Annotated in this window: 51 protein-coding genes, 1 tRNA gene and 1 pseudogene (2 of these 53 only partly in view); 20 read left to right on the top strand and 33 right to left on the bottom strand. The window is 72.5% G+C overall.

All coding sequences use genetic code 11. The features are described 5' to 3' along the window. Together AC0VY3_RS02070 and AC0VY3_RS02065 are read right to left on the bottom strand one after the other, a co-directional pair. A protein-coding gene (locus AC0VY3_RS02070; RefSeq protein WP_103508160.1) for a DUF3263 domain-containing protein crosses the window boundary here: on the bottom strand, positions 1-183 show its 5' portion. It extends 135 nt beyond the left edge of the window; the window shows 183 of its 318 coding nt (coding positions 1-183); it begins with the start codon at positions 181-183; its stop codon lies off the left edge, out of view. Between the two features lie 44 nt (positions 184-227). Further along, positions 228-1,505: an ABC transporter substrate-binding protein gene (locus AC0VY3_RS02065; RefSeq protein WP_103508161.1), complete on the bottom strand. Its 1,278-nt coding sequence runs from the start codon at positions 1,503-1,505 to the stop codon at positions 228-230. A gap of 431 nt (positions 1,506-1,936) precedes the next feature. On the opposite strand from AC0VY3_RS02065, the gene AC0VY3_RS02060 reads away from it, so the two are divergent. The 3 genes from AC0VY3_RS02060 (at position 1,937) to AC0VY3_RS02050 (ending at position 5,088) form a co-directional block, all read left to right on the top strand. Next, positions 1,937-2,830, top strand: coding sequence for an ROK family protein (locus tag AC0VY3_RS02060; RefSeq protein ID WP_242742280.1), 894 nt, complete (start codon positions 1,937-1,939; stop codon positions 2,828-2,830). Continuing rightward, the gene (gene nagA, locus AC0VY3_RS02055) at positions 2,830-3,987 is read left to right on the top strand and encodes an N-acetylglucosamine-6-phosphate deacetylase (RefSeq protein ID WP_103508163.1); all 1,158 of its coding nucleotides are present in this window, start codon (positions 2,830-2,832) and stop codon (positions 3,985-3,987) included. Before AC0VY3_RS02060 ends, nagA begins: the two co-directional genes overlap by 1 nt. Positions 3,988-4,161: 174 nt before the next feature. After that, positions 4,162-5,088, top strand: a complete 927-nt coding sequence (locus AC0VY3_RS02050; protein ID WP_475548758.1) for a 1-phosphofructokinase family hexose kinase — start codon at positions 4,162-4,164, stop codon at positions 5,086-5,088. Positions 5,089-5,139: 51 nt separating this feature from the next. Here the strand turns inward: AC0VY3_RS02050 and AC0VY3_RS02045 are convergent, their stop codons facing one another. Together AC0VY3_RS02045 and cdgB are read right to left on the bottom strand one after the other, a co-directional pair. Further along, positions 5,140-6,141 (bottom strand): carbohydrate-binding protein, encoded by a 1,002-nt coding sequence (locus tag AC0VY3_RS02045; RefSeq protein WP_103509567.1) that lies wholly within the window; start codon positions 6,139-6,141, stop codon positions 5,140-5,142. 144 nt (positions 6,142-6,285) lie between these two features. Further along, the gene (gene cdgB, locus AC0VY3_RS02040; protein WP_103509568.1) at positions 6,286-7,944 is read right to left on the bottom strand and encodes a diguanylate cyclase CdgB; all 1,659 of its coding nucleotides are present in this window, start codon (positions 7,942-7,944) and stop codon (positions 6,286-6,288) included. 327 nt (positions 7,945-8,271) lie between these two features. Here cdgB and AC0VY3_RS02035 point away from each other — a divergent pair, with 327 nt between their 5' ends. Continuing rightward, positions 8,272-8,778 carry a flavin reductase family protein gene (locus AC0VY3_RS02035; protein WP_103509569.1) on the top strand — a complete coding sequence of 169 codons (507 nt, stop codon included), beginning with the start codon at positions 8,272-8,274 and terminating at the stop codon, positions 8,776-8,778. 69 nt (positions 8,779-8,847) lie between these two features. Here AC0VY3_RS02035 and arfB read toward each other — a convergent pair whose 3' ends face one another. Further along, complete coding sequence (gene arfB, locus AC0VY3_RS02030; protein ID WP_006125578.1) at positions 8,848-9,282, bottom strand: alternative ribosome rescue aminoacyl-tRNA hydrolase ArfB; 435 nt, start codon at positions 9,280-9,282, stop codon at positions 8,848-8,850. Positions 9,283-9,474: 192 nt separating this feature from the next. Here arfB and AC0VY3_RS02025 point away from each other — a divergent pair, with 192 nt between their 5' ends. Together AC0VY3_RS02025 and AC0VY3_RS02020 are read left to right on the top strand one after the other, a co-directional pair. Beyond that, the gene (locus tag AC0VY3_RS02025; RefSeq protein WP_103509571.1) at positions 9,475-10,050 is read left to right on the top strand and encodes a TerD family protein; all 576 of its coding nucleotides are present in this window, start codon (positions 9,475-9,477) and stop codon (positions 10,048-10,050) included. A gap of 270 nt (positions 10,051-10,320) precedes the next feature. Beyond that, positions 10,321-11,931: a M4 family metallopeptidase gene (locus AC0VY3_RS02020; RefSeq protein ID WP_475548757.1), complete on the top strand. Its 1,611-nt coding sequence runs from the start codon at positions 10,321-10,323 to the stop codon at positions 11,929-11,931. A 28-nt stretch (positions 11,932-11,959) separates the two neighbouring features. Here the strand turns inward: AC0VY3_RS02020 and AC0VY3_RS02015 are convergent, their stop codons facing one another. From AC0VY3_RS02015 to AC0VY3_RS02000, 4 genes are all read right to left on the bottom strand, one after another. Then, entirely contained in the window at positions 11,960-13,369 is a 1,410-nt protein-coding gene (locus AC0VY3_RS02015; RefSeq protein ID WP_475548756.1) for a M1 family metallopeptidase, read from the bottom strand. A gap of 83 nt (positions 13,370-13,452) precedes the next feature. Next, positions 13,453-14,634, bottom strand: a complete 1,182-nt coding sequence (locus AC0VY3_RS02010; protein ID WP_475548755.1) for a YncE family protein — start codon at positions 14,632-14,634, stop codon at positions 13,453-13,455. Next, on the bottom strand, positions 14,631-15,227 hold the full coding sequence (locus AC0VY3_RS02005) for an ankyrin repeat domain-containing protein (protein ID WP_103509577.1): 597 nt from the start codon (positions 15,225-15,227) through the stop codon (positions 14,631-14,633). Before AC0VY3_RS02005 ends, AC0VY3_RS02010 begins: the two co-directional genes overlap by 4 nt. A gap of 34 nt (positions 15,228-15,261) precedes the next feature. After that, a complete protein-coding gene (locus AC0VY3_RS02000) occupies positions 15,262-15,819 on the bottom strand; it encodes a GlcG/HbpS family heme-binding protein (protein ID WP_475548754.1) in 558 nt (185 codons plus the stop codon). A gap of 234 nt (positions 15,820-16,053) precedes the next feature. Here AC0VY3_RS02000 and AC0VY3_RS01995 point away from each other — a divergent pair, with 234 nt between their 5' ends. From AC0VY3_RS01995 to AC0VY3_RS01985, 3 genes are all read left to right on the top strand, one after another. Next, the gene (locus AC0VY3_RS01995) at positions 16,054-17,529 is read left to right on the top strand and encodes a sensor histidine kinase (protein ID WP_475548753.1); all 1,476 of its coding nucleotides are present in this window, start codon (positions 16,054-16,056) and stop codon (positions 17,527-17,529) included. After that, complete coding sequence (locus AC0VY3_RS01990; protein WP_030078218.1) at positions 17,526-18,170, top strand: response regulator; 645 nt, start codon at positions 17,526-17,528, stop codon at positions 18,168-18,170. Before AC0VY3_RS01995 ends, AC0VY3_RS01990 begins: the two co-directional genes overlap by 4 nt. A 203-nt stretch (positions 18,171-18,373) precedes the next feature. Beyond that, positions 18,374-18,871 carry a hypothetical protein gene (locus AC0VY3_RS01985; protein ID WP_103508095.1) on the top strand — a complete coding sequence of 166 codons (498 nt, stop codon included), beginning with the start codon at positions 18,374-18,376 and terminating at the stop codon, positions 18,869-18,871. A gap of 8 nt (positions 18,872-18,879) precedes the next feature. Here the strand turns inward: AC0VY3_RS01985 and AC0VY3_RS01980 are convergent, their stop codons facing one another. Then, the gene (locus tag AC0VY3_RS01980; protein ID WP_181010775.1) at positions 18,880-19,590 is read right to left on the bottom strand and encodes a pentapeptide repeat-containing protein; all 711 of its coding nucleotides are present in this window, start codon (positions 19,588-19,590) and stop codon (positions 18,880-18,882) included. Between the two features lie 103 nt (positions 19,591-19,693). Here AC0VY3_RS01980 and AC0VY3_RS01975 point away from each other — a divergent pair, with 103 nt between their 5' ends. After that, positions 19,694-20,887 (top strand): NAD(P)-binding protein, encoded by a 1,194-nt coding sequence (locus AC0VY3_RS01975; protein ID WP_475548752.1) that lies wholly within the window; start codon positions 19,694-19,696, stop codon positions 20,885-20,887. A gap of 82 nt (positions 20,888-20,969) precedes the next feature. Beyond that, positions 20,970-21,968: a zinc-binding dehydrogenase gene (locus tag AC0VY3_RS01970; protein WP_475548751.1), complete on the top strand. Its 999-nt coding sequence runs from the start codon at positions 20,970-20,972 to the stop codon at positions 21,966-21,968. A 44-nt stretch (positions 21,969-22,012) separates the two neighbouring features. Here the strand turns inward: AC0VY3_RS01970 and AC0VY3_RS01965 are convergent, their stop codons facing one another. After that, positions 22,013-22,519: an N-acetyltransferase family protein gene (locus AC0VY3_RS01965; protein ID WP_475548750.1), complete on the bottom strand. Its 507-nt coding sequence runs from the start codon at positions 22,517-22,519 to the stop codon at positions 22,013-22,015. Between the two features lie 79 nt (positions 22,520-22,598). Next, positions 22,599-23,507, bottom strand: a complete 909-nt coding sequence (locus AC0VY3_RS01960) for an aminoglycoside phosphotransferase family protein (RefSeq protein WP_475548749.1) — start codon at positions 23,505-23,507, stop codon at positions 22,599-22,601. A 152-nt stretch (positions 23,508-23,659) separates the two neighbouring features. Between AC0VY3_RS01960 and AC0VY3_RS01955 the strand changes: the two genes are divergently transcribed. Then, complete coding sequence (locus AC0VY3_RS01955; protein WP_475548748.1) at positions 23,660-25,060, top strand: NAD(P)/FAD-dependent oxidoreductase; 1,401 nt, start codon at positions 23,660-23,662, stop codon at positions 25,058-25,060. 66 nt (positions 25,061-25,126) lie between these two features. Here AC0VY3_RS01955 and AC0VY3_RS01950 read toward each other — a convergent pair whose 3' ends face one another. Both AC0VY3_RS01950 and AC0VY3_RS01945 read right to left on the bottom strand, forming a co-directional pair. Beyond that, entirely contained in the window at positions 25,127-25,774 is a 648-nt protein-coding gene (locus AC0VY3_RS01950; RefSeq protein ID WP_242742236.1) for a class E sortase, read from the bottom strand. A 92-nt stretch (positions 25,775-25,866) separates the two neighbouring features. After that, positions 25,867-26,313, bottom strand: coding sequence for a MarR family winged helix-turn-helix transcriptional regulator (locus tag AC0VY3_RS01945; RefSeq protein ID WP_475548747.1), 447 nt, complete (start codon positions 26,311-26,313; stop codon positions 25,867-25,869). Between the two features lie 147 nt (positions 26,314-26,460). On the opposite strand from AC0VY3_RS01945, the gene AC0VY3_RS01940 reads away from it, so the two are divergent. Then, on the top strand, positions 26,461-27,966 hold the full coding sequence (locus tag AC0VY3_RS01940; RefSeq protein WP_475548746.1) for an MFS transporter: 1,506 nt from the start codon (positions 26,461-26,463) through the stop codon (positions 27,964-27,966). A 108-nt stretch (positions 27,967-28,074) separates the two neighbouring features. Here the strand turns inward: AC0VY3_RS01940 and AC0VY3_RS01935 are convergent, their stop codons facing one another. From AC0VY3_RS01935 to AC0VY3_RS01910, 6 genes are all read right to left on the bottom strand, one after another. After that, the gene (locus AC0VY3_RS01935; protein ID WP_103508087.1) at positions 28,075-29,748 is read right to left on the bottom strand and encodes an FAD-dependent oxidoreductase; all 1,674 of its coding nucleotides are present in this window, start codon (positions 29,746-29,748) and stop codon (positions 28,075-28,077) included. 9 nt (positions 29,749-29,757) lie between these two features. Beyond that, positions 29,758-30,672 (bottom strand): AurF N-oxygenase family protein, encoded by a 915-nt coding sequence (locus tag AC0VY3_RS01930; RefSeq protein WP_218525889.1) that lies wholly within the window; start codon positions 30,670-30,672, stop codon positions 29,758-29,760. 225 nt (positions 30,673-30,897) lie between these two features. Continuing rightward, positions 30,898-31,689, bottom strand: a complete 792-nt coding sequence (locus AC0VY3_RS01925) for an ABC transporter permease (RefSeq protein ID WP_475548745.1) — start codon at positions 31,687-31,689, stop codon at positions 30,898-30,900. Beyond that, positions 31,686-32,687 (bottom strand): ATP-binding cassette domain-containing protein, encoded by a 1,002-nt coding sequence (locus AC0VY3_RS01920; RefSeq protein ID WP_475548744.1) that lies wholly within the window; start codon positions 32,685-32,687, stop codon positions 31,686-31,688. The genes AC0VY3_RS01925 and AC0VY3_RS01920 overlap by 4 nt, the downstream gene beginning before the upstream one ends. Positions 32,688-32,809: 122 nt before the next feature. Then, positions 32,810-33,700 carry a DUF4097 family beta strand repeat-containing protein gene (locus AC0VY3_RS01915; protein WP_103508083.1) on the bottom strand — a complete coding sequence of 297 codons (891 nt, stop codon included), beginning with the start codon at positions 33,698-33,700 and terminating at the stop codon, positions 32,810-32,812. A gap of 187 nt (positions 33,701-33,887) precedes the next feature. Further along, entirely contained in the window at positions 33,888-34,415 is a 528-nt protein-coding gene (locus AC0VY3_RS01910; RefSeq protein ID WP_242742241.1) for a type II toxin-antitoxin system HicB family antitoxin, read from the bottom strand. A gap of 378 nt (positions 34,416-34,793) precedes the next feature. Between AC0VY3_RS01910 and AC0VY3_RS01905 the strand changes: the two genes are divergently transcribed. Further along, entirely contained in the window at positions 34,794-35,534 is a 741-nt protein-coding gene (locus AC0VY3_RS01905) for an FHA domain-containing protein (RefSeq protein ID WP_475548743.1), read from the top strand. Then, positions 35,531-36,394, top strand: a pseudogene (locus tag AC0VY3_RS01900) (protein kinase domain-containing protein); the annotation flags it as partial. The gene AC0VY3_RS01905 and the pseudogene AC0VY3_RS01900, both read left to right, overlap by 4 nt. A 212-nt stretch (positions 36,395-36,606) precedes the next feature. Here AC0VY3_RS01900 and AC0VY3_RS01895 read toward each other — a convergent pair. Together AC0VY3_RS01895 and AC0VY3_RS01890 are read right to left on the bottom strand one after the other, a co-directional pair. After that, positions 36,607-37,632 (bottom strand): MarR family transcriptional regulator, encoded by a 1,026-nt coding sequence (locus AC0VY3_RS01895; RefSeq protein ID WP_103508079.1) that lies wholly within the window; start codon positions 37,630-37,632, stop codon positions 36,607-36,609. A 139-nt stretch (positions 37,633-37,771) separates the two neighbouring features. Then, a tRNA-Thr gene (locus AC0VY3_RS01890) sits at positions 37,772-37,847 on the bottom strand. Positions 37,848-38,000: 153 nt separating this feature from the next. Between AC0VY3_RS01890 and AC0VY3_RS01885 the strand changes: the two genes are divergently transcribed. The 4 genes from AC0VY3_RS01885 to AC0VY3_RS01870 all read left to right on the top strand — a co-directional run bounded on the left by AC0VY3_RS01885 (position 38,001) and on the right by AC0VY3_RS01870 (position 42,333). Beyond that, positions 38,001-39,407 (top strand): RNA-guided endonuclease InsQ/TnpB family protein, encoded by a 1,407-nt coding sequence (locus tag AC0VY3_RS01885; RefSeq protein WP_103508078.1) that lies wholly within the window; start codon positions 38,001-38,003, stop codon positions 39,405-39,407. Positions 39,408-39,746: 339 nt separating this feature from the next. Next, positions 39,747-40,883 carry an ABC transporter ATP-binding protein gene (locus AC0VY3_RS01880; protein WP_103508077.1) on the top strand — a complete coding sequence of 379 codons (1,137 nt, stop codon included), beginning with the start codon at positions 39,747-39,749 and terminating at the stop codon, positions 40,881-40,883. Between the two features lie 231 nt (positions 40,884-41,114). Beyond that, positions 41,115-41,528 (top strand): hypothetical protein, encoded by a 414-nt coding sequence (locus AC0VY3_RS01875; RefSeq protein ID WP_103508076.1) that lies wholly within the window; start codon positions 41,115-41,117, stop codon positions 41,526-41,528. 88 nt (positions 41,529-41,616) lie between these two features. Continuing rightward, complete coding sequence (locus AC0VY3_RS01870; protein WP_103508075.1) at positions 41,617-42,333, top strand: nucleotidyltransferase family protein; 717 nt, start codon at positions 41,617-41,619, stop codon at positions 42,331-42,333. A 135-nt stretch (positions 42,334-42,468) separates the two neighbouring features. Here AC0VY3_RS01870 and AC0VY3_RS01865 read toward each other — a convergent pair whose 3' ends face one another. The 11 genes from AC0VY3_RS01865 to AC0VY3_RS01815 all read right to left on the bottom strand — a co-directional run bounded on the left by AC0VY3_RS01865 (position 42,469) and on the right by AC0VY3_RS01815 (position 55,080). Further along, positions 42,469-44,100: a DoxX family membrane protein gene (locus AC0VY3_RS01865; protein WP_475548742.1), complete on the bottom strand. Its 1,632-nt coding sequence runs from the start codon at positions 44,098-44,100 to the stop codon at positions 42,469-42,471. A 161-nt stretch (positions 44,101-44,261) separates the two neighbouring features. Beyond that, the gene (gene rlmB / locus AC0VY3_RS01860; RefSeq protein ID WP_103508073.1) at positions 44,262-45,218 is read right to left on the bottom strand and encodes a 23S rRNA (guanosine(2251)-2'-O)-methyltransferase RlmB; all 957 of its coding nucleotides are present in this window, start codon (positions 45,216-45,218) and stop codon (positions 44,262-44,264) included. Between the two features lie 98 nt (positions 45,219-45,316). Further along, a complete protein-coding gene (cysS, locus tag AC0VY3_RS01855; RefSeq protein ID WP_103508072.1) occupies positions 45,317-46,717 on the bottom strand; it encodes a cysteine--tRNA ligase in 1,401 nt (466 codons plus the stop codon). Between the two features lie 153 nt (positions 46,718-46,870). After that, positions 46,871-47,275, bottom strand: a complete 405-nt coding sequence (locus tag AC0VY3_RS01850) for a PPOX class F420-dependent oxidoreductase (protein WP_103508071.1) — start codon at positions 47,273-47,275, stop codon at positions 46,871-46,873. Positions 47,276-47,321: 46 nt separating this feature from the next. Beyond that, positions 47,322-48,578 (bottom strand): MFS transporter, encoded by a 1,257-nt coding sequence (locus tag AC0VY3_RS01845; protein WP_475551622.1) that lies wholly within the window; start codon positions 48,576-48,578, stop codon positions 47,322-47,324. Positions 48,579-48,952: 374 nt separating this feature from the next. Continuing rightward, entirely contained in the window at positions 48,953-50,674 is a 1,722-nt protein-coding gene (locus AC0VY3_RS01840) for an ABC transporter permease subunit (protein WP_475548741.1), read from the bottom strand. Between the two features lie 4 nt (positions 50,675-50,678). Further along, positions 50,679-52,205 carry an ABC transporter substrate-binding protein gene (locus tag AC0VY3_RS01835; RefSeq protein ID WP_475548740.1) on the bottom strand — a complete coding sequence of 509 codons (1,527 nt, stop codon included), beginning with the start codon at positions 52,203-52,205 and terminating at the stop codon, positions 50,679-50,681. Positions 52,206-52,296: 91 nt separating this feature from the next. Further along, on the bottom strand, positions 52,297-52,872 hold the full coding sequence (locus AC0VY3_RS01830) for a GNAT family N-acetyltransferase (RefSeq protein ID WP_103511827.1): 576 nt from the start codon (positions 52,870-52,872) through the stop codon (positions 52,297-52,299). Positions 52,873-52,985: 113 nt separating this feature from the next. After that, a complete protein-coding gene (gene ispF / locus AC0VY3_RS01825) occupies positions 52,986-53,498 on the bottom strand; it encodes a 2-C-methyl-D-erythritol 2,4-cyclodiphosphate synthase (protein ID WP_103511802.1) in 513 nt (170 codons plus the stop codon). Next, positions 53,488-54,255, bottom strand: coding sequence for a 2-C-methyl-D-erythritol 4-phosphate cytidylyltransferase (gene ispD, locus AC0VY3_RS01820; protein ID WP_103511803.1), 768 nt, complete (start codon positions 54,253-54,255; stop codon positions 53,488-53,490). The genes ispF and ispD overlap by 11 nt, the downstream gene beginning before the upstream one ends. Before the next feature lie 342 nt (positions 54,256-54,597). Next, positions 54,598-55,080, bottom strand: coding sequence for a CarD family transcriptional regulator (locus tag AC0VY3_RS01815; protein WP_003953493.1), 483 nt, complete (start codon positions 55,078-55,080; stop codon positions 54,598-54,600). Positions 55,081-55,825: 745 nt separating this feature from the next. Between AC0VY3_RS01815 and AC0VY3_RS01810 the strand changes: the two genes are divergently transcribed. Further along, positions 55,826-56,108, top strand: the beginning of a protein-coding gene (locus AC0VY3_RS01810; RefSeq protein ID WP_103511805.1) for a DUF461 domain-containing protein. 413 nt of this gene lie beyond the right edge of the window; the window shows 283 of its 696 coding nt (coding positions 1-283); it begins with the start codon at positions 55,826-55,828; the stop codon falls past the right edge of the window.

The following is a 56,108-nucleotide window of genomic DNA, read 5'->3' as shown; positions in this document are numbered from 1 at the left end:
CTCCCGGATCGCCCGCTCCTTCGCCCCGGGCCCCGCCCAGGACCGCCGCTCCAGGGCCAGCAGCGCCCGCTCCCGTACGGACAGCTCGTCCGCACCGGGCACGGCGGAGGAATCCCCGGCCGGAGAACCCACGGCCGGGGAATCGGGCTGCTCGGGGTCGGGGGCAGGGTCGAAGGCGGTCATATCAACCAACCTAACGCCCACCCCCGACACCGGCCGCCAGGCCGCTACTCGGCGGCCTCGGCCCGCGTGGCCTCGGCGGCTATCTCCCCGAGGATGCTCTCGGGGTTGCTGCCCGGAGCGACCGCGCCGCCGATCTTCTTCTTGATCGCGTCGCTGACGGTGGCCCAGGACGTCTTGCCGAACGGAGGCAGCGTCGAGTTGGGCAGCGCGGCCAGGAACTCGTGCAGCTTCTTGTGCTTCTTGTCGGTCTCCATCGCGGCGGAGGCGCTGCCGGTCACCGGGAGCAGGTCGTACTCCTCGGCGAACTCCAGCACGTTCTCGTCGGAGTAGACGTAGTCGAGGAACGTGCCGATCTCCTTGCGGTGGCCGTTCTGCTTGAAGCCCATCATCCAGTCGGCGACGCCCATGGAGCCCTTGGTCGGGCCCTCGGAACCGGGCAGCGGCACCATGCCGACCTTGACGCCCTTGGCCTCGGCCTCGTCCATCAGGGTGGGGTGGCCGTTGAGCATGCCGACCTTGCCCTCGGAGAACGCCTCGAACGCCTTCGCCCGGTCCAGCTTGCCGGGCTCGACCGGCCCGGTGAGGCCCTTGCCGACGAGGTTGTCCCGCAGCCAGCGGAACGTGGCGACGTTCTCGGCCGAGTCGATGTCGTAGGAGCCGACGTCGTCGGTGTAGCCGCCGTTGCCGCTGAGCAGCCACATCAGGGTCTCGGCCTGGGCCTCCTCCTGGCCGAGCGGCAGCGCGAAGGGGTAGTCGACGCCCTTCGCCTTGAGCGCGGTGGCGTCGCTCCGGATGTCGTCCCAGGTCTCGGGGGCGTCGAGGCCGGCCTGGTCGAAGAGCTTCTGGTTGTAGAAGAGCAGCCGGGTGCTGGCGACGAAGGGCAGGCCGTAGAGCGTGCCGTCGACCTTGCCCGCGTCGGTGAGCCTTGGAAGGAAGTTCGCCGCGGTGCGGATGGCGAGCGTCTCGTCGGCGGTGTAGAGCTTGCCCGCCTTGGCGTAGTCCGCGTACGCGCCGATCTGGGCGATGTCCGGGGCGTTGCCCGCCTTGACCATCTCGGCGACCTCGCGGTCGACGTCCTTCCACGACAGGACGGTGACATCGACCTTGATGCCGGGGTGCTCCTTCTCGAAGCCCGACGCGACCCCGCTCCAGTACTTCTCGGAGCTGTTCTCCGGCCCGGTGCCGTAGTCCGCGGCGACCAGCTTGAGCGTGACGTCGCCCGAGCCGGTGTCACCGCCGCAGCCCGACAACGTTGCCGTCATTCCCAGCGCGGCCACCACCGCGGTCAGACCCAAAAAGCGCCGCTGCACAGCCTCGCCCATCCTCATTGATTTCAGCCATCGCGCGGACGGTGCGTCGGCGTCGCCGACGGCCCCCTGTCCGGCCGCAGCACTGCCCCCAGTCCGACACCGTCCGGACGAACTGCGATTTTCCCCCATTGCCGAACCGGCGGTCTACACCACCGGAGTATCGCTTCGGCAACGTATACCGGCCTCGGGGGCCACAACTGGCGTGCGGGTACTGGCAGTCGGGACCCCCCACCCCGTATCTTGGTCCAGACCTTTGGTCCGGATTCCCCCGATCCGGGTTGCCCATTAGTCGCTTTACGGCACAAAAGGGTCCACCTTCACGCGTTCATCATTTTGTATGCGTCCGCAACAAACCGCGCTAGTGGACTAGACCTTTTGGGGGTCGGCGGGCGAAACTGTCTTCCGTGAGACATGTCATCGCCCTCGATGTGGGCGGCACCGGAATGAAGGCCGCACTGGTCGGGACCGACGGCACCCTCCTCCACGAGGCGCGGCGGGCCACCGGCCGGGAGCGCGGCGCCGACGCGGTCGTCGAGTCGATCCTCGCGTTCGCGGCGGAGCTGCGCGCCCACGGCGAGGAGCACCTCGGCGAGAGCGCCGTCGCCGCCGGGGTCGCCGTGCCCGGCATCGTCGACGCCGAGAAGGGCATCGCGGTGTACGCCGCGAACCTGGGCTGGCGCGACGTACCGCTGCGCGCCCTGCTCTCCGAGCGGCTGGGCGCCATCCCGGTCGCCCTCGGCCACGACGTCCGCACCGGCGGGCTCGCCGAGGGCCGGATCGGGGCCGGTCACGGCGCGGACCGCTTCCTGTTCGTCCCGCTGGGCACCGGGATCGCCGGGGCCATCGGCATCGCGGGCGTCATCGAGGCGGGCGCCCACGGGTACGCGGGCGAGATCGGCCACATCGTGGTCCGCCCGGACGGCCCCGACTGCGGCTGCGGCCAGCGCGGCTGTCTGGAGACGCTGGCCTCCGCCGCCGCGGTGACCCGGGCCTGGGCCGCCGCCTCCGGCGACCCCGGTGCGGACGCCGCGGACTGCGCGAAGGCCGTCGAGTCCGGCGACCCGGCGGCGATCCGGGTCTGGCAGGACGCGATCGACGCGCTCGCCGCCGGCCTCGTCACCGCGCTCACCCTCCTCGACCCCGGCACGCTCATCATCGGTGGCGGTCTCGCCGAAGCCGGGGAAACCTTGTTCACACCACTGCGTGCGGCCGTCGAGGAACGGATCACGTTCCAGAAGCTGCCCCACATCGTCCCGGCGGCCCTCGGGGACACCGCCGGATGCCTGGGCGCGGGGCTGCTCGCCTGGGATCTACTCTCCACGGAGGTTTCCGCCTGATGGCCGGACGCGCAGCAGACAGCACCGTTCTCGCCGGCGCCCGGGTGGTGCTCCCCACCGGCACCGTCGAGGACGGCCGGGTGACCGTCGAGGGAACCCGGATCGCCGGTACCGCACCGGAGGGCGCCCGGACCATCGATCTCGGCGGCCACTGGGTGGTCCCCGGCTTCGTGGACATGCACAACCACGGCGGCGGCGGGGCGTCCTTCACCTCGGGCACCGTGGACGAGGTGCTCACCGGCATTCGTACGCACCGCGAGCACGGCACCACCACGATGGTCGCCTCCACCGTCACCGGCGAGATGGACTTCCTCGCCCGGCGCGCGGGGGTCCTGTCCGAGCTGGTCGAGCAGGGCGACCTGGCCGGGATCCACTTCGAGGGCCCCTTCATCTCGCCGTGCCGCAAGGGCGCCCACAGCGAGGAGCTGCTGCGCGACCCGGACCCGGCCGAGGTCCGCAAGCTGCTGGACGCCGCGCGCGGCACCGCCCGGATGTTCACCCTCGCCACCGAACTGCCCGGCGGCATCGACTCGGTGCGGCTCCTCGCCGAGCACGGGGTCATCGCCGCGATCGGCCACACGGACGCGACGTACGAGCAGACCGTCGAGGCCATCGACGCGGGCGCGACCGTCGCCACGCATCTGTTCAACGCGATGCCACCGCTCGCCCACCGCGAGCCCGGCCCGATCGCCGCGCTGCTGGAGGACGACCGGATCACCGTCGAGCTGATCAACGACGGCACGCACCTGCACCCGGCCGTCCTGGAGCTGGCCTACCGCCACAAGGGCGCGGGCCGCGTCGCGCTGATCACCGACGCGATGGACGCGGCCGGCTTCGGCGACGGCGAGTACCAGCTCGGCCCGCTCGCGGTCGAGGTCACCGACGGGGTGGCCCGGCTGGTGGAGGGCGGCTCGATCGCCGGCTCCACGCTCACCCTGGACAACGCGTTCCGCCGGGCCGTCACCCTCGACGAGATCCCCGTCGAGGACGTCGTCCGGTCCATCTCCGCCAACCCGGCCCGGCTGCTCGGCGTCTACGACCGGGTCGGTTCGCTGGACCCGGGCAAGGACGCCGACCTGGTCGTCCTCGACGAGGACTTCGTCCTCAAGGGCGTCATGCGCCGGGGCGAGTGGATCATCGAGCCGAAGACGGTCTGAGGCCGGCCGCCGGCCGAACGGGGCACGTAACGAAGCGGTGGCGGTCGGCCCGCGGGACTGGGCCGACCGCCACCGCTTTGACATGATCATCGGGATCGCGCGCCACAAGCCGGGCGCACGCACCGCTGGGGCCGACACCGCTGGGGCCCCGCACCGAGGGAGGGGCCGGCAGAGATGATCCTGACCGTCACTCTGAACACGGCGCTCGACGTGACGTACACCGTCGACGCGCTCGTCCCGCACGGCAGCCACCGCGTCGGCGAGGTCGCCGAACGCCCCGGCGGCAAGGGCCTCAACGTCGCCCGGGTGCTCGGGGCGCTGGGCCACGACACCGTCGTCACCGGCTTCGTCGGCGGAGCGACCGGAACCGTCCTGCGCGACCTCCTCGCCCCGCTCCCGCCGCGCGACGCCCTCGTGCAGGTCGCCGGGAACACCCGCCGCACCCTGGCGGTCACCGACCGCTCGACCGGCGACACCACCCAGCTCAACGAGCCCGGCCCGCAGGTGAGCCCCGCCGAATGGGCCGCCTTCCTGCGGACGTACGAGGAGCTGGTCGCCGGGGCCGAAGCGGTCGCGCTCTGCGGCTCCCTGCCGCCCGGCATCCATGTCGGGGCGTACGCCGATCTGGTCCGGATCGCCCGCGCCGCCGCCGTGCCCGTGCTCCTGGACACCAGCGGCGAACCGCTGCGCCGGGGCGTCGCCGCCCGCCCCGACCTGGTCAAGCCGAACGCGGAGGAGCTGGCCCGGCTGACCGGCTTCCGCGAACCGCTGCGCGCGGCGGGCGACGCCCGCCGTCGCGGGGCGCACGCCGTGGTCGCGTCGCTCGGCCCGGAGGGCGTCCTCGCCGTCACCCCGGACGGCGTCTGGCGGGCCGCCCCGCCCGCCCCCGTACGCGGCAACCCGACCGGCGCGGGCGACTCGGCGGTGGCCGGGCTGCTCTCCGCCCTGGCCGGGGGCCTCGACTGGCCGCAGCGGCTGGCCCGGGCGGTGGCCCTGTCGACGGCGACGGTGCTGGCGCCGACGGCGGGCGAGTTCGACGCGGCGGCCTACGCGGAACTGCTGCCGCGCGTCACGGTGGAGCCGCACACGCCGACGCCCTGACCACCCGGGCGGTGATCAGGGCGTCCGTACGAGCGGTGCCGGCCGGCCGTTCTACTTGATGTGGCCGGCCTTCAGCTCCAGCTGGTCGAGGTTGGCGTCGCACTTGTCGCCTTCCTCGCAGGACAGCTTGAGGGTGTTGGCGCCCTTGTCGAGCTGGACGTACGCGTAGGTGTTCGTCCAGCCCTTCTCCAGGTCGCCCTCTTCGGCGTTCGCGAAGTTCTTCATGTTGATGGAGCGCGGCTCCTGCGCGTTGACCGTCAGGGTCGTCTTCGCGTCCTTGCCGGGCACCCCGTAGGTCACGTACAGGGTGTACGCGCCGGCCTCCGGAACCTCGACCGTCCAGGTGGCCGAGCGGCCGACCTCGTTCAGGTTGATGTAGTTGCCGTTCGCGCCCTTGGCGCCCTTGACCGTGGAGTCCAGGGCCGCCGTGCCGCCCAGCGTCAGCGTCGCCGCGTCCTGCTTCGGCAGCTCGACCGGCTTGGGGGTCTCCTCGGGCTTCTTGTCCGGCTTCTTGGACTCCTCGACCTGGCCCGCCGGGCCCTGCGAGGAGGACGCCTCGTCCTTCTTGTCGTCCTTGTCGCCGTCGTCGCCCGTGAGCAGGGCGGCGCCGATGCCGATGAGGACGACCGCGACCACGGCGACCGCCGCGATCAGGAGCGCCTTCGTGTTCGGACCGCCGCGGCCCGGGCCGCCGCCGTGACCGCTCTGCGCCGGGGGCTGCCCGGGGGACGCCCCGCCGGGGTAGGTCTCGGGGGCCGCGTACTGCGGGTTCGGCCGGTTGTACTGCTGCGCGGGCTGGCCGTAACTCTGCTGGGGCGGGTAGCCGTAGCCGCCCTGCTGCTGCGGCACCTGCTGCTGGCCGTACTGGCGCTCACCGACGGCACGCACCTGGTTGTAGGACGTTCTGGGCACGCCCGGCTGGGCGGCCGGACCCGGGTAGCCGTAACCGCCCTGGCCGGGCGCCTGGGCGCCTGCCGCCTGTCCGTCCGCGTACAGATAGCCGAACGGATCGTCGTCCTCGGGCTTGCTCGCGCCGTTGTTTCCGGCCGTCATCCCTGGGTCACTCCTCACCATGTCGCCAGCCGTCGCCGACCGGCCGAGCCTACCTCGAACGGAGCAGGCCCCGAATTGCGCTCACCGACCCGGACGGCCGCCGGGGAACGGGTACGGGGTAGGGGGAGAAACGGGTCGTGAACGTCATCCGGCCCGGCGGTGAACCTTCGACCGGGACCGCTTTTCGACGTACATCCGCTGGTCGGCGGAGCGCAGGACCTCTTCCACGGTCATTCCGCACTCGGCCCAGCCGATGCCGAAACTCGCTCCGACCCGGACCGCCCGGCCGTCGACCCTTATGGGCGGAATGATGGCATTTCTCAGGCGAACGGCCAGGTCAGCGGCGTCCGCCGCCCCGAGGCCGTCGGCGAGGACGACGAATTCGTCACCTCCGAGCCGGGCGACGGTGTCGCCGTCCCGCACACAGGCGCTCAGCCGCCGGGCGACCTCGATCAGCACGGCGTCGCCCGTGTGGTGCCCGAAGCGGTCGTTGATGGACTTGAAGCCGTCGAGGTCGCAGAAGAGGACCGCGAGCCCCTTCGTCCCGTCGTCGTGCGCCGGATCCGGGGCCGCCGTGTGCACATGGTGGTCGAAGGGCCCGCCGCCGGGGATCGCCTCGCCCTCGTAGCCGTCGGGCTGGTAGCCGTGGGTCAGGGACGACTCGACGTCTCCGTACGCCGCGTCCAGCGCCTCGATCGCGGTCGCGGCCGGGGAGGAGTGCGGTCGCTCGCAGATCCGGGCGCTGAGCCGCGACTTCAGCTCGGCGCTGTTGGGCAGCCCGGTCAGCGCGTCGTGCGAGGCACGGTGGGCGAGGTTCAGCTCGTGGCGCTTGCGCTCCTCGATGTCCTCGACATGGGTGAGCAGGAAGCGCGGCCCGTCGGCGGTGTCCGCGACGACGGAGTTGCGCAGCGAGACCCAGAGATAGGTGCCGTCCCGGCGGCTGAGGCGCAGTTCGGCCCGGCCGCCCTCGGCGGAGGTGCGCAGCAGGGTGCCGATGTCCTCGGGATGGACCAGGTCGGCGAAGGAGTAGCGGCGCATCACGGAGGCCGGGCGGCCCAGCAGCCGGCACAGGGCGTCGTTGGTGCGCAGCAGCCTGCCCTGCTGGTCGCCGCCCATCTCGGCGATGGCCATGCCGCTGGGCGCGTACTCGAAGGCCTGCCGGAAGGACTCCTCGCTGGCCCGCAGCGCCTGCTGCTCCCGCTCCAGGCGGACCAGGGCGCGCTGCATATTGGCCCGCAGGCGGGCGTTGCTGATCGCGATGGCGGCCTGGGAGGCGTACATCTGGAGCGCCTCGCACCCCCATGCGCCGGGGCGGCGCCCGTTGCGCGGCCGGTCGACGGATATGACCCCGAGGAGGTCCCCGCCGCCCGCGGAGGCGTACATCGGGGCGTAGAGCCGGTCCAGCGGGTGCCACTCGTCCTCGAACCGGGGCTCGGGCCCCTCGGTGTGCCACTGCGGTACGTCGTCGTCGAGGAGGACCCAGCCCTCGGTGTGCGGGATGAACCGCAGCTGGTCCCAGGCCTCGCCCATGGAGAGCCGGCGCTCCCAGGATTCGCGGGAGCCGACGCGGCCGGTGATCAGGGCCTCGGCGGCGGCGTTGCCCGCGAAGGCGGCGATGACGAGGTCGCCGTCCGGCCGGACCAGGTTGACGCAGCCCAGCTCGTAGCCGAGGCCCGAGACGATCCCGTCGGCCACGGTCTGGAGCGTGTCCGCCAGACTCCGCGCCGTGTTGAGATCGGCGACGGCCTGATGCAGCTGCCGCATGGTCGCCAGGCGGACGTACGGCTCCGACTCGGCCTCCATCGCTCGCACCCCCGGGACCTCGACAGCAACTCCAGGTTTCATATCGACGTACTTGTTGCAGTGTCACGGCCACTGAATCACAGTGAGCTGTGCACCCGGTACACAGGGTCAGCAGAAAATGGACTCTGTGACTCAAGTCACAACAGGTGATCATGGTTTGCCGGTGACTCCCGGCGACGGCGGTCGTTCCGGGGCGTACGACCGGTCCTAGGACCGGCCTGGTCCCCTGGCCCGATGCGACCGCCCGGCACCCGCGGTTAGCGTCGGGGTGTGCTCCACACAAAGCCCCCCGCCCCGCGTCCCGAGCCCGTCCCCCATGCTGAGGGGGTGAGCAACGACGAGTTCCGCGCCGCACTCGCGCGGCTGGCCGCCGGGGTGGTGCTGGTCACCGCCCAGGAACCGCCCCTCGACGAGGACGGCCACGGCGAGGACGTGGGCATGACGGCGACCGCCTTCATGTCCGTGTCCCTGGAACCGCCCCTGGTGATGGTGAGCCTGCGCAACGGCTCCCGGATGGACGACCTGCTGGACGAGCAGCCGGTGTGGGCGGTCTCCGTGCTGGCCGCGAGCCAGCGGCACATCGCGGGCCGGTTCGCCATGAAGGGCCGGATCAGCGACCGGCTGCTGTTCGAGGACGTCCCGTACGTACGGGGCGAGGTGACGCACGCACCGCTGATCGGCGGGGCGCTGGCGACGCTGGAGTGCCGCACCGAGCAGCGCGTGGTGGCCGGGGACCACACCCTGGTGATCGGCCGGGTGCTCACGGCGAACCTGCCGAGCGCGGAGGGCGAACCCCTGACGTACTTCAAGGGGCGCTACCGCCAACTGGGCTGACGACGCGCAGTCCCGGGCATCCCGTCCTGGGACGTCCAGCCCTGGGCGTCACCGGTCGCGGGCCGACGCCTACCAGTCGCGGCCCGAGCGCCCGCGCTTGGTGTCGCCGCGCTGCTTCTTCTCGCGCAGCCTGCGTTCGTTGATCCCGCGCGGGATCTTCCGCTTGATCCGGGGCTTGGGCGGCGGCGCCGTGGCCTCGGCGAGGAGGGCGGCGAGCCGCACGGCGGCCGTCTCCCGGTTGCGCCACTGGGAGCGGTGCTCGGAGGCCCGTACGGAGATCACCCCGCCCACCAGCCTGCCCGCGAGCCGCTCCAGCGCCCGCGCCTTCCACACCTCGGGCAGCGCGTCGGTCGCCGCCAGGTCGAAGCGCAGCTCCACCTGGGAGTCGCTGGTGTTGACGTGCTGGCCGCCGGGCCCGGAGGACCGCGAGAAACGCCACATGAGCTCGGCCTCCGGAAGGGAGACCGAGCCGCGGATGACATAGGGCCCGGACATGACACCCATGGTCCCTTCCCCACACCCCGTTCGTCACCTTCTTTTGGGACAGCCGTACGAGCCGGTGCACCCGGAAGCCGGAAGTTCGGCAAAGAAAGTAAAGCGATGAGGAACCTCGTGGTCTGCTGCTTGCGTTATGACGGGTGACGGTAGCTTTCGTGATGGCACGAAGCCCGCACACGACGAGGAAAGGGACTTCCCATGGCAGTAAGCCTGTCCAAGGGCGGCAACGTCTCGCTCACCAAGGAGGCACCGGGCCTTACCGCCGTCACGGTCGGCCTCGGCTGGGACGTCCGCACCACCACCGGCACCGACTTCGACCTCGACGCCTCGGCGATCGCGGTCAACCCGGGCGGAAAGGTCGTCTCGGACGGCCACTTCGTCTTCTTCAACAACAAGTCGACGCCGGACCAGACCATCGTGCACACCGGTGACAACGTCACGGGTGAGGGCGAGGGCGACGACGAGCAGATCAACGTCAACCTGGCGGGCCTGCCGGCCGACGTGGACAAGATCGTCTTCCCGGTCTCCATCTACGACGCCGAGACCCGCAGCCAGAACTTCGGCCAGGTCCGCAACGCGTTCATCCGCATCCTCAACCAGGCCGGCGGCGCCGAGATCGCCCGCTACGACCTCAGCGAGGACGCCGCCACCGAGACCGCCATGGTCTTCGGCGAGCTCTACCGCAACGGCGCCGAGTGGAAGTTCCGCGCGGTCGGCCAGGGGTACGCCTCCGGCCTGCGCGGCATCGCCCAGGACTTCGGCGTCAACCTCTGACCCGTCGCTCCGAGCGCACAACGGCTTCACCGGAGCCCCCGGCCACGATCGTGGCCGGGGGCTCCGGCCTGTGTGAACCGCCGCCAGGCGGACCGCCCCACACCGAGAAAACCCGCCACTTCACCGAATACCGGACAGCCCAGCACTCCATTCGTACAAGAACTGGTCAAAAAAATGTGAGGCAATTGTCGGCACACCGTCAACTTCGCTCATTTGATGGCACGCTCTCCGCTCGTAGTCCCCCCACAGGACGACCAACGGAGAACACACATGAACCTCCACACCACCCCCCACAACTCCCGTACCCGCGCCACCCGTCGGCTCGCAGCACTCGCGGCGGTCGCCGCGATGGTGGTCGCCGGTGTCCAGGCCGGATCCGCCGTCGCCACACCCGGCGACGACGACGCCCGTACCACCGCGAAGACGCCCTCCACGGCCGCCGCCCTCGGCGTGAACCCCTCGGCGCAGCGCGCCACGGCCATCAAGTCGGCGCAGGCGGACGCCTCTTCGGCGGCCAAGGCGCTGAAGCTCGGCGGCCAGGAGAAGCTGATCGTCCGCGACGTCGTCAAGGACGCCACGGGCACGGTCCACACCCGCTACGAGCGCACCTACGACGGCCTGCCCGTCCTCGGCGGCGACCTCGTCACCCACACCGCCGCCGACGGCACGCTCAAGAGCGTGGACAAGGCGACGAAGGCGGAGATAGCCGTGGCGTCGACGACGCCGAAGCTGAAGGCCGCGGCGAGCGCCCGCAAGGTGATCTACGCGGGCGGCGGATCGCCCGTCCTCGCCTGGGAGACCGTCAGGACGGCTGTGCAGAAGGACGGCACGCCCAGCCGCGTCCACACCATCACCGACGCCACGACCGGCAAGAAACTGCACAGCTACGAGGCGATCGAGACCGGCACCGGCAACAGCCAGTACAGCGGCGAGGTCGAGCTCACCACCACGAAGGCCGGCTCCGGCTTCGAGCTGACCGACGACGAGCGCGGCGGGCACAAGACGTACGACCTGAACCAGGGCTCCTCCGGCACCGGCGACCTCGTCACGGACGACGACGACACCTGGGGCGACGGCACCGGCGAGGACCGGCAGACCGCCGCCGTCGACGCCCACTACGGCGCGGCGAAGACCTGGGACTTCTACAAGACGGCGCTCGGCCGCGACGGCATCGCGGGCGACGGCAAGGCCGCCTACTCCCGGGTCCACTACGGCGAGTCCTACGTCAACGCCTTCTGGGACGACAGCTGCTTCTGCATGACGTACGGCGACGGCGAGGGCAACAAGAACGCGCTCACCTCGATCGACGTCGCGGCCCACGAGATGACCCACGGGCTCACCTCCGCCACCGCCAACCTGGACTACGCGGGCGAGTCCGGCGGCCTCAACGAGGCGACCAGCGACATCCTCGGCGCCTCGGTGGAGTTCTTCGCCGACAACGCATCGGACGCCGGCGACTACCTCATCGGCGAGAAGATCGACATCAACGGCGACGGCACCCCGCTGCGCTACATGGACCAGCCGAGCAAGGACGGCAGCTCGGCGGACTACTGGGACGAGAACCTCGGCGACATCGACGTCCACTACTCCTCCGGCGTCGCCAACCACTTCTTCTACCTGCTCGCCGAGGGCAGCGGAAAGAAGACGATCAACGGCGTCGACTACGACTCCCCGACCGCCGACGGCTCGACGCTGACGGGCATCGGCCGCGAGAAGGCCTACCAGATCTGGTACAAGGCCCTCTCCGTCTACATGACCTCCACCACCGACTACGCGGGCGCGCGCGTCGCGACCGAGAAGGCGGCGACCGACCTGTTCGGCGCGGACAGCGAGGAGCTGAAGGCGGTCTCGGCCACCTGGACCGGGGTCAACGTCAAGTAACCCCAGCCGTACGGAACACGGAAGCCGGTCAGCCCTTCAGGGGCGGCCGGCTTCCGCCGTACAGCCAGGCGTCCCACAGCCGTCCGAGATCCTGCCCGGTCTCCTCTTCCACGTACGCGATGAAGTCATCGGTGGAGGCGTTGCCGTGCCGGTACTTCTTCGTCCACCCCCTGACCAGGGCGAAGAACTCCACGTCGTCGTCCACGGCGATCCGGATCCGGTGCACGACCATCGCCCCCCGCCCGTAGACCGGCGGCTCGGACAGCTCGGCGGCGGTCGGCGGACCGGCGGGCGGGAAGGCCCAGTTCGCGTCGTCCTCGTACGCCTCCCGGAAGCTCTCCTCGACCGGTACGTCCTCGTGGTCGGCGGCCCACAGCCACTCCGCGTACGTCGCGAAGCCCTCGTTCAGCCACATGTCCCGCCAGGTCTTCGGGGTGACGGAGTTCCCGAACCACTGGTGGGCCAGCTCGTGGACGAGGAGGCCGGTGTCGGGCGGGCCGGGGTAGACGGGCCGGTTCTGGGTCTCCAGGGCGTACGAGGAGTCGCCCGTCCGCTCGACGATCGCCCCGGCCGAGGAGAAGGGGTACGGGCCGAACTTCCCGGCCGCCCACTTCAGTACGGCCGGCATCCGCGCCAGCACCTCCTCGCTCGCGGCGGCCGACTCCGGGTCCACGGCGGTGAACAGCCGGATGCCGCCGGAGGTCACCGACTCCTCGGTGGCGAACCGGCCCACGGCGACGGTCGCCAGATAGCTCGCCATCGGCTCGGCGGTCCGCCAGCGGTAGGCGGTGCGCCCGTTCGCCGTGCGCCGGGACACCAGCTCGCCGTTGGAGATGGCGGCGAGCCCCTCGGGCACGGTGATCCCGATGTCGTACGCGGCCTTGTCGCTCGGGTGGTGGTTGCCGGGGAACCAGGCCATGGACCCGGCCGGCTCGCCGAGGGCGACCGCGCCGTCCGCCGTCGGCAGCCAGCCCTCCTTCGACCCGTCCGGGTCGGTGACGGTCCGCGGGGAGCCGGAGTAGCGCACGACGGCGGTGAACGTGCGCCCCTTGCGCAGCCGGCCCTCGGCCCCGGACGCCGGACGCAGCGTCAGCTCCCTGCCCGCCCGGTTCACGGCGGCCCGGCGGCCCTCGACGGTGGCGCTCTCGACGTCGAGCCCGACCAGGTCGAGGTGGAAGGCGCTCAGGTCCTGGGTGGCGCGGGCGGTGATCGTGGCCGTGCCGCGCAACCGGCCGGCGGCCGGGTCGACGTCGAGCTCCAGACCGTAATGGGTGACGTCGTAGCCGCCGTTGCCGAGCCCGGGGAAGTACGGATCGCGCAGCCCGACCGCGCCCGGGGTCCCCTCGACCCCGCCCGAACAGCCCCCGCCGAGCAGGGCGAGGGCGAGGAGCACGGGGGCGTGGGCGGTGCGGCGACGGACCGGGCGGGGGCGATTCACCCGGTCGATCGTAGGGCCTGTCGTGCCGCCGCCCGGGACCGTACGGAGCCGCCCGCCTCGGGGGAAGAACGGGCGGCTCCAGCTCAGAGGACGGCGATACCGAGCGGCCGGTTGCCCGCGGTCAGCCGAACCGGCTCGCTCTCCTCGTCGTCCAGGTCGACGACCGTGATCCCGTTCCAGTACCCGTCGCGGGTGAAACCGCCGGTGACGTACGCCGTGTCGCCGTCCTCGGACACCGCCACGTCCTCGTGCGGCCCGTCCAGCGGAACGACCCGTTCCCGGCCGTCGGGGGTACGGACGGTGAGCGAGGGGTCCTCGTCGTCCGAGCCGATCGGGCCGGTGCCGACCACGAGGAGGGTGCCGTCGGGGGCGAGGTCCGCGCCGTGCTGGTGGGTGTTGGCGGTCATCCGCTCGACCGTCACCTTCCCGGTGCGCGGGTCGAGCACGGCCAGCCGCTCCCCCTCGAAGGGCAGCAGCAGCTTGCCGTCGGCGGGGCGTACGACGGCGTAGTGCGGCTTCAGCCAGGAGCCGAGCCCACCCTCGGCGCCGTACGGGGCGACCTCCATGCGCCGAGTCTTCAGCGAGTCCGCTTCCACCGCCGTCACGTCGAAGGAGTCGTGATCGGTGGCGTACACCTCCCGGCCGTCCGGCGACACGTCCACGTCGAAGGGGCGCATGCCGACCGGCGCGGTGCCGGTCACCTCGCGGGTCGCGGTGTCGATGACCTCGACCGTGCCGTCGCCGCCGGGCACGTTGACCCCGACGTAGACGTGCTTCCCGTCCGGGGCCAGGGCGATGCCCATGCCGCCGCCCCGGTACTCGCCGGTGGTGACCGGGCCGGACTCCGTCGCGTACGGGACGAGCGCGAGCCGGGTCCGCTTCTGCGTGTCGACGACCGCGACACCCTCGGCGGTGGCGACCCAGGCCCGCCCGTCCTCGCCGACGACGAGTCCGTAGGGCGCGGTGCCGACCTTCACCGAGGCGATGGGGGCCCCGCCCTCACCGGAACCGTCCCGGCCCGGGTCGACGAAGGTCACGGTGTCGCTGCCGAAGTCGGCGACGAGGAGCGTGCCTTCGGGGGTGCGGCCGGCGGGGGCGCGCGAGGGGTCGGGGGCCGCGACGGTGCCGGACGCGGCGGAGGTGTCCGGGGCGCCCGTTCCCGGTGCCGCCTCCGTCGTACCGGACGCGCACCCGGCGAGCAGGGCGGCGGCGAGAAGGCCGAGGGTGAGGCGGCGGGCGCGGAGGGCGGCGCGGGGGCCGGTCATGCGGCGGTCCGCAGCAGGGCGGCGAGCTCGGCGAAGCCGCGTCGTTCGGCGTGGGCGAGCGGGGTGACCCCGTCGCCGTCCGGCAGGTCCCGGGTCGCCCCGGCCGCGAGCAGCAGCTCCACGACCTGCTGGTGCGCGAGCCCGCCCTCGCCGAGGATCACCGCCTCCAGCAGGGCGGTCCAGCCGAGCCGGTTGACATGGTCGACGTCGATGTCGGTGACCCGCAGCACCTCCCGTACGTACGCGACATGGCCGCGCTCGCTCGCCGGGATGAGGGAGACGCCGCCGAACCGGTTGCGCAGGGTCAGGTCCGGGCCCGCCGGCAGCAGCACCTGCAGCATCGCGACACTGCCGGTGACCCCGGTGGCCAGCCACGGGCTGTCCTCGCGCAGATCCTGGGCGTTCGGGTCGGCCCCGGCGGCCACGAGCAGCCGGGCCGCCCCGACGTGGTCGCCGTGAACGGCGAGGAGCAGCGGCGTACGCAACTCCTCGTCGCGGACGTCGACCCGGGCGCCGCCCTCGATCGCGGTGCGCACACCTTCGGTGTCGCCGGTGCGCGCGGCGGTGAGCAGGTCGTGATCGAGGGCGTTCATGGGTACTCCGTTCCCGTCGGTCGTGAGGAGGTGGCTACCGGGCGAGGGCGGCGACGCCCGCCCGGGCGAACTTCTCGTCGAGGTCGCCGCTGGGCGCGCCGGCCACACCGATGCCCGCCACCGGGGCGCCCTTGACCTGGACCGGGGCGCCGCCCGCGAGGAACAGGGTGCCGGGGATGTCCTTCAGGTTCGGGGCCTGCTCCAGGCGCTTGGTCAGCTCGGAGGTGGTGGCGTTCCAGGAGACGGCGGTGTACGCCTTCTTCACCGCGGACTCGGGGGACTGCGGGCCCGCGCCGTCGCCGCGCAGGGTGACGATGGTGTTGCCGTTGCGGTCGACGACCGCGACGGAGACCCGCTGGTTCTCCTTCTTCGCCGCGTCCAGCGTGGCCTGTGCGGCCTTGGTGGCGGCGGCGACGGTCAGGTGGGTGGTCTGCTGGAGGTTGCGGTTGCTCGTGTCGGCCTTGACCGCGGCGGCCGGGGCGGCGGCCGGGGAGGAGGCGCTCGCGGACATCGCGCCGAAGGTGCCGGCCCCGAGGGCGGCGACGACGACGGCGCCGGTGACGACACGGGTGCGCGGCGACAGCTTCTTCATGGTGGCTCCTTGGTATCCGGGGGCGGCCCGGGGGTTCGGGGTGCGAGGCGGTCCGGAGGTGTCCGGGCGTTTCGCTCTGGTATCGATCCTCCCGGCGGATCCGGCCCCGTACGGTCGGCGTACCGGCTGCAAGCGGCGCGCGGCTCGGCCGACGCCCCCATCAGCCGATCGGTTGATGCGGGGGTGACCGGATCGGGTCACCATGGAGAGGTTTACGCAGGTCAGCGACGGAACGTGAGGTACGGGGTGGAGCACCGCAGCGGTTCGCCCGCCCACGGCCCCGGCACCGGCACCGGCACCGGCACCGGCACGAACGCCGGAGGCGGGCCGGGCGGGCCCGGAAAGCCCGGCGGGCCCGGCGGGCCGGTCGGCGGCGAGGCCGGAGGCCCCGGGAGCCCCAGCGCGGACGTCGATGGCGGGCTTGGCGGGCCCGGCAGTGCGAGCCGGCCCGGCAGGCCGGTCGGCGGCGAGGCCGAGGGCCCCGGGCTCGCCGGCTCCGACCCCGACGCCCGCTGGCTCGCGCTCCTCATGCACGCCGCGTTCTTCCTGCTGCTGGGCGCCTCACTGACCCGGTTCCTGATGCGGCACCCCGGCGAGGCCCGCACCCCGTGGATCATCGCCCTGTCGATCACCCTGGCGGTGCTGTACCTCCTCGGCCCCGTCCTCGGCTCGCGCCCCACCCCGCGCCGGCTCACCTGGCTCGGCGTGCTCGTCCTCGTCTGGATGGTGCTGGTCGTGCTCGCGCCGAGCTTCGCGTGGTGCGCGGTGCCGCTCTTCTACACCGGGCTGCGCATCCTGCCGCCGCGCGCGGCCCTCGCGCTGGTGGCCCTCCTCACCGCGTTCGTGGTGGCCGCGCAACTGCGCCTGGCCACCGGCTTCGACCCGAACCTGGTGCTGGCCCCGCCCGCCGTGGCGGCCGTGGCGACCGCCGTCTTCGTCCACATGCAACGTCAGGCGGTACGCCAGCGGGAACTGGCCGCACGCCAGCGCGAGCTGATCGACGACCTGCTCCGCACCCGGCGCGAACTGGCCGCCACCGAGCGGCGCGAAGGCACGCTCGCCGAGCGCCAGCGGCTCTCCATGGAGATCCACGACAGCCTGGCGCAGGGCCTGTCCAGCCAGCAGATGCTGCTCCAGGCGGCCGACCGCACCTGGAGCGCCGACCCGGACGCCGCCCGCCGCCATGTCCGTACGGCCACCGGCATCGCGGAACGCAACCTCGCCGAGGCCCGCCGCTTCGTCCACGACCTGGCCCCGGCGGACCTGGCGGAGGGCGGCGGCCTGGAGGCGGCCCTGCACGCGCTGGCGGCCCGCGAGAGCGCGCAGGCGGCGGGCGCGCTCACCGTCCACTGCCATGTGGAGGGCACCCCGCACGCCCCGCTGCCGGACCGGGTGCAGTCCGCCCTGCTGCGCATCGCCCAGGGGGCCCTGGCCAATGTGCGGGAGCACTCCGGGGCGACGGCCGCCGGACTGACCCTGACCCACCTGGACGACCGGGTGGTCCTGGACGTCGGCGACAACGGCCACGGCTTCACCGTGGAGCCCGGCGGCCCCCGCCCGACGGCCGGCGTCCGGGGCCACGGACTTCCCGCGATCCGGGCTCGCGTGCACCAGCTCGGCGGAACGCTCACGATCGAGTCGGCGCCGGGCGAGGGCACGGTGCTCTCCGCCGAGGTCCCGCTCCCCACCACCCCGGAGGCACCCGCATGACCGGCCAGGCCCCGCAGACGCCCCCCGTACGGATCCTCCTCTGCGACGACCACGTGGTCGTCCGCGCCGGGCTGCTCGCCCTCCTCGGCAGCGAACCGGACATCGAGGTCGTCGGCGAGGCCGGCAGCGGCGAGGAGGCCGTGGTGCTCGCCGCCCGCCTCACCCCGGACGTCGTCCTCATGGACCTGCAGCTGGGCGAGGGCATCGACGGCGTCGAGGCGACCCGCCGCATCGCGGCCGACGGCACGGTCCACGTCCTGGTGCTGACCACGTACGACACCGACGCCGACATCACCCGGGCCATCGAGGCGGGCGCCACCGGCTACCTGCTGAAGGCGGAACGCCCGGAGGAACTCTTCGCCGCCATCCGATCGGCCGCCCAGGGCCGCACCACACTCTCGGCCCCGGTCGCCAGCCGGGTCATGGCCCGCATGCGCAGCCCCCGCCCCACCCTCACCGACCGCGAACGCGACATCCTGGCCCAGCTCTCCCAGGGCCTCGGCAACCGCGACATCGCCCGCGCCCTGTTCATCAGCGAGGCCACGGTCAAGACCCACCTGGGCCGCATCTACGACAAGCTCGGCGTCGACACCCGCGCGGGCGCGGTATCGGTGGCGAAGGAACAGCGGCTGCTGCCGTGACCCGCCGTATCAGCCGCCGTCGAACACCGCGTCGGCGTCCGTGGCCCGCAGCGCCTCGGCGAGAGCCTCCGGTGCGGAACTTCGCATAGAGGTGGGCGAGGTAGACGGACGCCAGGGGTCGATCCGCATATGTGTCCGGCAAACCCACAGCGCTTCACCCGTTCGTGGCGGCCCGCCCCGAACGGGCATGACACCATCGATCCGTGCTCGACATCGGCTACTCCCTCTCCCGTCGCTTCCCCGATCCCCCGCAGACCGACTACCGCCGCGCGGACGTCCGGGCGCTGCGGCACGATCTGTTCTCCGGCGACGTCTACCTCGCGGACACCAAGGCGGACCGCGAGGTGTCCACAGCCTGGGGATGGGTGCCGGTGCTCGACTTCGCGTGGGCGTTGTGCGACATCGTCGAGCAGATCGACCAGGACCCGCGCGGCAACCGCTCGCACCGGCGGCAGTACGCGGAGCTGGACTTCACCGAGTCCTCGGACGTCATGATCTTCGAGCGGCGCTTCGGCTGGGTCGACGTCGAGGCGGACTGGATGCCCGGCGACGAGCCGCCGCTCACCTTCGGTCACTCCCTTCTGCGCCGCGAGGCCCGCGACTTCCTGCACGACCTGATCGCCGACCTGGCCGACATGCACGACGGCCTGGCCGACAATCCCGTGATCTGGGACCTCCAGGCCCGCTTCCCCCGTATGTGAGGCCCCCCTCACGCCTCCACGCGCACTCCGATCTGCGCCGCGAACGCCGGGGCCAGTTCCATCAGCTGTGACGGGCTGATCACCGCGCCCGCCAGCCGGTCCACGCCCCGGGCGATGTCCAGCTCGGCCACCGCGCGCAGGTCCACCGACTCCATCCGGGCGTTGCTGAAGTCCGCCCGCTTCAGCACGCAGTCCCGGAACTCGACCCGGACCAGATGCGCGTCCCCGAAGTCCGGTTCGGAGAGCACGCAGCCCTCGAAGACGACGTCCTTCAGCCGGGCCTTGCGCAGATTCAGGTAGTCGATCTTGCCGCCGCGCACCACCACCCGCTCCAGCACCGCGCCGTGCAGCTGCACCCCGCCCAGCCGCGCGTCCACCACCTCCACATCCCGCAGCGACGCCTCCGCGAGGTCCGTGCCCACGCCCCGTACGCCCGTCAGCACCGCGTCGATGAAGCGGGCCCGCGCCAGCTCCGTACGGTCCAGGGCGCAGTTGTCCAGGGCGCAGTCCATGAACCGCGCACCGCGCCCCGACGCGTCCGCCAGGTCCACCCCGTCGAACCGCAGCCCGTCGTAGTCGCCGTCCGGCTCCAGGCCCTCGCCGTCGAACGGAACGAGCGGCGGCAGCCGCACCTCCGGACGCCGCGCCGCCACGACGGTCTCCTTCTTGCCTCTGGCCGACCTGGCCGCCCCTGCCGTCCTGCCCGCACTCGTTGCCATGACCCCATCGTGACGCACCCCACTGACAACGCCCCCGCGTCCCATGTCACGCGCCGCCGCCCCCGATCCGTCGCATCGTCAAAGAAGCGAAGGAGTTCCAGCCATGGAGCAGATCCACGTCATCGGCGGCGGCCTCGCCGGGCTCACCGCCGCGATCACCGCGGCCGAATCCGGCGCCCGGGTCACCCTGCACGAGGGCCACCGGACCCTCGGCGGCCGGGCCAGGACCACGGACGGCCCCCACCGCGCCAACGAGGGCCCGCACGCCCTGTACCGGCGCGGGCCGCACCGGACCTGGCTGGCCCGGCGCGATCTGCTCGGGCCGGTCGTCTCCGTACCGCCCCTCGAAGGCCTCCGGTTCCGTTTCCGCCGCGACGGGGCCGCCCGCCGGGTCCCGCCCGTCGCCCTGCTGCGGCTCGCCCGGCGCAGCGCCCGCACCGCGCCCGTGGACGCCGACTTCCGGAGCTGGGCCACCGGACAGATCGGCGAGGAGGGCGCCCGGGCCGCCGCGAACTTCGCCGCCACCGCCCTCTTCCACCACGACCCCGGCGCGCTCTCCGCCCGGTTCGTCCAGGAGCGCTTCCGCCGCCTCGCCTCGCTCCCGCCCGAGGCCCGCTACCCGGCCGGCGGCTGGGCGCGGCTCATCGAGCGGATGGCCGACCACGCCCGCGGCCTGGGAGTGGCCGTCGAGACGGGCGCCCGTGTCGACACCCGGAAGCTCGGCGAGCTGGCCCGTACCGGGCCGGTGGTCGTCGCCACCTCCCTCGACTCCGCCCGCACCCTGCTCGCCGACGCCTCCCTCACCTGGGAGAGCGGCCGCACCGTCCTGGTGGACCTGGCCCTGCGCACCCGGCGCGGTGACGCGTTCGTCGTGTCGGACCTGGACGCGCCCGGCTGGCTGGAACGGTTCACCGCCCAGGACCCGGGCCTCGCCCCGGCCGGCGAGCAGCTGCTCCAGGGCCAGTTCCCGATCGGCCCCGACGCGCGCCGGGCGGAGGGGGCCGCCCGCGCCGAGGACCTCCTCGACCTCGGTTTCCCCGGCTGGCGGGAGCGCACCACCTGGCGCGTCGAGGCGCTAGCCGACGGCCGCACCGGGGCCGTCGACCGCCCCGGCACCACCTGGCGGGACCGGCCATCCGTGGTCCGGGGCGACGGCGTCTTCCTGGCGGGCGACCAGGTCGCCGCCCCCGGGCTCCTCAGCGAGGTCTCCTTCACCAGCGGCCTCGAAGCCGCGATGCTCGCCGTGAAGGCGGCCGGACAGCGCTCCGGATCCGGGGTTGACCTCAACCGGACCTGAGGTACGAGGCTGGGAGCAGCAGCCCCGCCCCGCCACCCGGGGGCCGGGGCGCAGCCCGCCCCTACGTCCCCAGGGAGCCTTCATGCACGCCGTACGCCTCCACGCCTTCGGCCCCGCCGAGAACCTCGTGCACGAGAAGACCGAGGACCCCGTCCCCGGCCCCGGCCAGGTCCGTATCGCCGTGGCCGCGGCCGGCGTACACCTCCTGGACACGACCCTGCGGGAAGGGGGGACCGGCCCCTACCCGGCGCCCCTCGACCTCCCGACCGTCCCCGGCCGTGAGATCGCCGGCACCGTCGAGTCGGTGGGCGAAGGCGTGGACGCCGGCTGGCTCGGCAAGCGCGTCGTCGCCCACATCGGCATGGCACCGGGCGGGTACGCCGAACTCACCGTCACCGAGGCCGACCGGCTCCACGAGATTCCCGAAGGGCTCGGCGCCGCCGAGGCCGTCGCCATGATCGGTACCGGTCGCACCACGCTCGTCATCCTCGCGTTCACCCCGCTCACCCCGGAGTCCGTGGTCGTCGTGACCGCGGCGGCGGGCGGCATCGGCACGCTCGTCGTCCAGTACGCGAAGAACGCAGGCGCCACCGTGATCGCGCTGGCCGGCGGCCCGGCGAAGGTGGCACGGGCCGAGGCCGAGGGCGCCGACCTCGCGCTCGACTACACCCGCCCCGACTGGCCGCGCCACGCCCGCGACTTCCTCGACGCCGCGGGCCTGCGCGCCACCGTCGTCTACGACTCCGTCGGCGGAACCACCGCCCGCGCCGCCGTCGACCTCCTCGGGCCCGGCGGACAGCACGTCGTCTACGGCTGGTCCGGGCAGGGGCACGACGGGGGCCCGCTCTCCTTCAGCGACGAGGAGCTGGCCGAACGCTCCATCACCTCCGGGTCCGTCCTCGGGCCGCGGATGATCGAGCAGGGCGGCGGTCTGCGCACCCTGGAGACCCGCGCTCTCGCCGAGGCGGCGGCCGGCCGGCTGCGGCCCACCGTGCAGCGCTTCCCGCTGGCCGAGGCCGCCGCCGCCCACCGGGCGCTGGAGACCCGGGGCACGATGGGCAAGGTCGTCCTGGAGCCGTGACCGGGAGGTGACGACCAGGAGGTGTGCGGCTGGAAGACGCGCGGCTAGGGCGTGTCCGGGGCGGCGCCCAGGCGCGCCAGCGGCCCGTCCGTCAGGCGGTACACCGTCCACTCGTCCTGCGGGCGCGCGCCCAGCGACTCGTAGAACGCGATGGCCGGAACGTTCCAGTCGAGCACCGACCACTCCAGCCGCTGGTAGCCGCGCTCCACGCAGATCCGCGCCAGCTCCGCCAGCAGCGCCCTGCCATGGCCACCGCCGCGCCGCTCCGGGCGGACGTACAGGTCCTCCAGATGGATGCCGTGCACACCGCGCCAGGTGGAGAAGTTCAGGAACCACAGCGCGAAGCCGATGACCTCGCCGCCGTTCCCGTCGCCGTCATCGTCGTCGGCCGTCGCCACATGCGCGTACGCGGCGGGCCGCTCGCCGAACAGGGCCTGGCGCAGCTGCTCCTCGGAGGCGACGACCTCGTCGAGGGCCTTCTCGTACGCGGCGAGTTCACGCACCAGGGCGTGCAGGGCGGGGACGTCTTCAGGTGTGGCGGTACGGATCATGGGCGCAGCGTAAACAGCCCACGGACCCCGCCACACCACGTTTCCCCGGACACCCGGCGGGCCGCGGGGGGGGGCAGCCTCACCGCCCCAGCAACCGCCGCGCGATCTCCGCGTGGTCCGGGGCGAGCCGGACCTCTCCCCCCTCGGCCCCCCACAGCCCGTTCTGGAGCACCCGCCCCAGCGTCCAGGCCCGCGCCCGCTCCCGGTCCAGGCCCAGCGCCTCCGTCAACGCGTCGAACCGCCACACCACCTCCTCGGCGTCGAAGAGGTTGTCCAGCGCCGGGAACAGCTCGAAACCCGGGTCCCCCGCAAGCGGCTTCGGGTCGAGCGCCACCCACTCCTCGGTCCGCCCCGCGTCCGCGCGCCCGGCCAGGATGTTGTCGTAGTGCAGGTCCCAGTGCAGCAGCCGGTCCCCCGGCTCGCCCGCGACCTCCCGTACCGCCGCCGCGCAGTCGGCGAGCAGCCGCCGGTCCGCCGCGTCGGCCAGCAGGCCCACCCGCTCCGGCGCCTCCGCGAGCATCCGCTCCACCACATCGCCCAGCGTGCGCAGCCCCTCCGGCGCGGGCACCACCACCAGCCGGGCCAGCACCGCGCCGAGCGCCGTCACCGCGCCCCGCACATCGGCCTCGCCGGACAACGGCCGCCGCTCGTCGAGCCGTTCCAGCAGCAGCGCACCGCTCTCCGGGTCATGGTCGAGCAGCTCCACCGCGCCCGCGCCCGCGGCACCCCACGCCCGCAGCGCGACCGGTTCGCCCGCCGTCTCCTCGTCCACCGCCTGGAGCTTCAGCGCGGCGGGCCGCCCGTCCGACTCCCGCACCACCGGCAGGACCAGCGCGCACATCCCGTACAGGGACGGGCCGTCCGGCCGCAGCTCCCACCGCTCCAGGCACTGCTCGGCGAGGTCCGGCAGGCCGGCGACGAACGCCCGCCCGGCGGCTCCGTTGAACCGGGACTGGGTCGCGACGAGTTCCTCGGGAATGTCGATCACGCAGCCGATCCTACGAAGACGCCCCTCCCCGGGGCACGCGCATTCCGGGGAGCCACCCGGCCGCAGGAGACGGAACGGCCCCGCGCGCAGTAACGTCCCGCCACACGTACGCTCGGCATCGCACCGGACCGGGCAGGGACACCAGGGGCATCATGAGCACCGTCAGTACCGTCGTCGGCGGCATATCGTTCTGGTACGCGCAGGAGGGCACCCCCGCCCCGCGCGAACCCCTCCCCGGCGACACGAGCGTCGACGTCTGCATCGTCGGCGGCGGCTACACCGGCCTCTGGACGGCGTACTACCTGAAGAAGGCCGTCCCCTTCCTCAACATCACCGTCCTGGAAGCCAAGTTCTGCGGTTACGGGGCCTCCGGCCGTAACGGCGGCTGGCTGTACAACGGCATCGCGGGCCGCGACCGGTACGCCAGGCTGCACGGCCACGAGGCCGCCGTACGGCTCCAGAAGGCGATGAACGAGACGGTCGGCGAGGTCGTCCGGGCCGCCGCCGAGGAGAAGATCGACGCCGACATCCACCAGGGCGGCGTCCTGGAGGTGGCCCACACCCCCGCCCAGCTCGCCCGGCTCAAGGACTTCCACAGCGTCGAGATCGCCTTCGGGGAGACCGACCGGGTCCTGCGCGGAGCGCGCGAGACCGCCGAGCGCGTCCATGTCACCGGGGCCGTCGGCTCCAGCTGGACCCCGCACGGAGCCCGGCTGCACCCGGCCAAGCTGGTCAAGGGCCTCGCGGACGCGGTGGAGGCGCTCGGCGTCACCATCCACGAGTCGACGCCGGTCACCGAGATCAAGCCCAAGCACGCCGTCACCCCGTACGGCACGGTCCGCGCCCCGTACGTCCTGCGCTGCACCGAGGGCTTCACCGCGAGCCTCAAGGGCCAGAAGCGCACCTGGCTCCCGATGAACTCCTCCATGATCGTCACCGAGCCGCTGCCCGCCCGGGTCTGGGACACCATCGGCTGGGAGGGCCGCGAAACCCTCGGCGACATGGCCCACGCCTACTTCTACGCCCAGCGCACCGCCGACGACCGCATCGCGCTCGGCGGCCGCGGCTACCCGTACCGCTTCGGTTCGGCCACCGACGACGACGGCCGCACCCGACCCGCGACGGTGGCCGCGCTGCGCGACCTGATGGTCCGGCTCTTCCCCACCACGGCGGGCGTCCACATCGACCACGCCTGGTCCGGCGTCCTCGGCGTCCCGCGCGACTGGTGCGCCACGGTCACCCTGGACCGCTCCACGGGCCTGGGATACGCGGGCGGTTACGTCGGCTCGGGCGTCGCCACCGCCAACCTCGCCGCCCGCACCCTGCGCGACCTGATCCAGCAGGACTCCGGCCAGGCGGGCCCCACGGATCTCACCGCCCTGCCCTGGGTGAACCACAAGGTCCGCCGCTGGGAGCCGGAGCCCTTCCGCTGGCTCGGCGTCCACGGCATGTACGCGGCCTACCGCGCCGCCGACCGCCGCGAGACCACCTCGCCGCGCCCCGGCACCGACCGCATCGCGAAGGTCGCGGACCGCATCACGGGCCGCCACTGAGGCCGGACCAGGGCCTGTCGTCGAACTGCCGTCGTCGCCCGGCAGGCGGCAGTTCGACGACAGGCCCTACGGCGCGGGGCGCTCCGCCACCAGCACGCCCACCTTGTCGATCCGGTGCTCGGGGTTGCCGAGGTCGTCCCGCCAGAAGTTCCCGGCCGCGTCGTCCTCGGGCGTCGCGCAGGTGGAGAGCGTGATCATCGCCCGGGCCGGCTCCGCACCGGGCCGGCCCGGCACCTCGGCCCGCTGCTCGGCGAGCGAGCGCTCGCTGCGGAAGGAGGTCTGCCGGGTCCCGGTGATCTCGTACGTGTAGCGGGTGTCGCCCTCCGTCACGTACACCGGATCGCCCTCGCCGAGATCCGGCAGCTCGCGCAGGACTCCTCCGGCGCTCAGCCGGTGTGCGGTGACGAGGTAGTTGCCGACGTCCCCGGGCCCGACGCCGCCCCGCTCCCCGTACGGGCTGGCCGCCACGCCCCGGTCCTGGATCCGGCTGCCGGGCCGGTCGTCGGTGGTCCCCTCGTACGGCACCACGTCCAGGTCCTGGACGCCGATGGCGGGGATGTCGACGACGGCGACCTCGGTACGCGGGTCGGTGCGGTCGGCCGGGGCGGCGGAGGCGGCGACGGTGCCCGCGCCGACGGTCAGCAGCACGGCGGCGCCGGCGCAGGCCGAGGCCCCGAGGAACGTACGGCCACGAAGGCGGCAGCGGCGGCGCATGAGCTTCCCCGTCCGGGACGTCCGGGACCGGATCGGTTCCCCCGGCCCCTGTACATCCAGTACACCAGGACACCGCCCCGAGCGCCCGGGGATCAGTCGCGGGGCCAGGGCCGTCCGTCGAGGTGTTCGATGGAGAGGTTCAGCCGGCTGAGGGAGGCGGCGAGTTGTTCGGCCTCCTCCGGCGTCCAGTCCGCGAGGACCTTCGCGAGGCCGGCCAGATTCCTGGTCCGGTCGTTGTCGAGGCGGCGTTCGCCCTCGTCGGTGATGGCGAACTTGCGGGCGATGCCGCCGTCGGGGTCCGGGATGCGCTCGACGACCCCGGCCCGCAGCATCGCGGCGGTCTGCCGGTTGAGCGTGGAGGCGTCAAGACCGAAGGCCTCGCTGAGCTGGCTGATGGACATGGGGCCCTCGACCTGGATCCGGCTCAGCAGAATGTAGGCGCTGCGGTCGAGCCGCCACTCCACGCGCGGGGTCAGCAGATGCATGTACCGGCCGAGCAGCATGGTCTCGCGCTCGATCCGGTCGATGGGCTTGTCCACGCGCTCTTCCTTCGTCGACCAGGACTATCACAATAGATGTGCATTATGCATCTGTTATGCATGATGCACATTCCATGTATCTTGCATAGTCGAACACCGAAGGCACATCCGCCGACCCGCCCGGCAGGGCAAGAGGGAGCAGTACCCGTGGAGAGTTCACCCCCCGCAGCCCGCCCGGGAGGCGTGGTCGGCATCCTGGCCTTCGCCGGCATCGTGGCGGCGCTCACCCAGACCCTGGTGGTGCCGTTGATCGCGGAGCTGCCGAAGCTGTTCGCCACCTCCGCGTCGAACGCCTCCTGGGTGATCACCGCCACCCTGCTGGCCGCCGCCGTGGCCACGCCCGTCGCCGGCCGGCTCGGCGACATGTACGGCAAGCGGCGCATGCTGCTGCTCTCGCTCCTCCCGCTGGTCCTCGGCTCGGTGGTCTGTGCCCTGTCCTCGTCGGTGGTCCCGATGATCGCCGGGCGCGGACTCCAGGGCCTGGGCATGGGCGTCGTCCCGCTCGGCATCAGCCTGCTGCGTGATGCCGTACCGGCCGAGAAGCTCGGCCCGTCCATCGCGATCATGAGCGCCTCGATGGGCGTCGGCGGTGCGCTGGGCCTGCCGTTCGCCGCCGCCATCGCGGAGAACACCAGCTGGCGGGTGCTGTTCTGGGTGGTCGCCGTGCTGGCCCTCGCGGTCGGCGCGCTGATCCTGGCCCTGGTCCCCGGGGACCGCCCGGCCACCGGGTCCGGAGGCTTCGACCTGCTCGGGGCCGTCGGGCTCGGCGCCGCCCTGATCTGTCTGCTGCTCGCCGTCTCCAAGGGCGCCGACTGGGGCTGGGGCAGCGCGACGACGCTCACGCTCTTCGCCGCCGTACTGGTGCTGCTGCCCGCCTGGGGCTGGTGGGAACTGCGCCTGAGCGACCCGCTGGTCGACCTGCGCGTCACCGCCCGCCCCCAGGTCCTGATGACGAACACCGCCTCGATCCTGGTCGGCTTCGCGATGTACGCCCAGTCCCTCGTCGTGCCCCAGCTGCTTCAGCTGCCCGAGGCCACCGGCTACGGCCTGGGGCAGTCGATGCTCGCGATGGGCCTCTGGATGGCTCCGGCGGGCCTGATGATGATGGCGATGTCCCCGGTCGGCGCGAGGTTGTCCGCCGCCAAGGGCCCGAAGGTCACCCTGGCCGTCGGCAGCCTGCTCATCGCGGCCGGCTACGGCCTGTCCGTACCGCTGATCGGCGCGGACTCCCCGTGGAGCCTGCTGGTCGTCACCCTCGTCTGCAACTCCGGCGTCGGCTTCGCGTACGGGGCGATGCCCGCGCTCATCATGGGCGCGGTGCCCCCGTCCGAGACCGCGTCGGCGAACAGCTTCAACTCCCTGATGCGCTCGATCGGCACGTCCTTCGCGGCGGCGGTGATCGGTGTGGTCCTGGCCCGGATGACCACGGACTTCGGCGGCTTCGCGCAGGCCTCCCAGGACGGTTTCCGCGTCGCGATGCTGATCGGCTGCGGGGTCGGCCTCGCCGCCGCGGCCGTCGCCGCCCTCATCCCCGTACGCCCGGCGACCGCGCTCCTTCCGCCCGCCGCCGCGACCGGACCGGCGGGGACGCGGGAAGCCTCGGAAGCGCCGGAAGCGCCGGAAGCGCCGAAGGCTTCGCAGACCAAGGCCTGAGCGGTACGCGTACGGGTGCGGGCTGCGGCCCGGGGTCCAGGGTCCGGCGGGGTGAACCGCCGGACCCCGGAACGCATGTCGTACGTACGGTGCCGATACGCGCGTACGTCAGCGGCCCAGCCGCAGCAGCCGCCCCGACCTCGCCGTGGCGACCAGCTCCTCGACGGTGGCGAGCTTCACCCGGGGCCGCCCGTCACGCCGCCCACGGTCCCGTTCGGCACGGTCGATCGCGGCCAGGCCCCGGGCGTCCACGACCCGGCGGTTGCGCTGCCGGGCGAGGCGCCGGAAGGCCTTGGCGTCACCCGTCGGGGTGGGCAGCGTCCCGGCGACCGCGTCGGCCAGGAGCGTGCCGACCGTCTCGGCCGCGCAGGTGCGGTTGGCGCCGATCCCGCCGGACGGCCCCCGCTTGATCCAGCCGACCACATAGCTGCCGGGCAGCCCGGCGACCCGGCCGCCCTCGTGCGGGACGGTGCCCGAGGCCTCGTCGAACGGCAGCCCGGGAACCGGCAGGCCCCGGTAGCCGATGGCCCGCAGCAACAGCCCGGCACGCAGGTCCGCCGTACCGCCACCGTCGCTGCCCTCCGTGACGCGTACGGAGCGCACGCCGCCGGCCTCGCCGAGGATCTCCACGACCTCGGAGTGGAAGCGGAGCACGATGCGTCGCTCACCGCGCGCGGGGGACGCGGCGTCCGCCGGGACCCGGGGCAGCCCCCGCAGCACCCCGGCCCGGTCTCCCGCCCCGGCCGCGTCGATCGCCGCCCCCGTACGCGGATCGTGGTCGTCCACGACCAGCTCCACGCCCGGCAGATGCTTCAGCGCGAGGAGTTCGGAACGGGTGTAAGCGGCGTCCTCGGGCCCCCGCCGCCCCAGCACCACCACCTCCCGGACCCGGCTCGCCCGCAGGGCCTCCAGAGCATGGGACGCGATGTCGGTGCCCGCGAGCGCCTCCGGGTCGGCGACGAGGATCCGGGCGACGTCCAGGGCGACATTGCCGTTGCCCACCACGACGACCCGCTCGGCCGACAGATCGACGCCCTGCGCGACGGCCTCCGGATGGGCGTTGTACCAGGCCACGAACGAGGTCGCGGAGACACACCCCGGGCCGTCCTCACCCGGCACCCCGAGCCGCTTGTCCGTGGACGCGCCGACCGCGTAGACCACCGCGTCGTGATGGGCGGACAGCTCCTCGGCGGTGACGTCCCGGCCCACCTCGATGCCCAGGTGCATCCGGACCCGGGGGTGGGAGTGGAACCGCGAGAAGGTGTCGCCGACCTTCTTGGTCGCGGGGTGGTCGGGGGCCACCCCGTACCGGACGAGCCCGCCGGCCACCGGAAGCCGGTCGATCAGGGTGACCTCGGCGGCGGTGTGCAGCAGCAGATCCTGCGCCGCGTACATCCCGGCGGGACCGGTACCGACGACGGCCACCCGCAGCGGCCCGAAGTCGGACGGCAGACTGCGCTCGAAGACCGGCTCGCCCCAGACATGGAAGTTGGGACCCTCCACCCCGCCCCCGGCGGGAGGGGACGCCTCCCCCTCGTAATAGGCGGCGTTGATGTCCGCGTACTCCCGCTGCCCGGCGGACAGCGCGTCCACCGGGAAGATCGCGTCCACCGGGCAGGCGTCCGCGCAGGCGCCGCAGTCGATGCACGCCCGGGGGTCGATGTGGAGCATCTCCGTGGAGCCGAAGGCACGTTCCTCCGGCGTCGGGTGGATGCAGTTGACCGGGCACACGGCCACACAGGTGGCGTCGTTGCAGCAGGTCTGGGTGATCGCGTAGGTCATGGCCCCGGCTCAGATCAGGTTCGCGCGCTTGTAGAACGCGAGGGCGGGCTTGGTGAGCAGCCGGGCGGAGGCCAGGAAGTCCATCAGCCCCGAACAGCTCGACCGCATCATCGACTTGTGGTGCGCGTTGCTCTTCGCGGCGGCCAGCGCCCGGCGCTTGTCGAGCCCGGCCTTCCGGTAGACCTCCGGGTTCACCATGCTGGTCACGATGAAGTACGAGGCGACGGCGACGACGAACGCGTTGATCTGCCGCCGCGCCCACCCCGCGCCCTCCAGCCGCTTGAGGGTCTCGTCCCGGGCGAACTTCATGTGCCGGGACTCCTCCACCACATGGATGTTGTTGATGGTGCGGACGAACGGCACGACCCGCTCGTCGCGCATCCAGTCCCGCTGCATCACGTCGAGGACTTCCTCGGCCACCAGGATCGCCGCGTACGCCGCCTCGCCGAACGCCAGCGTCTTGAAGGCACGGCCCAGTTCCATCACCGCGCGCCGGGGCCGGTAGTGGGGTGCGCCGAGCTTCTGCGCGCCGCGCGCGAACATGATCGAGTGGCGGCACTCCTCGGCTATCTCGGTGAGCGCCCACTGGAACTCCGCGCCCGCCGGGTTCTTCATGTAGATGTCGCGGAGCACCATCTGCTGGAGGATCATCTCGAACCAGATCCCGGTGCTGGCGACCGAGGCCGCCTCCTGCCGGGTGAGCTCCTTGCGCTGAGCCTCGGTCAGCTCGGCCCAGTACGCGGTGCCGTAGAGACTGCTCCACTCCGGGCTCGCGCCGTGGAACTCCTTGTCCAGCGGCGTCTCCCAGTCCACCTCGGTGGCCGGGTCGTACGCCAGCTGCGCGGCCGAGCCGAGCAGCCGACGCGCGACGTCGTCGCCCTCGGGACTTTCCTGGACCTTCGACGGAACGGTGCTGCCGGCCATGCTGCGGCTCCTTGGGTCGAGTGCGGTGATCCTTGATCGTGGTGATGTGCGTACGTCGACAGCCGTGCTGCTACGGGCCGTACGGAGCCGGCGGCGACGGCCCGCACCGCCACCCGAGCACTCCACCCGCTTGTTAGACGCAAGGTATAACAAGGATCCCGGGCCGCCTACCCCTCGGTAGAAATCGGCCCGGACCCTCACCGCACCCCCACACCTCCTCGTCGGCTACCGCGGGTCCTGGCCGAACTTCGCGGTCGCCCAGACGTAGCCGAGCACCACCAGCCCCAGGCTCCACACCACGGCGAGCCAGCCGTTGTGGCCGATCTCGCTGCCGAGCAGCAGGCCGCGCAGGGTCTCGATGGCGGGCGTGAACGGCTGGTACTCCGCGATCGGCCGGAACCAGCCCGGCATCGTCTCCACCGGGATGAAGGCGCTGGACAGCAGCGGCAGCAGGATCATCGGCAGGGCGTTGTTGCTGGCGACCTCCGCGTTCGGGCTGATCAGCCCCATACCGACGGCGATCCAGGTGAGGGCGGTGGCGAAGAGCACCAGCAGCCCGAAGGCCGCCAGCCACTCCACGACCGTGGCGTCCGCCGACCGGAAGCCGATCGCCACGGCGACGGCGCCCACCAGGACCACGCTCAGCACGCTCTGCAGCACACTGCCGACGACATGCCCGACGAGCACGGAACCGCGGTGGATCGCCATGGTGCGGAAGCGGGCGATGATGCCCTCGGTCATGTCGTTGGAGACGGAGACGGCGGTCCCGACCACCGTGGAACCGACGGTCATCAGCAGCAGCCCCGGCACGATGTAGGCGATGTAGGCGGCGCGGTCGGCGCCCCCACCGCCGATGCCCGCGCTCATCACATCGCCGAAGACATAGACGAAAAGCAGCAGGAGCATGACAGGCGTGAGCAGCAGGTTCAGGGTGAGGGACGGGTAACGCCGCGCGTGCAGCAGGTTGCGGCGCAGCATGGTGGTGGAGTCACGGGCGGCGAGGGCGAACGAGCTCATCGGACAGCCTCCTTCGGCTGGTCGGTACGGGCGGACGCGCCGGAGCCGGTCAGCGCGAAGAACACGTCGTCGAGGTCGGGGGTGTGAACGGTCAGCTCGTCGGCATCGATCCCGGCCGAGTCCAGCCAGTCGAGGACGGACCGCAGTTCACGCTGGCTGCCGTCGCTGGGCAGGCGCAGCGCCAGCGCCTGGTCGTCGCGCGCGGCCTCGCGCAGGACCGAGGCGGCGGACCGGTAGGCGTCCGGGTCGGTGAAGCGGAGCCGGACGTGCCCGCCGGGGACGATCCGCTTCAGCTCCTCGGCCGTGCCCTCGGCGGCGATCCGCCCGTCGTTCAGCACGGCGATACGGTCGGCCAACTCGTCCGCCTCGTCCAGGTACTGGGTGGTGAGGAAGACGGTGACACCACCGGCGACCAGCTCGCGGATGATCCCCCACATGGTGTGGCGGGACCGCGGGTCCAGACCCGTGGTCGGCTCGTCGAGGAAGATGATCCGCGGCGAGCCGACCAGCGTCATGGCGATGTCGAGGCGGCGCTTCATCCCGCCGGAGTAGCCCGCGGCCGGCTTCTTCGCCGCCTCCACCAGGTCGAAGCGCTCCAGCAGGTCGGCGGCGACCCGCCGCCCCTCGCGCCGGGACAGATGGTGCAGGTCCGCCATCAGCAGCATGTTCTCCTCACCGGTGATCAGCCCGTCGACGGCGGAGAACTGCCCGGTGACGCCGATCGCGGCCCGTACGGCCTGCGGGTCGGCGGCCACATCGTGTCCGCCGACCCGCAGTTCGCCGGCGTCGGCGGTGATGAGCGTGGACAGGATCCTGACGGCGGTGGTCTTACCCGCGCCGTTCGGGCCGAGCAGGGAGAAGACGGTGCCCTCGGGCACCGACAGGTCGATGCCGTCGAGCACGAGGTTGTCGCCGTAGGACTTGCGCAGCCCGGTGGCGGTGATCGCCTGTGTCGCGGTCCGGCCGGCCGGCGGCACGGAGGTCCGGATGACAGTCATGCTGATTCCCTTTCGCGAGCGGTGGGTCGGGAGTCGGGCGGGGTCGGGTGTGGACGGGCCGGGCGTGAGCGGGCCGGGCGTGAGCGGGACCAGGCTCGGTAGGGGCACAGGCCCGGCCGGGCTCAGGCACGGCGGACGATGATGTCGCCGGCCCCGCTCCGGGCGTGCACCTCGACGGTCTCGTCGGAGTCCTCGGGACCGGCGGCGGCGCCGAGCTCGTTGCGTACGGTGCCGAACTTGGGGTTCAGGTCGAGCCAGGCGGCGGTGCCCTCGTGGATGCCCACTTCGAGGTCGCCGACGGAGGTGCGCAGAGCGATGCGGCCACGGGTCACATCGCCGACCCGGATGCGGCCGTTGGAGGAGGTCGCGTCGACCCCGGCACGGGCGACGCCGATCTCGATCCGCCCGTTGGCGGACTTGGCGACGACATCGCCGTGCGCGACGCCCACGGAGATGTCGCCGTTGGCCGCGTTGACCTTCAGCTCACCGCCGGCCTCGTCGATCCCGGTCGTACCGTTGCCGTTCTTCACGACCGCCGCACCGGTGACCGCGCCGACCTCGATCCGGCCGGACCCGACGACCTCGGCGTCCCCGGTGGAGCGGTCCAGCCGGATGTCCCCGTGATCGGTCCTGAGCTCGGCGCGGGCCGCCCGGTCCACCTGGAGGTCGCCGAGCGAGGTCCTGAGCTGCACCTCCCCGAGCGGGCCTTCGCAGAAGAAGCCGCCCAGGGCGGAGGTGCCGCGCACATCGGACCCGGCGGGCAGTTCGACGGTCACCACGACGGTGCCGGGCTTCCCGAACAGGGACCGCTTCTTCGGGGTCCTGACGGTGAGACGACCGCCCGAGCAGGAGACCTGGGTCTGCTGCACGGCGCGTACGTCGTCCTCGTCGGACCCGTTGCCCGGCAGCACCTCGACGACGGTCTCGGTGCGCTTGCCGGCGGTGATACGGGCGGTACCGGCGTCCAGCTCGATGACGGCGGAGATCGGCTCAGGAGTATCGAAAGAAGGCATGACGGTCCCGTCCTCTTGGCCCAGTGGCCCGGTAAGTGATGAGTGATCAGCGCTTGGTGTTCAGTGATCGGTACTCAGTGATCGGTGATCGGTGACGTCGGCCGGATCGGCGATCGGCCGGTGAAGTGGTGTGAAGTGGTCCGGGGAGGGCCCCCGGTGCTGGGGCCGGCCCGGTGTCGGACAGCCTCTAACGGACCCAGCCGGTGAAACCGCCACGACCGCCCGCGTCCTTGCCACGCCCCGGTGCGCTCGCGCGCCCGCCGCCGTCCAGGGAGACGGAGACGGCCCGTACGAGCCAGGCGTTGACCGACAGGCCCTCCGCCGCCGCGGCGCTCTCGGCGCGCCCCTTGAGGTGGGCCGGGAGGCGGAGGTTGATCCGCACCATGGCCCCGTCGTCGGCCTCCGCCGCCGACGGCACGGCCGCGGCAGGAGCCGCGACCGTCTCCTGCGCCTCCCGCACCGGCTCGGGCGCGGGCGGCGGTGTCACCACGAACTCGGGATCGAGCCCACGCAGCCGCACATCGACCGATCCGGGCGCCAGCTCCCGGGTGACCTCGCCCATGGCCGCGGAGAGCACATTGAGCAGAGTCAGCCGGGCGGCGGACTCCAGGGGGGCGCTGAGCCGCTCGGCCAGGGCCCGGGCTTCGTCGCCGCCGGCCTCCGCGGAGACGGCGAGTTCCCGCCGGAGATGATCGACGTAGGGGGTGAGATCCATGACGCCATAGTGGCACACAATTGGCACCACGTCGAGCCACAGAAACGCACCACCCATCAATAAGCCCCTGACCTGCTCATTTCCGAAGAAGACCACCCCAGCAAAACCGGAAGACGGAGAACCGCCCCCACCGATAGCGCCACCATGGCACCACGCGGCACCACACGGCACCACCTGATGCGCCACACGGCACAGCTCATGGCACACCCCATGGCACACCCCCCGCACGCGCCATCACACCGCTCCACACGGCACCTCAGGCGACACGCACGCCGCACCGGCACCGGAGCCCTTTGCTCCGTACGACAACCTCGCCTACGCTCCCCCGTGTTGGACCGGGGGAGGGTGGCCCTCATGGCTTGATGAGGGGACAAGTCCATGTACAGCGTCATCGTCGTGCCTCCGGCATGCGCGCACCCGGACGGCCAGATCAGGATCGCCTCCGGAGAAAGCCTGGCCTTCGGCCGACGCGAAACACCCGGCGGCCTGACCATCGCCCACGAAGGCGTCCACCGGATCGCCGGGGAGATCTCCGCACAGCACGACTTCTGGCTCCTGACCAACCACAGCGCCGACCAGACCTACGTGGTGGAGAACCCGGAAGGCGCGGGCGAGCACATCAAAGTCACCCCCGGCCGGGTAGCCGCACCCGTCGCGTTCGAGTTCTCCCGCGTCGTCCTGCCCGCGGCGGGCGACCTGCTGGCCTTCGACGTATGGGCACCACGCCAGATCTTCGCCGACGCCGAAACCCGCGAACTCCCGGGCTCCGCGACCACACCCGCCTTCACCCTCGACCGGACCAAACGCTACTTCGCCGTCCTGGCCGCCCTGTGCGAGCCCCGCCTGCGCGGCGAACCGCACGCCCCGACCCCCGCCGTCGACCAGCTCGTACAACGACTACGCCCGGCATGGCCGACGGTCAGCCGCTCCTCCGTCTACTGGAACGTCGACTACCTGGCCCTGAAACTGCGAGTCCGGCCGGGCCCGGAAACCGCCGAACCCGGCCGGCGCGCCAACGGCAAGAAGGACACCCTGGCCTCCCTCGCCCTGCGGTTCGACCTGGTACGCGAGGACGACCTCGTCGTACTCGCCGCGCCCGCGCACGAAGGCTGCGGATGACCACCACCCGGCACACCGTCACCGTCCCGAAGGGCTATCGCATCGGGGCATGGAAGGTCCACGAGCCCCTCGCGTCCGGTGCGTTCACCACGGTGTACGAGGCACACCGCGGCCAGGGCCTGCCCCCTACCGCCGCCCTGAAGTTCTGGCCCACCACCGCCCACACCCCCCACCGGCCGGACCACCTCCGCGACCTGGTCGAGCGGGAGATCGCACTGCTCGGCCGTCTGCGGTCACCGCGGCTGATCCGGATGTACGACACCCTCGTCGTCGACGACCCACAGCACCCGGAACTCGACGGCGCCACCGTCCTGGTCCTGGAACGAGCCGACTCCTGCCTGGCCACCGCCCCGGCACCGGCCGACCCCGGCCCGGTACTGCTCCAGATCTGCGAAGGCCTGGCCCAGCTCCACGAAGCGGGCTGGGTGCACGCAGACCTCAAACCGGCCAACGTCCTCCTGATGCCGGACAGTTCCGTCCGGCTGGCCGACTTCAACACGGCCGCCGAGCTGGAAGGACCCCACGCCTACGCACCCCCCTTCACCAGCCGCGACTACACCCCGCCCGAACAGCTGTGGCCGGAGATGGACGAACGGGGCACGCGCGTACGGCCGTCGGTCGACGTCTGGGCCTTCGGCATCCTCACCCACACCATCCTGACCGGCACTTTCCCCTTCCCGGGCAGCACGACAAGCGCCCGCTGCGACGCGGCCGAACACTACGCCCGCGGCACCCGGCCGCTCCGGCCGTCGGCCGCACTGCCGCACACCTGGCGGGAGATCGTCCGCGACTGCCTGGCCTGCACCCCCGCCGACCGCCCCGACACCCGCACACTGCTGCGCCGCGTACAGCACGCCACCCACCACCGGACGGCCCCACGCCCCGCACGATGACGTGCGCTTTTTCGCTCAGCCTCAACAGTGTGGCCGGGCCCGGACCGTCCGGGCGACAGTGAGAACGGCGGAGCCCGGGCATCACACCCCGCGCTCCCCGACGATTCCGGCCGCCACCGTTCTTCGCCCCCGCCACAACGGACCGGGGGCACCACCCGAAGAACGGTGGCCGCCCCGGCTCAGCCCGGCGCGTCAGCGGACTCCCCGCCCGCCCTGGCCTGGGCGGCACGCAGGACGGACGCACCGGTGGGAGTGAGCGTATGCAGAACAGCGGGCCCGTTGCGGGTGGTCGTGATGAGCCCCGCGTCACGCAGCACGGTGGCATGCCGGCTGGCGGCGGACGCCGAAACCCCGGCCGCCCGGGCGATCTCCCCCGTGGTGGCACCACCGGCCGCCACCCGCAGGGCGACCGCCCGGGCCCGCCCGAGCAGATCGGCCAGCGACCGCTCGGGGTCCTCGGCCCGCAGGGGACGGGCCGCGGGCTCGTGCAGCAACGAGTACCAGAGCACCGGAGGCAGCCCCGGATCGGCGAACGCGACGGGCTCGCCCCAGTTGAAATACGACGGGACGAGAGTGAGCCCACGCCCGTTCAGATACAGATCCCGGTCCTGCGTCTGCCGCGGATACGCGACCTCCAGCACCGGCGGACACCACCGCAGCATGGGCCCGAGCCCGGCGAGCATGCCCTCCACCCCACCGTGCAGCAGCCCCCGGCCCCGCACCGCCCGCTCGGCCTCGATCCGGGCCTGGATGCGCTCCTGCTGGGGCACGACGACGGCACCGTAATACGCACGCAGAATCCCCACGAACTCCTGGCGCACATCATGCTCGGCCAGCCGCCCGGCCCACCCGGGCGCCCCGATGAACCGGTCGAGCATGCCGACCTCCTCCTCGACCCGCTGCGAAGGCGTGGCCAGCAGCGCCTCCAGCCCCGCTTCCAGACCCTCCACCCCGGTGGCCGGCGTAAGGAAGTCCGGGTAGTACGCCGCCCGGGGATACATGGGCAGCAACACACCCCGCAGAGCCCGCTCCAGCCCCTCCTCCCGCAGCTCCCGCCGCGCCGCCCGATACCACCCGGCATACGCCCAGCGCCCCCGGCTGGACTGCAGCCGGTGCATGCTCGCGGCGACCTCGAACAGGGGGTCGGGAGCGGGGGCGAGTCGGGTCCTGGCCAGATCCGCGTCGCCGAAATGGATGCGGAGCATGTGGTTCCCCCCATGGAGTCGGCTCGGTGCGAGCCTGGGGCAGCACGATAAGGACCCACTGAACAAGGACTAAACGGCCATGCGCCGCCCACAGCGAAGAAGCCCGGGTCGGAGAACGTCCGACCCGGGCTTCACGATGAGCCCCCTGTCGGATTCGAACCGACGACCTACGCATTACAAGTGCGTCGCTCTGGGCCGAACTGAGCTAAGGAGGCAAGGACGCACACCGCAGACGCGCGCCAAGACGTCACAACTCTACACAGCCCCGCTCCCCCACGGACAGGCATATCGGGCGGCCGTAACCTCCCACTCACCTGTTCGTTGAACGCACTGCAGTGCCATCCGAATATCGGACAGGGGGAGGGGCCGTGGTCGAGGCCGCAGGGAGGGAAAAGCCGATCCGCGTCACCGGCGCGGAGGCCAAGCGCGTCAAGCGCGAGGCGCTGGGCGTTCCCGACCGCATCAAGCACCAGCAGCGGGTGGCGGTGCCGATGCAGCGGAGAACACCGGAGGCCGACACCCGCCGGCGTGTCTACCGGTACCGCTGCTATCCCACCGCCGCCCAGGCCGAGCAGCTGGTCAAGACCTTCGGCGCCTGCCGCTGGACCTACAACGAGGTCCTTGCCCTGCGGGACAAGGCCTGGCGCGAGCACCGGGTGGCGCTCGGATTCGCCGAGTCCTGCCGGGCTCTCACGGGCTGGCGGAACGCCGAAGGGACGCGATGGCTGCAGGAGGTGTCCTCGACGGTTCTCCAGCAGGCGCTCCGCCATCTCGACGCCGCGTTCGGGCGGTTCTTCAAGGGCTCGGGGAGACAGCCGAAGCGCAAGAGGAAGGGCCGTTCCCGTGACTCCGCGACCTATGTCCGTACGGGTTTCCGCTGGGCGGAGGACCCGGAGCGGCCGGGTACGGGGCTGATCGCGCTGGCCAAGCAGTCCGGGCCGCTGCGTATCCGCTGGTCCCGTCCGCTTCCGGCGGGCGAGCGGCCGGTGAAGCTGACCGTGAGCCGTGACCGGGCGGGGCGCTTCTTCGTCTCCGTGCTGGTGGAGGAGCGGATCGAGACGCTGCCGCCCGTGTTTCTGCAGGATGGCGGTGCGCCGAAGGCGGTCGGTCTGGACCTCGGGCCGGCGGCGCTGGTCACGCTGGACGACGGCGAGAAGGTGGACCATCCCCGGCTGCTCAGGAAGTACGGGGCGAGGCTCGCGGATCTCCAGCGGAGTCTGCATCGTAAGGACAGGGGATCCAGAAACCGGGACAAGGCTCGGCGGGAGATCGCGCGGCTGTATGCCCTCATCGCTGACGTCCGTCGAGACGCGTTGGACCAGCTCACCACCCGCCTCGTGCGCGAGAACCAAGTGCTCGTGGTGGAAGACCTGGCCGTCGCCTCCCTCGTACGGTCGCCGAAGGGGAAGTGCCGTCGGCGAAAGGCGGGGCTGAACCGGGCGATCCTGGATGCCTCGTGGGGCACGCTGCTGCGGCAGTTGCAATACAAGTGCGCGTGGTACGGACGGACGCTGGTCGTCGTGGACCGGTTCTTTCCTTCGACACGGCGGTGTTCCGCGTGCGGGGCGACGGGTCCGAAGCTGGATCTGTCCGTGCGCGGCTGGTCCTGCGACGGATGCGGTGCGGTGCACGACCGGGATGTGAACGCGGCGCGGAACCTGCGGGACGAGGGGATGCGACTGTACGAGCTGGTGGCGTCAGCGCTGCCGCCTGGTCGGGCCGTGCCCTTGTTGATCAGTGCGTCCGAGATGCCGGACGTGGTGCCGGCGGTGTAACAAGCTCAGGGATACCCGAGAAAGTGCATGCCGGACCGACGGGCCGTCGGCCGTAATGCCTGTGGAGCCTGCGTGAGACCGGCGAGGCGTCGCCTTCAGGGCCGCGTCCGGTCGGCGGTGGGTGCTGAAACAGGAAGCTCCCCCTCAATACCGGGACCGGGTCAAAAGACAGCTGCTCTGGCATCGCGCCCTGGTTGCAGGGCGCTTTTCGTCACCCAAGAGGTACTGACAGAACACATGAACGCCAGGTAACGTCACCGCAGGTTCGCGTCTGTGGACCAGACCACTCCCTACTCGGATCGTCCGGCACGTTCCTGCCGGTTGAGGAGAAGATTCAGCATGGCCAGTGTCACGTTCGACAAGGCGTCCCGCGTCTACCCCGGCTCCACGAAGCCGGCCGTGGACCAGCTCGAGATCGACATCGCGGACGGTGAGTTCCTCGTCCTCGTCGGTCCCTCCGGTTGTGGCAAGTCGACCTCCCTGCGCATGCTCGCGGGTCTTGAGGACGTCAACGGCGGCGCGATCCGTATCGGTGACCGCGACGTCACGCACCTGCCGCCGAAGGACCGGGACATCGCCATGGTGTTCCAGAACTACGCGCTCTACCCGCACATGTCCGTCGCGGACAACATGGGCTTCGCGCTGAAGATCGCCGGTGTGAACAAGACCGAGATCCGGGCGAAGGTCGAAGAGGCCGCCAAGATGCTGGACCTCACCGACTACCTGGACCGCAAGCCGAAGGCGCTCTCCGGTGGTCAGCGTCAGCGTGTGGCGATGGGCCGGGCCATCGTGCGTGAGCCGCAGGTCTTCCTCATGGACGAGCCGCTGTCGAACCTCGACGCCAAGCTCCGTGTCTCCACCCGTACGCAGATCGCCTCGCTGCAGCGCCGCCTCGGCATCACCACCGTGTACGTCACCCACGACCAGGTCGAGGCCCTCACCATGGGCGACCGGGTCGCGGTGCTGAAGGACGGGCTGCTCCAGCAGGTCGACTCGCCGCGCACCATGTACGACCGCCCGGCGAACCTCTTCGTCGCCGGCTTCATCGGCTCCCCCGCGATGAACCTCGTCGAGGTCCCGATCGCCGACGGCGGCGTGAAGTTCGGCAACAGCGTCGTCCCGGTCTCCCGCGAGGCGCTCTCCGCCGCCGCGGACCGTGGTGACACCACCGTCACGGTCGGCATCCGCCCCGAGCACTTCGACATCGTCGAGCACGGTGGCGCCGCCGCGAAGGCGCTGACCAAGGACACCTCGGGCGAGCCGGCCGGTCTCGCCGTCTCCGTCAACGTCGTCGAGGAGCTCGGCGCCGACGGCTTCGTCTACGGCTCCACGCAGGTCGGCGGCGAGCACAAGGACCTGGTGGTCCGCGTCGGCGGCCGCGCCGTTCCGGAGAAGGGCACCGAGCTGCACGTCGTGCCGCGCCCGGACGAGCTGCACGTCTTCGCGACCTCCACCGGCGAGCGGCTCACCAACTGACCCGCCTCCTGCCGTACGCACGGCCCCGCGCCCCGGCATCGCCCGGCGGTGCGGGGCCGTTTGCGTGGTCCGGGCGGGTTTGGGTTTCGGTGCCGGGCGGTGTCAAATACCCCGGCACACAGGGCATTTCACCCCGGTTCGTCAACCTCGTATTCGAAAGGGCGCGTCGAACCATCCCTCGAGAGGGTGACGAAATGTCGTCAAGTCATCACTGGCCGCTACGCTCGATGCGTGACCCACACCGCGCGCCGCATCGGCCGATCCCTCGCTCTCGTCCTGCCCGTCGTCATGGTTCTGTCCGGGACCCTCGCGGTCACCAGCGTCCAGTGGGCGGACTCGGACAGCGACTCCCAGCTGCTGGCCGCCTCTTCGGAGACCGTGTCCAAGCCCGCGAAGCCGCACGCCCCGCAGGACGTCCTGCGGGAGAAGCTGCTCGTGGAGCTCCAGGAGAAGGACCCGGGCACCGCGCTCACGGGCCTCCAGCGCGCCGTCGAGCAGCGTCCGTCCCTCGCCCGGCACTGCATGTCGATCGCGAAGGCGCTCGGCAAGGCGGCCGTCGAGCAGTACGGCCCGACCCGGGCGCACCGCTTCTCCCGGCCCGTCTGCGACACCTCGTTCGCCTCCGGCGTCGCGCAGTTCAGCTGAGCGAAGGCTGAGCCCCGGAGGCTGAGCCCGGGAGGCGGTCGCGCGCAGCGCCGCCTCCCGTCGGCGGGCACCGCATATCGTGCCTGCCATGCATACGTATCCGACGCAGGCCGTGATCCTTGCCGGTGGCCAGGGGTCGCGGCTGCGGCCGTACACCGACGACCGCCCCAAGCCGATGGTCGAGATCCCCGGAACCGGGACTCCGATCATCGGCCATCAGCTGTCCTGGCTGGCCGCCGAGGGAGTCACCGACGCCGTGGTCTCCTGCGGGCATCTCGCCGAGGTGCTCCAGGAGTGGCTGGAGGCGGCCGTGCTGCCGCTCCGGGTCACCACCGTCGTGGAGACCGAGCCGCTGGGGCGCGGCGGCGGACTGAAGTACGCGGCCGGGCGGCTGCCCGATCCGGAGCAGCCCTGGTACGCCACCAACGGCGACATCTGGACGCGCTTCTCCCTGCGTGAGATGGCCGCCTTCCACGCGGAGCGCGACGCCACCGCCACCCTGGCCCTCGCCCGGCCCCGGATCCCGTGGGGTGCGGTGGAGACGGACGCGTTCGGGCACATCACCGACTTCATCGAGTCGCCGCCGTCGCCGTATCTGATCAACGCCGGCGTGTACGTGTTCTCGCCCGTGTTCACGAAGCTGCTGCCGGACCGGGGCGACCACGAGCGGACCACCTTCCCGCGGCTCGCCCGTGAGCGTCGGCTCGCCGGGTATCCGCTGCCGAACGGGGCGTACTGGCGGGCCATCGACACCGCCAAGGACCTCACCGAGGCGGCCCGCGAGCTCGGCTCGCACAGCGCCTGACAGCTCCCCGTACGTACGCACACGAAGGGCGGCTCCCGCCCGGTTCTCCTTGCCGGGTGGGAGCCGCTCTTGTCGCTGTGCGGGTGTCGCTGTCGGTGCTGTTGTCGGTGCCGCGTCGGTGCTGCTGTCGTACGGTCAGCCGAGCAGGCCGCCGATGGGGTTCCGGCCGCCGCCGCCCGAGGTCGAGCCCTCGCCGCCGGAGGAGGTCGAGCCGCCGGTGGGGGCCGGTTCGCCGCCGCCGGAGGAGTCGTCGCCGCCGGTGGAGCCGGAGGAGGTGGGTCCGGCGCTGGTGGCGGCCGGGGGCTGCTGCGGGGTGGACTGCTGCGGGGGTTCCTGGCCGGTGCCCTGGGTCTCGCTGGGCTGGGTGCCCGAACCGGTGCTCTGGCCGCCGGAGTCGCGGGTCGCGCCCGGGGCGACCTGGCCGGTGGCGGGGGTGGTGGCCGTGCCGGAGCGGCTGGGCTCCGGGCGGCGCTCCTGCTCCGGTGTCCGGGAGGCCTGGCGTTCGCCGGTGGACTCCTGGGGCAGCGGCATGCCGGGGAGGCGGTTGGTGGGGTTGTCGTTGCGGCCGGGGACGGTGACGACCTCGGTGGAGCGGACCGCGCCGCCGAGGATGGAGCCGATGAGCAGGGTGAGGCCGACGACGACCGTGGCGACGACGGTGCCCCGGCGCAGGACCCGGCGGCGCAGGTCCCAGATCTCCGAGCGCGGGCCGAGCTTGCGCCAGGCTTCGCCGGCCAGTCGGCCGTCCACGGAGTAGACCGGTGCGCCCGCGATGATCAGCGGGCTCCAGGCGGCGAGCAGGATGATGTCGGGGGCGTCGTAGACCGCGACGGTGCGCCAGCTGACCGTGACCAGCAGCGCGGCGGAGAGCAGTGCGCCGAACGCGGCGGCGACCCGCTGCCAGAGGCCGAGGACGGTGAGGACGCCGACGACGACCTGGAGGAAGGCGACGGTCAGTCCGGCGCCGACCGGGTGGGAGAGCGCGAAGTCGCGCAGCGGCTCGGCCAGCGCCCACGGGTGCAGGGAGGTGAGCCACTTGACCATCGAGCCGCGCTCGCCGCCGTCGAAGTAGACGGGGTCGCACAGCTTGCCCATGCCGGCGTAGATGGAGATGAAGCCGAGGAGCACCCGCATGGGGAGCAGCACGACGCCCAGGTTCATCCGGTGGCCGGGGTAGTAGGCGTGCCGGACGGGGTCGCCCGTGCTCCGTCGGGAGCGGGATTCCTCGGCTTCGTCGTAGTCGTCGTCGATGCCGTCGGGGCGTCCGGGGCCGTCGACCGGGTCGTCGTACGCGCCGACGGCCTGCCGCATGGGCGGCAGCAGCGGTCCGGTGCGTCCCGGCCCGTGGGGGGCGGTCATCACGGGGTTGGGCTGCGTCTCCTCCAGGAGCGGGATGACCTGCGTCGCGCCCGCTTCCTGGCCGTGCCCGTCCACGGAGGCCCCGCCGAGGCCGCCGAGGCCGGCGTCGAGGGGTCCTGCGGTGGAGTTGCGCACGGCCTGGAGGAGGCCCGTCGCGCCGGGGTCGCCGGGAGCGGACTTCCCGCTCCAGACGACGGGTGCCCGCCTGCGGCCTGCGCCGGCGCCGCTCATGGCGGGGATGCGGGCCGTGTCCGCGGGGGCACCGCGCAGCCGTGTGCGCTGGCCCGGGGCGAGCTGCACCCGGAAGCTGGCGTGGTTGACGATGACCTGCGCGGGGTCGCTGTCCACCTTGGTCATGCTCAGGGCGGGTTGTTCGTCGAACCGAGGCGTTCTGGTGTCCACACTCATCTAACCGAGTGATGTGTGTTTAGGACACTGCCTTGACCGCACCGGATGTGTCCGAGACCCGTCAAGATCAGGCCAAACTCGGGCATCCTGGATGGATGTTCGGCGTTCGCGCGTCAACTCTCCCGGCGGACGGGCCCGTCGACGGGCGAACGCCTCACGGCTCAGGACCGGCGGCGCGCCACCTCGTACAGCACGATGCCCGCCGCGACACCGGCGTTGAGCGACTCCGCGCCGCCGGGCATCGAGATCCGCACCCGGTAGTCGCAGGTCTCGCCGACGAGGCGGCCGAGGCCCTTGCCCTCGCTGCCGATGACGATGACGACCGGGCCGGCCAGCTCCTGCAGGTCCTCCACCGTGTGCTCGCCGTCGGCGGCCAGGCCGACGACCGTGAGGCCCGCCTTCTGGTAGCCCTCCAGCGCGCGGGTGAGGTTGGTGACCCGGGAGACGGGGGTGCGGGCCGCCGTGCCGGCCGAGGACTTCCACGCTCCGGCGGTCATGCCGGCCGCGCGGCGCTCGGGGACGACCACGCCGTGGCCGCCGAACGCGGAGACCGAGCGGACGATCGCGCCGAGGTTGCGCGGGTCGGTCACCCCGTCGAGGGCGACGATCAGCGGGTCCTCGTGGTTGTCGTCGGCGGCGGCGAGCAGGTCGTCCGGGTGCGCGTACTCGTACGGCGGGACCTGGAGGACGAGGCCCTGGTGGTTCAGGCCGTTCGTCATCCGGTCCAGCTCGGGGCGCGGGGCCTCCATCAGGTTGATGGTGCCGCGGTCGCCGGCGAGCTTGAGCACGTCGCGGACGCGCTCGTCGTTGTCGATGTACTGCTGGACGTACAGCGTCACGGCGGGGACGCCGTCGCGCAGGGCCTCGTAGACCGGGTTGCGGCCGACGACCATCTCCGAGGTGCCCTTCACACCGCCGCGCCGGGGCGCGGGGCGGCGGGCCGCGGCCTGCTTGGCCTGGGCGTTGGCGACCCGGTTCTTCTTGTGTCCCTTACGGGCGGACGCGGGCGGGGTCGGGCCCTTGCCCTCCAGGCCACGGCGTCGCTTGCCACCGCTGCCGACCTGCGCGCCCTTCTTGTTGGACGTGCGGCGGTTCCTGCGCTGGCTGTTCCCGGCCATGATCTACCTGTTTCGTTGCTTTCAGACGTACGTACGTATAAGGAAAGTGTGCCGCCCGGCTCGCCGGGCGGCACCATCTCACTGCTCGGAGCGGGTGCTCAGCGCGGTCCCAGCGTCCACCGGGGGCCGGTGGGGCTGTCCTCGATGACGAGGCCGGACTGGCCCAGCTGGTCGCGGATGGCGTCGGCGGCGGCCCAGTCCTTGCGCGTACGGGCCGACTGCCGCTGGTCGAGGACGAGGCGGACGAGGGTGTCGACGACGCCGTGCAGATCCTCGCCCCGGTCGCCCTCGCCCGCCCAGTGCGGGTCGAGCGGGTCCAGGCCGAGGACGCCGAGCATGGCCCGGACCTCGGCGAGGCGGGCCGCGGCGGCTTCCTTGTCGTCGGCGGCGAGCGCGCTGTTGCCCTGGCGGACGGTGGTGTGGATGATCGCCAGCGCCTGCGGTACGCCGAGGTCCTCGTCCATCGCCTCGGCGAAGGCGGGCGGCACCTCGGCGGCGGGCGGGACGGTCTCCCCGGCCTTCTCGGTGACGCGCTGGACGAAGCCCTCGATCCGGGCGAACGCGGACTCGGCCTCGCGCAGAGCCTCCTCGCTGTACTCGATCATCGACCGGTAGTGCGGGGTGCCGAGGTAGTAGCGCAGGACGATGGGACGCCACTGCTTGACCATCTCGCTGACGAGGACGGAGTTGCCCAGCGACTTCGACATCTTCTCGCCGGACATGGTGACCCAGCCGTTGTGCACCCAGTACGAGGCGAACGCGTCGCCGTACGCCTTGGCCTGGGCGATCTCGTTCTCGTGGTGCGGGAAGATCAGGTCGATGCCGCCGCCGTGGATGTCGAAGGCGGAGCCCAGGTACTTGTGGGCCATCGCGGAGCACTCCAGGTGCCAGCCGGGCCGGCCGCGGCCCCACGGCGTCTCCCAGCTGGGCTCGCCCGGTTTCGCGGCTTTCCACATGGCGAAGTCGCGCTGGTCGCGCTTGCCGGTCTCGCCCTCGCCGGAGGGCTGGCGCAGATCGTCGAGCTCCTGGTTGGAGAGCTCCAGATAGCTGGGGAGCGAGCGCACGGCGAAGTAGACGTTGCCGTCGGCCTCGTAGGCGTGACCGCGCTCGATCAGGCCGGTCATCATCTCGATCATCTCGGGGATGTGGCCGGTGGCGCGGGGCTCGTAGGTGGGCGGCAGGCAGCCGAGCACGTCGTAGCCGTCGTTGAACGCGCGCTCGTTCTCGTAGCCGATCGACCACCAGGGGCGGCCCTGTTCGGCGGACTTCGCGATGATCTTGTCGTCGATGTCGGTGACGTTCCGGATGAACGTGACGTCGTAGCCGCGGTAGGTGAACCAGCGGCGCATGATGTCGAAGTTCAGGCCCGAGCGGATGTGGCCGATATGCGGTGCTGCCTGGACGGTGGCGCCACAGAGGTAGATCGAGACACAGCCCGCTGTGAGCGGGACGAAGTCACGGATCTGCCGGGCGCTGGTGTCGTGCAGGCGAATAGTCACGCCTCAAGGGTAGTAGGCCCGCACCAGTGCCCCGCGACCCTTGGGGATCGCGGGGACAACTTTCTGGTACCGGGATGGTCCGAAGCGGTCCGGAGAGCGTTTTCCGGCGTGCGTTTCAGCCGCGCGGGGCGCCCTCCGGGTCCGGACCGGCCCTCAGATGCTGCCGACGATCTTGCGCGCGGAGATGCGGACGACCACGCGGAGGTCGTCGGCGCCGGAGTTCGGGTTGAACTCGGCGTACGGCTTGCCGGTGTACTTCACCGAGAGCTCGTCGATCAGTTCCTGCCCGCCGTCCGTCGTCAGCGTCGCCTCGCCGCGGATCTCGGCGTAGCTGTACGGGGCGTCGAAGGGCTGCACGACCACGGTGACGCGGGGGTCGCGGCGGAGGTTCTTCTCCTTGCGGCGGCCGACGGTGGTGGAGATCAGGACGTCGTCACCGTCGCGTTTGACCCAGACCGGGGAGACCTGGGGGCTGCCGTCGGGCTGGATGGTGGCGATGTTGACGAACACGGGGGTGTCGAGCAGGTTCTTGAGCTCGGTGGAGAGTGCGGCGGTCATGACGTACGTCCTCCTGAGTGCCTGCGGGGCAATGGGTCCATCGCTTCTACCCCGTAACCGCGCGCGTTCCCTGTTCCTTCCCGCCGCGTCCCGCCGGAAGGGTGAATGCCAGGAGCGCCCCGGCGAACGGGACCGCCGCGAGCGCCGCCCACCGCACCGGCGCGGGCGCCTCCAGCAGGGCGCCGGTCGCGGCGCTGCCGGCGAGGACGGCGACCCCTGAGACGGAGGACAGCGCCCCGGTGGCCAGCCCCAGGTGCCGGTCCTCGACCAGGTCGGGCACCAGGCCCCGGGCCGCGGGGACCAGCAGCATCTGGCCCAGGGTGAGCAGGACGACGAGCGCGGCGCCGGGCAGCAGACCGCCGGGGCCCGCAGGCGTCAGCGGTACGGCGGCGAAGCCGGCGGCCACGACCGCGAGGCCGGTGACGAGCGCGGTGCGCGGGGCGATCCGGCGGGCGGAGCAGCGGGTCAGCGGCATCTGGGCGACGACGACCAGCAGCGAGGACAGCGCGAAGAGCCAGCCGAGCGCGGCCTGGGAACCGGTGGCGCGCTCCACCTCGACGGGCAGCGAGAGATAGAGCTGGTTGTAGGCGACGAGGTAGGTGGAGTACGCGAGGCAGAGCAGCAGGAAGGCGCGGTTGGCGAAGACCGCGCGCCAGGACGACCGCGCAGGTTGAGCCGTACGGGTGGCGACGTGCGGGGCCGACTGCTGTGCCGGGGGCTGTCCTTGTGCCGGGGCCGGAGTCGGCTCCTGTGCCGGGGCCGGTGCCTGTTCCCGTACGGGGGCGGTGTGCGGCATCAGGCGGGCGTGCCCGGTCAGTACGGCGACGAAGACGAGGGCTCCGGCGAGGCAGGCGGCCCGGAAGCCGCCGCCCAGGAGCAGGAGCAGCGAGCCGAGCAGCGGCCCGAGGAACGCTCCGGCCTGTCCGGCGGCGGAGAACAGGGCGAGGACATGGGCGCGCGGGGCGCCGGTGTCCCGTTCGTGCCGGACGGCCTCCCGGGCGGCCTCGGACTCGACGGCCGGGGAGAACAGGGCGGCGGCGAAGCCGATGAGGAGGACGGCGCCGATGACGGTGGCCGTGGATCCGGCGACGGCGAGCCAGCCGAACCCGGCGATCCGCAGGGCGCAGCCCGCCAGCACGACGGGGCGCGGGCCGTACCGGTCGGTGAGCGCGCCGCCGACGACGAACAGGCCCTGCTGGCTGAAGGTGCGCAGCCCGAGGACGAGTCCGACGAGCCAGCCCGCCATGCCGAGACCACTGCCGAGGTGGGTGGCGAGATAGGGCAGGACGGCGTAGAAGCCGATGTTGAAGGCGAACTGGGTGGCCGTGAGGAGCCGGAGGTAGGGGGTGGGCGCGCTCGCGAGGCGGGGCCGGAACCGGCGGCTTTCGGCGGGCGCGTCGCTGTGTGCGGGCGCGTCACCAGGCGCGGGCACGGGTGCGGGCGCGTCACCGGGCACGGGCTCCGGCGCGGGCACGGGCGCATCAGCGAGGGCGGGCGGGCACCCGGGTTCCGGCGCTGACCGGGGCTCCGGCGCTGGCCCGGGCTCCGGTGCGGGCGCGGGCGCGTCAGCGGGCGCTGGCCCGGGCGCATCAGCAAGTGCGGGCGGGCACCCGGGCTCCGGCACGGGCGCGGCGGGCGGGGACCCGGGCGCGGGCTCCGGTGCGGGCGCGGGCCGGTTCACTTCAGGCCTGCCGGGGTGCGCCCGCGCACAGCGGCCGAGGTGAGGACTGCCAGGGCGCCGAGGACGGCGAGCGCGGCGGCGGGGGCGAGGACGGCCCACGGGGCGCGTTCCGCGTACGGCATGTTCTCCGACAGCATCCGGCCCCACTCCGGCGCGGGCGCCTGCGTGCCGAGGCCGAGGAAGCCGAGGGAGGCCAGGGCGAGCGCGATGGCCGGAACACGGAGGAGGGCGTGGCGGACCACCGGCGGCAGGACGCCGGGCAGGACGTGGCGGCGCAGCAGATGGGCCCGGTCCGCGCCGAGCGCGACGGCGGCGGCGAGGTGCGGGGCCGCCTTCTCCTGGGCGTACAGCGCGGCGGTGTGCGCGGCGAGCGGGGCCCAGGCGACGGCGGCCACGGCGGCGGCCGCGCCCCAGGGGCCCGGTCCGGCGATGCCCGCGACGACGAGTCCGGCGAGGACGGCGGGGAGCGCGTTCGCGGTCTCGGTGAGCGCCCCGGCGCGCACCGCCCCGAGGAACAGCCCGAGCACCAGGGTGACGGCTCCGACCGCCACGGCGGCCAGCGCGGTGCGGGCCGCGCCGTGGCCGAGGCGGGCGAGGACGTCGCGGCCGAGGTTGTCGGTGCCGAAGGGGTGCGCGGTGGTGGGGCCGGCGAGGCGGGCGGCGGTGTCGACGTGGAGCGGGTCGCGCAGGAGGCCCGCGACGGTGACCGCGATCAGCAGGCCGCCGAGGACGAGGGCGGCGACGGTGACCGCGCGGCGGCCGGGCAGCCGGGGCGCGACGAGGGCGGGCAGCGCGCGGTCGGTGAGCGCGGGGCCGAGGAGGACGCGGACGGCGAGGCGGGCGAGCAGGCCCGCGGCGACCCCGAGGAGCAGCAGGACGAGGACGGCCGCCTGGAGGACGGGCAGGTCCTGGGCGAGGGCGGCGGCCAGTGCCGTACCGCCGAGGCCGGGGATCGCGTACAGCGTCTCGACGGCGACCGCCCCGCCGGTCAGTCCGACCGCGACCAGGCCGAGCTGGGGCAGCAGGCCCGGCAGCGTACGGCGCAGGGCGTGCCGGGCGACGATCCGGCCCGGTATGCCGCTCGCGGCGGCGGCCTTCGCCCAGGGTTCGGCGAACGCGCCGGGCAGGGCGTCGTCCAGCAGCCGGCCGAGCAGCGCCCCCGCCGGTACGCCCATGGCGAGTGCGGGCAGGACGAGTTGGCCGGGGGCGCCCCAGCCGAGCGCCGGGAACCATCCGAGGTGTACGGCGAACACGGTGGCCAGGACGGCGGCGAGCAGGAACTCCGGCAGCGCGGCGAGCACCGCCGCGCCCGCTCCGGCGCGTACCCGGACGATCCGGCGCGCGGCCCCGCGCCGGAGGGTGGCCGCGCTCAGCGCGAGGGTGAGGAGCACGGCGACGGCGAGCGAGACGCCCATCAGGGTGAGGGAGTTGCCGAGCGCGGCGGTCACATCGGGTCCGACGGGCTGCCCGGAGACCCAGGACGTGCCGAGGTCGCCCCGGAACAGCCCGCCGAGCCAGTCGCCGAGGAGGGGCAGCGGGCCGCCGTCGAGCCCGGTCTCGGCACGGATCGCGGCGAGGGTCTCGGGTGTCGGGGCCCGGTCGGCGTAGCGGGCGTGCAGGATCGTGCGGGCCGGGTCGGTCCGGGTCAGCCAGGGCAGCAGCCCGATCACCGCGACGACGGCGAGCAGGGTGCCGAGCCGTCCGGCGAGGTACTTCACGCGGTCACCCGATGCGGGTGTCGGCGGTGATGAGGGTGCGTTCCATCGGGTCGAGGGCGACGCCCTGGACGCGGGCTTCGTCGTAGCCCTGGACGAAGCGTTCGTGGACGAGCGGGACGAGGGCGTCGGAGCCGAGGATCGCGGCCTCGGCGGTCATCTCGGCCCGGTGGCGGGCGTCGGTGTCGGCGAGGGCGGCGGCCTTGTCCACGGCGGTGTCGACGGACTTCGCGCAGAGTTGGGTGATGTTGAAGCTGCCGCCGCAGGTGAAGTCGGAGGCGAGGTAGGAGACCGGGTCCGCGGTGTCCAGGAGGGTGTTGCGGGCCTGGATGAACGCGTCGTACTTCCCGGCCAGCGCGTCGGCCTCCATCTGCGCGTAGTCGCGGACGACCTGCTTGACGGTGAAGCCGCGCTTCTCCAGCTGCTGCTGGACGACGGTGGCGACCTCGGGCAGCTCGGGCCGGTTGGTGTAGGTGGCCAGCACGATCTGCTGCGTCTTCCGCACCTCGGCCGGGGTGGCGGCCTTCGCCCGGCCGGTGGGGGCGGTGCGCAGGTCGGCGGCCCACGGGACGCCGGGGCCGAGCAGCCCCTGGGCGGTGTCGGCGCGCCCTTCGTAGACGCCGTCGACCAGGGCCTTCGGGTCGATGGCCGCGCGGGCGGCGGCGCGCAGGGCCGGGTCGGCGAAGACGCCGCGCTCGGTGTTGAGGGAGAGGCCGTTGGTGCGGGCGGAGGGGAACTCGTGGACCAGGCCCTCGCCGAGCAGCGAGGCCTGCGAGATCGGTACGTACTCGGCGACGTCCACGTCCTTGGTCCGCAGCGCGTTGGCGCGGGCGGTGCCGTCGGCGACGAACTTCACGTCGACGCCGGGGGCCTTCGCCTTGGCGCCCCAGTAGGCGTCGTTGCGCTCCAGGGTGGCGCTGACCGCGCCGTTCACCTTGGCGAGGGTGAAGGGGCCGGTGGCGTGCCCGGCGGGGTCGGCCTTGGCGCCGCTCCTTCCGTACGCGGCGGCGGACAGGACGCTCAGCGACGGGTTGGCGAGCCGCTGGGGCAGCAGCGGGTCGGCGTCCTTCGTCGTGATCCGTACGGTGTCCGCGCCCTCGGCGGTGGGCGTGAGCGTGGTGTCGGACAGCACCCGGGGCTTCGGGGAGGCCTGCTGCGCGGCGGCCAGCGAGCGGACCACGGCGGCGGCGTCGAGTTTCGTGCCGTCCTGGAAGACGGTGTCCGGCCGGACCGTGAACAGCCAGGCGCGGTCGCCGTCGCGCTTCCAGGAGGTGGCGAGCGCGGGCTTGGCCTCACCGTTGCGGTCGAGCCGGGTGAGCCCCTCGACGACGGCGAGCCGGCTCAGGGTGACGGCGTCGTCGCCGTACGGGGACATGGCCTGGGCGGGCGGGAAGGCCAGGGCCACCTTCAGCCGCTGGTCGCCGCCGGCGCCGCCCGGCTCTCCGGAGGAGGTGCAGGCGGTGGCGGCGGTGGTGAGGAGCGCGGTCGCGGCGAGCGGCAGCGCGGCGCGGCGGAGGCGACGGGGCGTGAGCATGGGAGCGACCTTATATGAAAACGATTGTCATATAACGGGTGGGGCTGCCGATCGCACCGGCGTCCGGCAGTGGCGTAGGAAGCAGCACCGGTTACGGCATCGGCAGCTCGAAGTGGACGATCCCCTGCCCGCCCCCGGGCAGCGTCCGCTCGTCGCACACCTCACGGGCCAGCGAACGCCAGAAGGGCTCGGCGCCCGGCACGGCGGGATCGGTGTGCAGGTACAGGGCCGTGTAGCCGCCCGCCCGCACCACGAACTCCCCCAGCTCGCGCACCAGTCGCCGGGCCAGCCCGTGCCTGCGGTGCTCGGGGCGCACATAGATCCGGCAGAGCTGCGCGGTGGAGCCGGAGGGGAAGCGGTCGGCGACCCACTGCGGGTTGGGCGGCGCCTGCGGCCCCCGGTCGCGCACGGCCCCGGTGGCGACGATCTCGCCGCGGTGCTCGACGACGAGCAGGGTGCAGCGCGCCGGGCGGAGGTAGGCGGCCTCGGGGTCGATGATGTCGGCGTGCCAGCGGGGTACGTAGCCGGACCTCAGGTCGCGGTAGACGGTGTCGAGCATCACGGCCCGCGCCCCGCCGAGGTCGTCGGCGGTGGCGGTGCGCAGGACGTATCCGGCGTCTTCGTGACCGCCGTCGGCCACGGCCCGGCCGGTCGCCGCCCCCGTCATCACCGTGGTCGCGCTGGTCACCGGTACCACTCCCGCCTCATGGGACACATCGCTTGCGTCTTCAGCGTACGTGCAAGTGATGTGCAGCAGGCGGCCCGGGAGGCTCCTGCGGGTCAGCCGGTCCGGTAGACCAGGGCGGTCGCGATACCGGCGATGCCCTCGCCGCGGCCGGTGAAGCCGAGCCCGTCGGAGGTGGCGGCGGAGAGTGAGACCGGGGCGCCCACGGCGGCGGACAGCACCTTCTGGGCCTCTTCGCGGCGCTTGCCGATCTTCGGGCGGAGGCCGACGACCTGGACGGCGACGTTCCCGATCTCGAAGCCGCCGGCGCGGACGATCCGGGCGGCCTCGGTGAGCAGCGTGATGCCCGCGGCCCCGGACCACTCGGGGCGGCCGGTGCCGAAGTGCTGCCCGAGGTCGCCGAGGCCGGCGGCGGAGAAGAGCGCGTTGCAGGCGGCGTGCGCGACGACGTCGGCGTCCGAGTGGCCGGCCAGCCCGGGACCCTCGCCCTCCCACTTCAGGCCCGCGCACCACAGCTCGCGGCCCTCCTCGAAGGCATGGATGTCGGTGCCGATGCCGACGAGCGGGATGACGGGGGCGGGCCCCGTCGCAGAGGTGTCAGAAACCATCGTTGGCCCTCCTGCGGGCGAGTACCGCTTCGGCCAGCACCAGGTCGAGCGGCCGGGTCACCTTGAACGCCTCCTCGTGGCCGGGGACGACGACCACCGGCTGCCCGAGGCGTTCCACCATGCCCGCGTCGTCCGTGGCGCCCTCGCCGTCGACCGCGACCTCGGCGTGCGCCCGCACCAGCGTGTCCCGGTCGAAGCCCTGCGGCGTCTGCACCGCGCGCAGCCTGGCCCGTACGGGAGTGGCGATCACCGGCTCCGGCTCCCCCGGCGTCCCGGCGGGCTCGACCTCCTTGACCGTGTCCGCGAGGGGCAGCGCGGGAACGACGGCGGGCGCTCCGTCCCGTACGGCGGCGGCCACCGCGTCGACCGTGTCGACCGGTACCAGCGGGCGGGCGGCGTCGTGGACCAGGACGACGGAGACGTCCTCGGGCAGCGCGTCGAGGCCCAGGCTCACGGACTCCTGGCGGGTCTCACCGCCCGGCACCACCAGGTAGTCGGTGCGCTCGGGCAGCGCGTGCTCGTCCAGGAGGTGCTTCACCTCGGGCGCGCCGTCCGGCGGGGCGACGACCACGACGAGGGATACGGCACGGGACGCGGCCATGGCGCGAACGGCGTGGATCAGCATGGGCGTCCCGCCGAGCGTCCGGAGGGCCTTGGGCGCGCCCGGCCCGAGCCGCACGCCCCGCCCGGCGGCGGGAATCACCGCGGCGGTACGAGGAGGACGCGGCGGGTCGGCCGGGGGTGTCGTCGATGGCATCGGTTGCACTCCGAAGGTCCGAAGGATCGGCAGGTTTGTTTCCACGACCGACATGGGTAGGGGCCCAGCGAGCCGGGCGTGACGCCCTGACTCGCACCGGGCCCCTTCCGTGACACCCGGGCGAGGACAGGTCGCATCGGGTGCTCACGCACCACCGGGGGCCGTCACGCACCGACGGTCTCCGCATACGCGGATCGCACCGCGGGCACGGGGGATCACCGGCAGTCGGGCACCGGAAGCCCGGATGTGGGTCCGAACATGCCGCAGCGCCCGACGACACAGCGTGGAAACGGCTGGTCAGCGGGCACCGCGGCACATTCATACGACCGGTGTGATCCGGTGTCAGGACGCGAGGACCTCGTCGAGCAGAGCCTCGGCCTTGTCCTCGTTCGTGTTCTCCGCGAGAGCGAGCTCGCTCACCAGGATCTGGCGGGCCTTGGCGAGCATGCGCTTCTCCCCGGCGGAGAGACCGCGCTCGCGCTCCCGACGCCACAGGTCACGCACGACTTCGGCGACCTTGATGACATCGCCGGAGGCGAGCTTTTCGAGATTTGCCTTGTAACGCCGGGACCAGTTCGTCGGCTCTTCGGCATACGGTGCGCGCAGCACCTCGAAGACCCGGTCCAGCCCGTCCTGCCCGACCACGTCGCGCACACCCACGAACTCCGCATTGTCCGCCGGCACACGAACCGTCAAGTCGCCCTGGGCGACCTTGAGCACCAAGTAGGTCTTGTCCACGCCTTTGATCTGGCGAGTTTCGATAGCCTCGATCAGCGCGGCCCCGTGATGGGGATAGACCACGGTGTCGCCAACCTTGAACGTCATGTGACAGGTACCCCTTCCGTGGCTATCCAGAGTAACACGAGAACTGCATCTCCTGAATGGCGTTTTCGCAGGTCAGGGCATATCTCGGGGCTTGACAACAGCAACACGAACGTGCTGCGGAAGGCATCCGGAAGACGGTATTCGCAGGTCGGAGCCACTGTGCGCCCGGGGCGAAACACCCACGTCACACACCCCGGAAGCACTACAGAAGAGGCCGAAAGTCCCGTTTTGTCGGTTTGGGGATGGCGATCATTCCCTACTCCGTTCGGTGACCGCTCATCTGTACGGGCGTAACCGCCGGGCCGCAATGAAATTGATCAAGCCACATGTCGTGCGGCGCCTTTCCGCCCCGAAGCAGGGGAATGAAGAAGAAGCGACGACACGGCCGGAAGAATTGATCACGCGGATTATGTGAACGGCACATGACCTACCGACGGGTAGAACATCCGGAGAACCTCGTCCGAACCGCCTCCGGACCTCCTGCGAACCTCGTACGCACGCCCCGGCGAACACCTCGTGCGCCACCTCGTACGGGCACGCGCGGACGGTCCGGCGGGCCGGCGCGGAAGCCGCCCGGTCCACCCCTGATCGACGAGACCGCCCTCAGGGGCGGGTCGGGTGCAGGGCGGGCGGGGCGGCTCGGTAGCCTAAGGCCGCTGACACACCCTTAGGGCGGCTTTACCCCACCGCTCGACGCCCGACGTCCGAAGCCCGCAGTCCGATCGTTCAAGGAGTTGCCGCCGCCGTGAGCCGCAGCCTTCGACACGGCGCCCTCGCCGCCACCGCCACCGTGTTCTCGATCGTCTCCCTGTCCGCCTGCGCGGCGGGCAACAACGCCGAGACGCTCAAGATCAGGCCGGACAACCCGGCCACCTCGGTCGGCAGCATCAAGGTCCAGAACGTGAACGTGATCACGCAGCCCGACGGTGGCGCCGACGGCCCCGCCGTCGTCGCGGCGACGCTGTTCAACGACGGCACCGAGCGCGAGGTGCTGGAGGCGATCACGCTGCCCGGCAGCAACGTCGAGG

It is taken from the genome of Streptomyces sp. iso_384 (assembly GCF_056172905.1).
Note: the sequence above shows the minus strand (reverse complement) of the source record. Positions and strands in the feature narration are given on the sequence as shown.

Bases quoted from the DNA above. Each gene is read 5' to 3' on its own strand.
- AC0VY3_RS02065 (WP_103508161.1), bottom strand. From the start codon at position 1,505: ATGGGCGAGGCTGTGCAGCGGCGCTTTTTGGGTCTGACCGCGGTGGTG.
- AC0VY3_RS02060 (WP_242742280.1), top strand. From the start codon at position 1,937: ATGAAGGCCGCACTGGTCGGGACCGACGGCACCCTCCTCCACGAGGCG.
- nagA (WP_103508163.1), top strand. From the start codon at position 2,830: ATGGCCGGACGCGCAGCAGACAGCACCGTTCTCGCCGGCGCCCGGGTG.
- AC0VY3_RS02050 (WP_475548758.1), top strand. From the start codon at position 4,162: ATGATCCTGACCGTCACTCTGAACACGGCGCTCGACGTGACGTACACC.
- AC0VY3_RS02045 (WP_103509567.1), bottom strand. From the start codon at position 6,141: ATGACGGCCGGAAACAACGGCGCGAGCAAGCCCGAGGACGACGATCCG.
- cdgB (WP_103509568.1), bottom strand. From the start codon at position 7,944: ATGGAGGCCGAGTCGGAGCCGTACGTCCGCCTGGCGACCATGCGGCAG.
- arfB (WP_006125578.1), bottom strand. From the start codon at position 9,282: ATGGGTGTCATGTCCGGGCCCTATGTCATCCGCGGCTCGGTCTCCCTT.
- AC0VY3_RS02025 (WP_103509571.1), top strand. From the start codon at position 9,475: ATGGCAGTAAGCCTGTCCAAGGGCGGCAACGTCTCGCTCACCAAGGAG.
- AC0VY3_RS02020 (WP_475548757.1), top strand. From the start codon at position 10,321: ATGAACCTCCACACCACCCCCCACAACTCCCGTACCCGCGCCACCCGT.
- AC0VY3_RS02010 (WP_475548755.1), bottom strand. From the start codon at position 14,634: ATGACCGGCCCCCGCGCCGCCCTCCGCGCCCGCCGCCTCACCCTCGGC.
- AC0VY3_RS02005 (WP_103509577.1), bottom strand. From the start codon at position 15,227: ATGAACGCCCTCGATCACGACCTGCTCACCGCCGCGCGCACCGGCGAC.
- AC0VY3_RS02000 (WP_475548754.1), bottom strand. From the start codon at position 15,819: ATGAAGAAGCTGTCGCCGCGCACCCGTGTCGTCACCGGCGCCGTCGTC.
- AC0VY3_RS01990 (WP_030078218.1), top strand. From the start codon at position 17,526: ATGACCGGCCAGGCCCCGCAGACGCCCCCCGTACGGATCCTCCTCTGC.
- AC0VY3_RS01980 (WP_181010775.1), bottom strand. From the start codon at position 19,590: ATGGCAACGAGTGCGGGCAGGACGGCAGGGGCGGCCAGGTCGGCCAGA.
- AC0VY3_RS01975 (WP_475548752.1), top strand. From the start codon at position 19,694: ATGGAGCAGATCCACGTCATCGGCGGCGGCCTCGCCGGGCTCACCGCC.
- AC0VY3_RS01970 (WP_475548751.1), top strand. From the start codon at position 20,970: ATGCACGCCGTACGCCTCCACGCCTTCGGCCCCGCCGAGAACCTCGTG.
- AC0VY3_RS01965 (WP_475548750.1), bottom strand. From the start codon at position 22,519: ATGATCCGTACCGCCACACCTGAAGACGTCCCCGCCCTGCACGCCCTG.
- AC0VY3_RS01955 (WP_475548748.1), top strand. From the start codon at position 23,660: ATGAGCACCGTCAGTACCGTCGTCGGCGGCATATCGTTCTGGTACGCG.
- AC0VY3_RS01950 (WP_242742236.1), bottom strand. From the start codon at position 25,774: ATGCGCCGCCGCTGCCGCCTTCGTGGCCGTACGTTCCTCGGGGCCTCG.
- AC0VY3_RS01935 (WP_103508087.1), bottom strand. From the start codon at position 29,748: ATGACCTACGCGATCACCCAGACCTGCTGCAACGACGCCACCTGTGTG.
- AC0VY3_RS01930 (WP_218525889.1), bottom strand. From the start codon at position 30,672: ATGGCCGGCAGCACCGTTCCGTCGAAGGTCCAGGAAAGTCCCGAGGGC.
- AC0VY3_RS01925 (WP_475548745.1), bottom strand. From the start codon at position 31,689: ATGAGCTCGTTCGCCCTCGCCGCCCGTGACTCCACCACCATGCTGCGC.
- AC0VY3_RS01920 (WP_475548744.1), bottom strand. From the start codon at position 32,687: ATGACTGTCATCCGGACCTCCGTGCCGCCGGCCGGCCGGACCGCGACA.
- AC0VY3_RS01915 (WP_103508083.1), bottom strand. From the start codon at position 33,700: ATGCCTTCTTTCGATACTCCTGAGCCGATCTCCGCCGTCATCGAGCTG.
- AC0VY3_RS01910 (WP_242742241.1), bottom strand. From the start codon at position 34,415: ATGGATCTCACCCCCTACGTCGATCATCTCCGGCGGGAACTCGCCGTC.
- AC0VY3_RS01905 (WP_475548743.1), top strand. From the start codon at position 34,794: ATGTACAGCGTCATCGTCGTGCCTCCGGCATGCGCGCACCCGGACGGC.
- AC0VY3_RS01895 (WP_103508079.1), bottom strand. From the start codon at position 37,632: ATGCTCCGCATCCATTTCGGCGACGCGGATCTGGCCAGGACCCGACTC.
- AC0VY3_RS01880 (WP_103508077.1), top strand. From the start codon at position 39,747: ATGGCCAGTGTCACGTTCGACAAGGCGTCCCGCGTCTACCCCGGCTCC.
- AC0VY3_RS01870 (WP_103508075.1), top strand. From the start codon at position 41,617: ATGCATACGTATCCGACGCAGGCCGTGATCCTTGCCGGTGGCCAGGGG.
- AC0VY3_RS01865 (WP_475548742.1), bottom strand. From the start codon at position 44,100: ATGAGTGTGGACACCAGAACGCCTCGGTTCGACGAACAACCCGCCCTG.
- rlmB (WP_103508073.1), bottom strand. From the start codon at position 45,218: ATGGCCGGGAACAGCCAGCGCAGGAACCGCCGCACGTCCAACAAGAAG.
- AC0VY3_RS01850 (WP_103508071.1), bottom strand. From the start codon at position 47,275: ATGACCGCCGCACTCTCCACCGAGCTCAAGAACCTGCTCGACACCCCC.
- AC0VY3_RS01835 (WP_475548740.1), bottom strand. From the start codon at position 52,205: ATGCTCACGCCCCGTCGCCTCCGCCGCGCCGCGCTGCCGCTCGCCGCG.
- AC0VY3_RS01830 (WP_103511827.1), bottom strand. From the start codon at position 52,872: ATGACGGGGGCGGCGACCGGCCGGGCCGTGGCCGACGGCGGTCACGAA.
- ispF (WP_103511802.1), bottom strand. From the start codon at position 53,498: ATGGTTTCTGACACCTCTGCGACGGGGCCCGCCCCCGTCATCCCGCTC.
- ispD (WP_103511803.1), bottom strand. From the start codon at position 54,255: ATGCCATCGACGACACCCCCGGCCGACCCGCCGCGTCCTCCTCGTACC.
- AC0VY3_RS01815 (WP_003953493.1), bottom strand. From the start codon at position 55,080: ATGACGTTCAAGGTTGGCGACACCGTGGTCTATCCCCATCACGGGGCC.